The sequence below is a fragment of the Microlunatus phosphovorus NM-1 genome (genome assembly GCF_000270245.1).
GTDB lineage: Bacteria > Actinomycetota > Actinomycetes > Propionibacteriales > Propionibacteriaceae > Microlunatus > Microlunatus phosphovorus.
The window spans coordinates 4549188-4606858 of record NC_015635.1 but is presented as its reverse complement, the minus strand read 5'-3'; the positions used below and the strand labels follow the sequence as shown (position 1 = coordinate 4606858).

Here is a 57671-nt window from a genome sequence, read left to right as displayed (position 1 = left end):
ACGCTGACCTATATCGAGTCGGAGCACTCGAGTCGACTGGCCGATGCCGACTTGGTCCAGTTGCTGGCGCGCCGCTATACGCTGCGTGGCTGGAAGGGACAGCTGTATGGCGGTCGTCCCGCTGTCGTGGTCGAGGCGGTCGACCCGTCGGTGCCGGCTCCTGATCAGCCAGGCGATCAGACAGCCGGCGGAGCCGAGCCGGCGGCCGACGACGAGGCGGACGGCGTGGTAGCCCGCTGGTGGATCGGCGAGCAGACCTTTCTCATCCTGGGACAGGAGACCTTCGATGGTTACGGCAACCTGGTGACCTCGAGCCGGTTGACCGACCTGCAGATGGGGCAGGTGAGCGAGGATACGGTCGCGTTGCCTGCCTCGCCGGCACGGACGACGACCACGCTCACGCTCTCGCGGGCAGCCGAGCTGCGCAAGAACGGTTGGATCTGCTTCGATCGGCTGGCCGGTCTGCAGTTGCAGCGGATCCGTACCGATGGTCCCGCCCACCCGGACCTCGTGCATCTGATCTACAGCGACGGACTCACCACGGTCAGTGTCGTCGAACAGCGCGGCCGGCTGGAGGACGCACCGGCCGGCAGTACCCAGAACAAGACCCTTGGTGCCTGGGTCACGAGCGGGATGCCGAGCACCGCGACCTGGTCCTCGGGCGATGTCGTGCTGACCGTGGTGACCGATGGGTCACCCGTCACGCTGACCGCAGCCGTCGCCGCGCTGCCACACAAGGCTTTCCGCGGCCAGACTACGATTGAGCGCGTTCGTGCGGGCTGGTCCCGCATCCTAGGGCGATGAGCGGTGACGAGAAGTGACTGACCAGGACCGCTCGGCGGGACCGGACGGAGACCGGGCCGCGGATGAGTCCAGCGCGGACTGGTTCTTCCGGGACCGGTCGGACTCGACTCAACACGGCGATCCGGCAAACGCCTACTACGGTCCGTTCGGTCAGCAGCCGCCACCGGTCGAGGATCCCACCCAGGTGCTGCCGACCTACGCGTCGAGCTATCCGCCGCCGACCGGTTCGCCGTACGTCTCGAGCCACGGTTCGGCAAGCCCGCGGAGTGGGCCGCCACCGACCGCGGGGCCGCCCATTTCGGGGCCGCCCGTTTCAGGGCCGCCGACCGTGGTGCATTCGCCGGCGCCGCCGCCCGGCCCAAGACAGGTGCCGGTTGCCGGCGGCGGATCGCCGCGTCGACCGCGTACCGGACTCATCCTGCTGCTCTCGGTCCTGTTGGCGGCACTGGTCGGCACGGCGGCCGGCTACGGCGGCGCGAAGCTCGCCGGATCCACCGCACCGACGTCGACCACACCCAGCAGCGCACCGTTGCCGCGGCCGTCGAGGACCGGCGGTGCACCGCAGACACCAGTGCCCGCCGCACCCAACCAGATCGACACCGTGCAGGTCGCCGCGACGGCGCTGCCCAGCACGGTGATGATCCGCGTCGGCTCGGGCCGATCCGGTGGGACCGGCTCGGGATTCGTGCTGGACTCCGACGGCCACATCATGACCAACAACCACGTGATCGCCGACGCCGCCGACGGCGGTCGGATCACGGTGGTGTTCTCCGACGGGGCCCGAGTCGAGGCCAAGCTCGTGGGGCGCAGCCCGTCGTACGATCTCGCGGTGATCAAACTGGAGGAGGAGCACGAGCTGACCCCGATGGCGATCGGTGACTCCGACAATGTCCAGGTCGGCGAGTCCGTGGTGGCGATCGGCTCGCCGCTGGCGCTGGCCAGCACGGTCACCCAGGGGATCGTGAGTGCGAAGAACCGCCCGGTGGTGGTCAACTCCAACGCCGGCGCCGACTCGCCGAGCGCCTACATCAACGGCATCCAGACTGACGCAGCCATCAATCCGGGCAACTCCGGTGGGCCGCTGGTCGACGCGGGTGCGCGGGTGATCGGCGTGAACTCCGCGATCTTGACGATGGGGCAGAGCGCCGACGCAGGCGGCAACATCGGTCTGGGCTTCGCGATCCCGATCAACCAGGCGATGGTGATCGGCAAGCTGCTGATCTCCGACGGCAAGGCGACCTATCCCGTGATCGGCGTCAATGTCGGCGGTGACGCCGCCGACGGCGTCCGGTTGTCCCAGGTGGATGCCGATGGACCGGCCGACCAGGCGGGCCTTCGGGTGGACGATGTGATCACCAAGATCGATGACCAGCCGGTCGACACCGCCGAGGAGCTGATCGTTGCCATCCGGATCCATCGTCCCGGCGATAAGGTCACTCTGACCTATCAACGCGGCGCGCAGCAGCAGACCGCTGAAGTGACTTTGGGGAGTCGTGAAGGTTAGCGTGAGCAGATGTTCGACGTAGGGGCTCCGGAGCTCCTGGTCCTGGCGGTCCTCGCCGTGATCCTGTTCGGCCCGGAGAAGCTCCCCGAGTTCGCCCGGAAGGCGGCTCGGGTGATCAACTACGTACGGACCATGGCCGGCAGCGCGCAGCAGCAGTTGAAGGACGAGCTCGGCCCGGAGTTCTCCGATGTCGACGTACGGGATCTGAACCCCAAGACCTTCATCCAGAAGCACCTGCTCGATGACGTCGAACCCCTGGTCGACGATGTCAAGAAGGAACTCGCCGAGGGCACGGCCGCGGGGCGTACTGCGGCCTCCGATGTGACGGCGGCAGTCGACGACGCCAAGAGCGCGTCGCGGTCGAACGGCTCCGCCGCTGGGACGGTGGGTGCCGCGGCAGCCGTTGGTGCGGCAGCGGTTGGCGTGGCGGCGACCAACGGCGTCGCCAGCCCTCGAGTGCTGACCCCGTTCGACCCGGACGCGACCTAACCCATTCCCCACCCCACCCCCGAGCCGGGGGTGCTGTCGACCCAACTCGACTTCGCACCATTTGCTGTCACTGCGCACCAGGCGCACCTGGTGCGCAGTGCAACTAAATGGTGCGAAGTCGGAGTTGGGCCACACGAACTGGTGCGGAGTGGGGGGACGCGTACGGATGGCGCCGCGGGGCCACGGACGATCGCGGGTTCGGCGGGGGACGGGTACGGATGGCGCCGCGGGGCCACGGACGATCGCGGGTTCGGCGGGGGACGGGTACGGATGGCGCCGCCGGGCCACATACGACCGTGTGAGCCCGACTAACCCACCGGGACGAACCCGCAAGCGGGCGGCTACGTGCGGAGTGGGGTCAGCGGCCGGTGGGGGAGACGCCCAGTTGGCGGCCGGCGAGTCCGCGACCGCGCTTGGCCAACTGCTCGGCGATCGCGGTGAGGGCGAGGCCGGAGGGCGAATCCGGGTCGCCGGCAGTGACCGGTACGCCTTCGTCGCCCGCGACGCGCAGCGTCGGATCCAGGGGCACCTGACCGAGCACCGGCACCTGGTAGCCCAGCCGAGTGGTCAGCTTCGCCGCCACCTCCTGGCCGCCGCCGGAACCGAACACCTCGACCCGATGGCTCTCGTGGCAGTGCGGGCAGACGGTCTCCAGATAGGCCATGTTCTCGATGACACCGATCACTCGCTGGTTCATCATCGAAGCCATCGTGCCGGCGCGCTCGGCCACCTCGGCCGCCGCCTGCTGCGGAGTGGTCACCACGATCACCTCGGCATTGGGCAGTTTCTGGCCGAGGGAGATCGCCACATCGCCGGTACCAGGAGGCAGATCCAGCAGCAGGAAGTCCAGGTCGCCCCAATAGACGTCGGCCAGCATCTGAGTCAGCGCCCGGTCCAGGATCGGCCCGCGCCAGGCGACCACCTGGTCCCGGCTGGGCTTGAGCATCCCGATCGAGATGGCCTTCAGCCCGTTGGTGGGCACCGGCATGATCATGTCCTCGACCGCGGTCGGACGGGCGTCGGCGACCCCGAGCATCGCCGGGATCGAGTGACCGTAGATATCGGCGTCCAGCACTCCGACCGTACGGCCCAGCCGGGTCAACGCCATCGCCAGGTTGACCGTCACCGAGGACTTGCCGACTCCACCCTTGCCGGACGCGACCGCGATCACCGTGGTCAGCGAGTCGGGCCGGGCGAACACGATCTCCCGTTCCGCCTGGCCGCCCTTCAGGTGGTCCCGGAGCTGGGCTCGTTGCTGATCGTTCATCACGCCGAGATCGACCTGGACCGACTCGACGCCCTCGACCGCGGAGACCGCGGCCGTCACATCGCGTCGGAGCGTGTCGCGCATCGGGCAACCGGAAACCGTCAGCAGCACCTCGACCCGGACGGCGCCGGGCGCGTTCTCCTCACAGGCCGCGACCATGCCCAGTTCGGTGATCGGTCGCCGGATCTCGGGATCGATCACCCCGCCCAGGGCGGTACGGACGCGGTCGAGCAGTGGAGCGGCGGTCGAGACGGGCACTCGACCAGGTTAGTTGGGTACGCCCGCGATCCGGTGCCGTCTCTCCAGCAAGGTGGTCGAGCGGGCCGCCGCTCCTGCTGACGTATCCCGATGACGTATCCCGACCACGAGGCAACGGCCGCTCAGTGCACCGGATCGGTCAGCACCTCGCGGATCACCCGTCGGGCTTCCTCGGCGGCGATCGAATTGTTCTCGCGCTGGCCGACCACGGTGATCAGCGCCTTCCACAGCGCCCAGCCGCGAGCGCGGGCCCACGTGTCATGATCGAGCCCGAGTGTCTGGGCGTATACCGGCCGAGCCGTACGCGGCAGCAGGGTCCAGGCCAGCACCAGGTCGCAGGCCGGATCGCCGGCGCCGCTGCAGCCGAAGTCGATCACCGCTGCCAGCCGACCGTCCCGGACCAGCAGGTTTCCGTACGCGACGTCGCCGTGGAACCAGACTGGCGGACCCGGCCAGGTGCTGGCGACTGCCTCCGCCAGGATCGCGTTGGCACTTCGAGTCTCGGCCGGCGACAGCTCGCCAAGATCACGGAGTTCCCCCAACGAGCGATGGGCCTCGTCGGCGTACACCTCGAACGGTGCTCCTCGCCAGAAGTTGTGCTGGCCAGGGAGTGGTCCGTCGGTCGCCTCACAGGCACGCAGCGCCACCAGGAACTCGGCGACCGCCTGGGCGAAGGAGACCGGGTCCTCGATCAGGTCGAGCCGGACCGGAGAGCCTTGGATCCAGCGGTACACCGACCACTCGTGCGGATAGCCGAGTCCGGGCCGCCCGCGAGCAACCGGCTGTGGGATCGGGAGGGGCAGTTGCGGCGCCAGGATCGGCAGCCAAAGCTGCTCCTTGGCGACCTGCTCTCGGTAATACCGTGACCGAGGAAGCCTGACACTCAGCTCGTCGCCGAGCCGGTACGTCCGGTTGTCCCAGCCGCTGAGCTCCACCTCGCGGACCGGCAGGTCGGCCCACCGGGGAAACTGCTCGGCGACCAGTCGACGGGCCAGCTCGAGATCGGGCGGTGATTCGTCAGCACCCAACGAAGTCAGCGCTCGCCTCGACGATGCTCACCCAGCTGGCTCCGCTCCCGCTCTCGCTCCTCGTCGTCCAGCTCGGCCAGGATCGAGCGCAGCTCGCTGCGCAGCTCCGAGCGCAGGTAGTCACGAGTGGCCAGCTCGCCGACCGACATCCGCAGGCCGGCGATCTCCCGGGCGAGATAGTCCATGTCGGCCCGGCTCTGCGTGGCCTGCTCCCGGTCCCGTTCCAGCGCTACGCGGTCCCGGGCCTCCTGCCGGTTCTGGGCGAGCAGGATCAGCGGGGCCGCGTACGAGGCCTGCAACGACAAGACCAAGGTCAAGAAGATGAACGGGTACGCGTCGAATTGCGGGCGCGGTGGTCCGAAGGGGATGTTCCACAGCACCCAACAGATGATGATGATCGTCATCCAGGCCAGGAAACGCGCGGTGCCCATGAACCTGGCAAACCCTTCGGCGAACTGGCCGAAGGTGTCTCGATCCCAACGGAAGCGGGGCAGCAGCGAGCGCTTCCGGCGACCGGGGGTGTTGAGCCGCTCTGCGTCCCGCTCCGCCTTAGCCACCACTCACCGCCCGACCCCGACCGCGCCGGCCGAGCGCGGCCTGCGCAGACAGCGCATCCATCTGGGTGCCGCGCCAGTCAGGCGGCAGCACGTGGTCGAGGACATCGTCGACGGTGACCGCACCATGCAGCCGTTTGGCGGCATCGACCACCGGCGCGTTCACCAGGTTGTAGGTCGCGAAGTAACGCGATACGACACCCAGCCGGGTCTGCGGAGTGAGCGGCTCCAACTCGGAGTCGACGAGTGTCGACACGAGGGTGGACGGCGGTTCACGCAGCAGCCGCTGGAAGTGGACACCGCCGATATAGCGTCCGGTCGGCGTCTCCAATGGGGAGCGGCACACGTAGACCATGCACGCGAGGGCGGGGGTGAGTTCGGCGTCGCGCACCTTGGCCAGCGCCTCGGCCACGGTGGCGCCCGGCGGCAGGATCACCGGCTCCGGGGTCATCATGCCGCCGGCGGTGAAGTCCTCGTAGACGAGCAGCCGGCGTACGTCCTTGGCCTCCTCCGGCTCCATCCGGTTCAGCAGTCGCTCCGCGACCTCGGGTGCGAGCTCGGCGATCAGGTCGGCGGCGTCGTCGGGATCCATCTCCTCGAGCACATCGGCGGCCCGTTCCGGGTCGAGCCCCTCGATGAGCTGCACCTGCTCCTCCTCCGGCAACTCCTCGAGCGCATGGGCGAGAGTCTCGTCGTCCAGCGCGGCAGCCACCTCGGCGCGGCGCTCGGAGGACATGTCGTGCAGCTCCCGGGCGATGTCGGCCGGCTTCATGTCCTCGAAGACGGCCAGCAGATGCTCGGTGCCTTGGCCGGTGTCGTCCATCCCGCTGATCCGTACGTCATCCCAGTCGAGGATGGTCACGTGACCCCGGCGACCGAAGCTGCGGGGTTTGGCGTCGCGGATGGCGACCTCGCTGAGCTCCCACTCGTGCATCCGGACCGCCTGCATGGCGACATCGAAAACCACCGCCGGTGCCTGCTGGTCGATCCGCTCGGCTCGTCGGTCGAAGAGGTCGTCGATCACCAGGATCTCCGACTCCCGGCGTTCGAAGCGGCGAGTGTTGAGCGTGCCGGAGATGACGACTTGCAGCGGGTCGATGCTGCGGACCCGGGCCATCGAGATGAAGATGCGATGCCGGGCGAACAACTCGACCAGCAGACCCTTGACCCGAGGCGGTCGGCCGTCGGCGCGGCGCTGCACGATGACGTCGCGAACCCGCCCGAGCTGGTCGCTCGCCACGTCCAGGACGGGCAGGTTCTTCAGCCGGGAGATGAAGACCGAGGTCTCACGCGCCACGAGGCGAGGGTATCCGGCCGAGGCGACAGATCAGGTGGTGCCGTCGCTCGCGTGTCCATCGGTCTGGGACCGGTCGAGGGTGGATCGGCGTCGAGAGACCAGTTTGGTGAGCCGGCCGGAGAGCACCAGCAGCACCAGTGACAGATAGCCGATCGCCGGAAAGATCATCGTGATGACCAGGGCTATGGCGATCAGGGTCGAGGCGACTCGGCAGCCGGTGACGAACGACGCGGGGAGCTCGTGACCCTTCTTCCAGGAGCTCGGATCGGCACGGAAACGGATCACCATCACGGTCAGCAACAGGCTGGCTGCCAGGATGGTGCCGATGTAGAGGACGTACTGCACCCGGTCGGGGGCCGCGGAACCGACGAGTGCGGTGGCGACCGGCAGGAACACGATGCACAGCAGCCAGGCCATGTCGAGGCCGAACAGCCCTGGTAGCTCGTACTCGGCGTGCCGGAACACGGTGTCATGCAGCCGCCAGTAGCGCGCGATGATGACGAAGCTGACCACGAAGCTGATCAGCGGATCGACGTTGTCGGCGAGGTACTCGTAGGTGTCCGCACCGTGCGCCGTGGCCTCGCCGACGTCCTCCATCAGCGGCAGGATGAGCAAGGTCAGGGCGATCGCCACGGCGGCGTCGGTAAAGAAGACGAGCCGTTCGACCGGTCGTCGTTCCATCTCTGCCACTGCGTGCCCTTCGGTCATCGGCCGGCCTTGATCGGTCCGCGCTGCGCGCCGTACGTCAGCTGGCTCACGGGCCGTGGTCCGGGCGGGTCGACGCAGGTCCACGGACTGATCGCGAGGAACTGGGCATGCTGGCGCTTCTTGGCGTTGGACACCACGATGTGGGTGTTGAGGTGGGCCAGGCTGTCGTCGGCACAGGTCTGCGGCTGATCGAAGGCGGCTTCGTCGATCCGGAGCCTCACCTCGAGCTGGCCCTGGTGAATCCGGAGGGAGCCGTGGACGGTCGCCGTCGGGGTCTTCTGCCGGCCGTGCTTCTTCTTGGCCTGCTTCGGTCTGATGGTGAACTGCGCGCGGTCGGCCGTGGCGCCGCGGGCCACCGTGGTGCCCACGGGGAAGGCGTCGTTGTCGCTGCGGTGGTTGACGAGTTCTTCGCCGACTTCGCTTTCGTGCAGGACGTCTTCGAGGTAGACCTCAGCGCCGCGAAGGTCGAACTTCTTCGGTACGGGTTGTCGCAGGGTCATGGTGATCTGGCCGGCTTGTCGACCACGCAGATGCGCGGCGCCGGCAACCAGACTCTGCGGCTGGACACCGTTGCACTCACCGCCAGGATTGTCGTCCCAATTGCGCGGGAAGTCGGGGGTGTCCCAGGTGCATCCGTGGTGCGAGATATCGTCCCAGTCGAGCACCTGGGAGAGGCTGAGGCCGAGGTTGCAGCTGTAGTCCCAGGCGTGGTCGTCGCCGGAGCCGTCGTAGGTGCAGTCGTCGCTGATCGGGCCGAAGAGCACCGTGACGGCATCCTTGTAGCCAGCCTGGCTCAGTCCGACAAAACTGCAGTCCCACCACCAGACCTGAGGGATTGGGTGCGGTGACGGCGAGCACATCTGTTGGCGGGGAAGCAATCCGTAGAACCCGTCCACCAGGTTGAGCACCTGGACGGCAGCGTCGGCCTGCGGAAGCGTGCACGCCGGCGTGTACGGATCGTTGTAGAGGTCGACATAGATCGGCTGGTCCCAGGTTCGACACTCCTTGACGTCCCAGTAGTCCCACAGCACGGGAACGAACTTCTGGTAGATCCAGGTCTGGAATGCCTGACGGCCGGCACTGACGGCGGCCTCCTGGTTCAGGGTCCAGGTCTGCGATCCCACGAGGTGCCCGACCGTGGCCAACAGTCCGTAGTCGGCGAGCACATCGTGGCGATGGCTGGCGATCTGGGTCTCCAGTTCCTCCTGGTTCGTCGTCATGGTCGCGAGGATTTCGTTGTACGTCTTGGCGAACCGGTCGCCGCCCGCATGGTCCGGGCTGCTTCTCGGTGTGGCTGCCGCGGCGAGGCTCAGCGCCGCCGAGCTGAAGTTCAGGACGAAGGCGATGGGTGGAACCAGAGCGGTGAATGCCGACAAGATCTTGAACTCGTTGCTGTAGATCCCCTCCAGCTCTGAGGTGTCGTCGGCCGGCGCCAGTGAGCGGGTCGCCGATGACTCGTCGAGATTCAGCGCCGCGACGGTCGCCGGCAGCTGGCCGTCCTCGTCGTCGAAGAGTTGCCATTGCAGGGAGTTGACGGCCTCGAAGTGGTCGACGACATTGCTGGCCCAATACAGCTCGGCGATCAGCTGGTTCGACACGGCGGTCCAGGTCTCGGTGCTGACACCAGAGCCGGTCGGCGGAGCGCAGCTCGAGTACTGGCTCGGGTTCATGCGTACCGGAGTGCCTTGGCACCCCTTCTCGATGCTGGTCCGATAGTCATTCAGCGTGTCCGACGAGTTGTCACGGGTCGGGTCGGTGAAGGTCTGCCGGATCGGAATGGACAGTCCGAGTTCGCCCTGCAGCTTGGTCAACGCCGTCGCATCGAGGGCGGGGAAATTGCCGTACGGACGGTAGCGGGCAAAGGTCTTGGTGGTCGTGTCATATCGCCAAGTCCGCATGCCGTGGCCGCCGCGGGCCAGCAGCGCCCGGCCCTTGCCCTTCTCCAGTTGGGCGGTCGCGATGGTGCCGTAGCGGGAGGCGTCGGACCAGTCCGCATCGATCAGTGCCGGGACTCGTGCGGACACCGGACCGAGGAATCTGCCGGTGGCGGCGTCGACCGGGTAGGTGAGCATGCCGTCCGGACCACGAACGAGAAACTCGTCGGCACCGTCGCCGTCGATGTCGCCGGACTGGGCGGTGGCATGGTGCATCGGCTGGCTCCAGATGCTGTCGGCGCCGGTGGCGATCGGGTTGGCCGTCCAGCTGCCATCGGGCTGCCGGGTGGCCGTGCCGATGCCCCCGGGCACCCGAGCGGCCATGATGATCTGGGTGCCGTGACCGCGGAGCGGAGTGATGGTGGAGTAGTACTGGGCTTGGTTCCAGCCTTGGCCGTCGGTCCAGACACCACTCGCCGCGCCCGGCGTCGGCCCAGTCCAACTGCCCCAGTTGTCACCGGTGCCGGTGCCGGCGGCGAACGTGACCGTGAACAGGCCGTTCGCGGCGCGGGCGACGACTGTCGTGGCATCCCAGGCGGTGATCGTGGCGTAGTACTGCGGCTGATACCAGCCCTGGGCGTCGGAGAACGTCGGGCTGACAGCTGACTTCTGCCAGGTGCCGCTCTGATAGCGGTAGAGGCTGAGCCCGTCGGACCCGCGGGCCATCAGGTTGACTCGAGTCGACCCGGCTGTGCTGCCGAGTGGCACCAGCTGGATCGACTCGTAGTAGCGCGGCTGACTGGAACCGTCGGCGTTGGTCAGCGGGCCCGCCTTGCTCAGCCAGGTCCACGTCCCGACGTTGGTCGCCTGGTCCCAGGCATAGGCGGCCACCACGAGACCCGCCGCGCTGCGGGCGACCACCTCGGCCTTGCCGTTGCCGTCGACGTCGCCCAACTGGATGGTCGAGCCGTACATCGGGTCTCCCCAGCCGTCATGGTCGGACAGGATCGTGGTGTCGATCCGCACCTGGCTCCACTGCCCGAACGTGGCGTCGAACCGGTAGACCTCCAGACCGGTACGTCCGCGTGCCACCATTTCGTCGACCCCGTCGCCGTCCAAGTCGCCGTACAGGATGCTCCGCTCGGATTCGGTCCAGCCGTTCAGGTCGGTCAGCCCTGGCAGCGTGTACGTCGGCCCGATCGAGCACAGATAGTCCTGGTCGGGATCGGAGTTGGGACACGTCAACGGGGTAGCAGTCAGCGGCGGCGTGGAAGGTTTCGGCTTGCGTGGTTTGGCGTCGGCTTCGGACGAAGTGGCGACCAGCAATCCGAGGATCAAAGCCGTACTGATCACCAGGCTGAGCCACCGCGCGAGGCATCCGGTCACCGCCGGGGGCTCCCGTGGCTGACGCGCGGCCGCAGATCCGCGGTGCCACCCACTCCATCCGGTGCGTCCTGGCCCTCTGGCAACGGGTGGCGGGCGGCCAGCCAGAGCAGCACGAAGCTGATGAACGGCAAGAGGATGTCGGCGTACAGCATGAACCCTGCGTTTCCGGGTGAGTGGTTGCCGGCGGTGACGATCTGGATGATATGCCCGACTGCGGCACCCCAGACGAATGCTGCCGGACCGAGCAGCGCGGCGAACCGGACGGCGGTGTCACGGCTGATGGCGAAGAAGCCGACCAGCCCGAAGCCCAGGCTGGCGACCCCGACCTCGAACTGGAAGGGACTGTCCTCCCAGCCGATCAGCGAGGCAGCCAGCTCGCCGAAGAAGCTGTGGAAGATGAAGTTGACGACGTAGGCCAGCCCGATCCCGAACAGCAGGAACTGGCGCAGCAGGGTCTCGTACACCCGCGCGGCGGTGATCGGTTTGGGACCGATCGCGATCAAGACCAGGGCGACCAGCATGCCCAGCACCGGCAAGGTGACGAAGTATCCGGCAATCAGCAATCCGATCAAGTCGACCATGGTTGCACCTGCTCTCGGTTCGGATTCGTCAGAGTCGTCTTCGTCCCCGACCGTAAGGACCGACCGGCGGGGAGACATCCGCCGACGACGAGCAGGACTCGGCGAACCGGACCGGAATCATCCGCCATCGGTATTCGGCCCCGGCAGGCGGGCGAAGATGGGAAGATCCGGTATGCGCTGGCTCCCGGACCCCGGTGAGCGGATCGAGGCGCCGGGGGAAGGCTCGCGGGCCGAGATCGAGACCTGGCTGCGCACGGTGGTCGACGGGGTGATCGCTGCTCCCCTTCATCGGGGCGACTCGGTGCTGGTCGAGGGTCCGCCGGGGATCGGCAAGTCCCATCTGTGCCGCGCCGTGGTCGCTGCCGCCCGGGCCGGTGGGTCCTGGGTGCTGAGCGCCCGAGCCCAGGAACGGCATCGCCGGGTCAGCTTCGCCGTCATCCACGAGCTGGTCGGTCCCAGCGAGGCCGCCGACCCGGCCGAGATCGCCCTCGAGCGGGTGGACGCTCGGTGCGCGTTGGGCCCGGTCGTCTGCTGGGTCGACGATGCGCATCAGGCCGACGCGGCCTCGCTGCGAGTGTTGCGCCGACTGGTCTGGGCGGCCCGAGATCTGCCGCTGATGATGCTCATTTCAGCGCGCAGCTATCCGCGGTCGGAGGGTGTCGAGCTGCTCACCGGACAGGTCCGGTGCCGAGTGACCTTGCCGGCGATGGACACCGTCATGGTCGGTGGGCTGGTCCGGCGGCTCACCGGGCGAGCGCCGGGACCTCGGCTGTCGGCGCATCTGCAGGGATCTGGCGGGAATCCGCTGTTCGCGACCGAGATGGTGAACGCGCTCGAGGCCGGCGGCCTTCTGGACCGGGCCGGTGCGGGCACCATCGAGCTGGTGGGGGACCCGCCGCCGAACACCGACGGTCTTGCGGCGCTGGTACGCGGCCATCTCAGCCAGTTGGACGAGTCGGTCACCGAGTTGCTGGGTGCGATGACCGTGCTGGGCAGCGGCGCCTCGCTGGAGGATCTCGGCGCCATGTCGTATCTGTCGAGCGCCTCGCGGTGGACGGCCGCCGACCGGGCCGTGCGCTCTGGGCTGGCGGTCTGGAGCGATGTCAAATCCCTGGACTTCAGTCACGAGCTGTACCGCGAGGCCGCGTACGCGCAGCTCGAGGAGGTCGACCGCGTGGCGCTGCATCGCCGGGCGGCCGAGCTGTTGCGCGACCGAGGGGCACCGGCTGCGGTGGTGGCCGAGCATCTGGCGCGCTCGGCGGACGATCGGGTACGGGGCGGGGCCGGCCAGGCCGAGCTTGCCCGCGCGCTCCGATCGGCCGCCGAGGAGTCCAGCGCGCACGCTCCGGCGGTGACCGCGGACCTGCTCGGTGACCTGCAGATCGTCGTCGACGGGTCCGAGGCGGGTTACGACCGGCTCACGGTCGAGCGGGCGACCGCCCTTCAACGGTCCGGGCAGCATCAGGCCGCGGAACGGTTGGCCGAGGCGCAGCTTGCCGTCAGTCAGGACCCACAGTGCCGGCAGGAGCTGCACGAGCTGCGGATCCGTTCCCAGCTCGATCGCGGCGAGACCAGTGCGGCGCTGGACTCGATCGACCGGCTGCTGGCCGGCCGGCTCCCACCGGCCGCCGCTCGCCAGCTCCGAGCACTGCGGTGCTGGGTGACCGCGATGGCAGGCCAGTGGCGGGAGGCCGAGCAGACCGCCACCGCGCTGCTCGGGGAGTCGGCGGCGGAGGAGCGACGACAGATCGAGTCAAGCGTGCTGACCTTGCTGAGCTGCGCCGCGCACCTGCGGGGGCGGTCCGACCAGGCCTCCGTGCTGATCGAGCGGCAGCTACAGCTGCTGGCCGGCGACGACAGCGGCGTCCGGGCGCGGCGCAGTGCGTTGGTCTGGCCTCCGGTGTTCGAGCTGGCTGCCCGCGGGGTGGGGCCGGCGGCCGAAGCAGTGACGCGCTGCCGCGAAGCCTCCGCCGACGTGGGAGCCCGCTGGCTGGATCCGTACCACTGCTTCGTGTCGGCCAGCGTCGCGATCCTGGCCGGGGAGTGGGACGACGCATCGGCGGAGCTCGATGCTGGACTGGAGATGACGGAGGAGATCGGCAGCGGATGGATCTCCACGGCGATTGGTCAGCGGGCCTACCTGGAGGCGCACCGTGGTCGGCTGACGGACGCCCGGCAGCGACTGCGGCTGTTCGAGGAGCGGACCTTGCCGCTGCAGTTCGGTGCCGACGACCCCGGCTGGGCGGAACTCGCCGTCCTGGAGGTGACACCGGCGCTGCCAGAGGCAGTCTCTCTGGCACATCGACTCTGGGCAGCCGCCGAGGAGATCAGCCCGGCTTGGATGCTCTCACTCGCCCCCGATGTGGCGCGGGTCGCGCTGACCGGCGGGGACCTCGGGCTCTGCGAGCGGATGGCTTCTCGGCTCGCTGGCCTGGATGTGTCCGGCTGTCCCGCCGTCGCTCCCGTGGTGGATCAGCTGGTCGGCATGTGCCGAGCCGATGCCGAGCTGCTCACTGCCGCGGCGCGGGCTTTCGAGGGCTACGGCGTGCACCTGCTGGCGACCTATGCCTGGGAGGAGGCGGCGTGTGTGGCGGCGAGGACCAGCCGCCCCGACCTGGCTCGCGAGCCGTTGGAACGGGCGGTTTCCGGCTACCAACACATGGGGGCGATCCCCGACCGGGACCGGGTGCTCGGTCGGGTCCGCCGCCTGGGGCTGCGCCGAGGGCCACGCAGCAAGCACCGTACGGTCGATTTCGGACCGGACAGTCTGACCGCCACCGAGCTCCGGGTGGCACGACTGGTCCGCGCCGGCCGGACCAATCCCCAGATCGCCAGCCAGCTGTGGTTGTCGCCGCGGACGGTGCAGACCCACGTCTCACACATCCTGGCCAAGCTCGGTCTACGGTCTCGGGCCGACTTGACCGGCGTCAACCTGCCCGACTGACCTCCTGCCGACTGACCTCCCGCATTCTTCGGCTCCCGGTTGTTATGGTGCGGACACACCAGGAGGTCCAGTGTCCAGATCACTTCCCCAGCTGGGCGGGATGCTCACGCGGCGTATCGCGATGACCATCACCCCCCGTTCGCTCGTCGCCGCGGTTGCGGCCGGGCTGATGATCACCAGTGCCGCACTCGTGGCCCCGCCCCAGCAGCTTCCCCAGGCAGCTGCAGCACCGGTGAGCGATCCGGCGCTGGCCAAGAAGCTCACGACCTTGATGAAGGACTCCCGGATCACCAAGGGCAAGACTGCGGTGGCCGTGCTCGACGCTGCGACGGGCAGTGAGCTCTATCAACGCAAGGGCAGCCAGGCCACCATCCCAGCGTCGAACACGAAGATCGTCACCGCCGCGGCGGCGATGCACACCCTGGGTCCGGACTATCGGTTCCAGACCCAGGTGATCAAGCGGGCCAAGGTCACCGGCAGCACCCTGAACGGTCGGCTCTATCTCAAGGGATACGGGGATCCCACGGCCCGGCAGAGCGACTATGCCTCGTTGGCCAAGCAGGTCCGGGCTGCCGGGATCAAGACCGTGACCGGCAAGCTGGTCGTCGACGCGACGTACTTCGACAGTGTTCGCTACAACCCGGCCTGGCGCACCAGCTATGCCGACGCGTACTACGCCGCGCCGATCTCGGCCCTGACATTGGCGCCGAACGCCGACTACGACTCCGGCACGGTGATCATCACGTATCGCGCCGGCGCGGTCGGCAAGAAGGCCAAGATCACCACGACACCGGCGGCGGCGAAGTCGTACCTGTCGATCAAGAACCTCACCAAGACCGGCGCGAAGGGCTCATCGTGGACCGTGGGCGTCGGCCGATCGTACGGGTCGGGCACCATCACCGTGCGTGGCCGGGTGCCCAGCGGAGGCTCCGGCAGTGCGCTGATCAGTGTCAACCGGCCCGACCTGTACGCGGCGGCGATCTTCCGGGCGGAATTGAAGAAGGCGGGCGTCTCGGTGAAGGGCGGTACGACAGTGCTCGCCACGCCGGACGGCAAGCGCACGGTGCTCGCGACCGACCACTCGATGCGGCTGAAGGACCTGCTGGTGCCGTTCATGAAGCTGTCCAACAACATGCATGCCGAGGCGCTGACCAAGGCGATGGGTGCCAAGCGTTCCGGTGCGGTCGGCACCTGGACGAACGGGCTGGCGGCGACCCGGGCGTACCTGACCCTGCGGAAAGTGCCGATGACCGGCGTGTCGCTCTCCGACGGATCCGGGCTGACCCGGGCCAACACGCTGACTCCGCGGGCTCTCGGGACACTGCTGGTTGCGGTTCAGTCCGAGCCGTGGTTCCCGGCCTTCAAGGCGTCGCTGCCGGTGGCCGGCAACACCAACCGGATGGTCGGCGGCACGCTGCGCTATCGGATGAACGGCACTCGGGCAGAGAACAACGCGTGGGCGAAGACCGGTTCGCTGACCGGGGTGACGGCGCTCAGCGGATATGTCAAGGGTCGAGACGGGCACCTGTATGTCTTCTCGATGCTCAGCAACTACACCCAGAGTTCGCCGCGGCCGGTCGAGGACAAGCTGGTCGTCACGCTGGCCGGTTGGCGCCGCTGAGGACGGCCTGGTTCGGAGCCTCTGGACGCATTCGCGGTTTTCACCGAGACCTCGCGGCCAGTTCGCGGGGGTCTCGCGGACACAGTCGATGCACAGGGTCGAGCGGTAGAATCCTGGGTGCACTGAACCCGTCAAGAGGTGGCCCCCATGTCCTTCCAGCGTCCGCAGCCCGGTTCGCTGTTCGAGTTGCAGTTTCCCCAGTCGGTGGGCATCTTCAACAGCTACGCCGACGCCCAGAAGGCGGTGGACTACTTGGCCGACGAGCGCTTTCCGGTGCAGAACCTGGCGATCGTCGGGACCGACCTGAAGTCTGTGGAGCGGGTGCTCGGCCGTAAGTCCTGGAGCACCGTGCTGTCTCAAGGCGTCTCCTCGGGCATCTCGACCGGTCTGTTGGTCGGCATCGTGATGTTGATCTTCGCCAACCCGCCGAGCGTGGCGCTGATGCTGGTGACCTGTCTGGCGATCGGCATCGCCATCGGGCTCACCTTCGCCGCCGTCGGCTACGCCATGACCCGGGGCAAGCGCGACTTCACCTCCGTGACCCAGACGGTGGCCACCAAATACGAGGTGCTCTGCGAGCACAAGGTCGCGGTCCAGGCTCGGGAGATGCTGCAGCAGCGTCCGGGTGGCCGCGCCGCCGCCTTCGAGTGAGCCGGGCACCCCGAGCGTCGGTCCACCTCTCGTGCCGGGTCTGCCCGGAGTCTCCAGCCCGAGGTGTACGTCTAGCGCCGGCGGGCCACAGAAGTACGGAAGTCGAGCTCTACCGGCCACGAACACGGTCACTGCTGCGCCACGCCGCCAACCACCGGCGGTAAGAAGATGGATGTTTCTCTGAGTGTGCTCGTCATCTCAGCAGAGGTCGCAAGTTGCCGGCCAGCTCCACGGCGGCTTCGATCTCGGCCTTGCGGATGGCCACACTCTCCACGTTGAAGCCGTACGGGATCCCGAGCCGCCGACAGAAGGCGGCGAGATCCTCGGCCGCGTGCAGGCAATGCGCGTAGCTCACGTGCAACGGGTCGTCGGTGTACCTGAGGTCGTTCTGCAACCAGCGAGGAACCTGGATTCCCAACCACTGCAAGAAATCCAGTGTCTTGAGGGATCCGCACATCGCCAGGGTGAAGATCACCGGGCGCGGCGCGATGCCGCGTTCTGCACACGCGTAGAAGTAGTCCGACAGGACGCTCCTGGTGCCGTCGATGTCGTAGATCACCTGGCTGACGAAGAACGAGCAGCCGGCCTCCTGCTTGGCAAGCATCCGCAGGTGCTCGTCGCCCCGGGCGGTGTGTCGCTCGGTGATCATCACCGCGCCCAGGGCGAGGTCGGGCTGCCGATCGGCGCGCAGCTGCTGGGCCTGACGCAGCGTCGTACGGACCACATGGTCACGCGAGCAGGCTCCGACGAAGACGCCGAGCTGCTGGCTGGGATCGGTCTGATCCAACCAGGCGCCGAGCTGATCGGGTCCGTATTTGCCGACCGACCGGTAGAGGACCACGGGCTTGTGCCAGGCGCCGAGGTGATCGACGTAGTAGGCAGCCGGGTCGATGGTCGACAGATACGGAAACGGTCGGTCGTCGGTGACCCGGTCGCTCTCGTCATCGATGTCGTACAGCAGCAGCCCGTCGAGATCGAGGTGCGCCAACCGCTGCAGGGTGATGCCGGCGATCCGCGCTCGGTCCTCCACCGTGGTGCTCGTCTTCGGCGGGGTGATGCCGAACAGCAGCATCCCGCCGCGGCCCTGTTCGACCAGGGTGGGCAGCGACGGACGCGCGCTCGGTGTGGTGCCGGAGGCGGAGGAGGGCTCAGTCACGAGGCAGCAGAGTAGCCATCCAGGCCTCGACATCCGCACTGGAGCGGGGGAGTGCGGCGGACAGGTTCTCCGCACCGTCAGCGGTGATCACGATGTCGTCCTCGATCCGTACGCCGATGCCGCGCAGGTTCTCCGGCACGAGTTCGTCGTCGGCCTTGAAGTAGAGACCCGGCTCGACGGTGATGACCATGCCTTCCTCGAGGACACCGTCGCGGTACTTCTCCCGTCGTGCCTGGGCACAGTCGTGGACGTCGATGCCGAGGTGGTGTGAGGTGCCGTGCACCATCCACCGGCGATGCTGCCCGCCGTCGGTCGACAGTGACTCCTCGGCGCTGACCGGCAGCAGTCCCCACTCCTCCAGCTTGTGGGCGAGCACCGTGATCGCGGCCTTGTGCACATCAGCGAACTTCACCCCTGGCTTCGCGGCGTCGATCCCGGCCTGTTGGGCTTCCAGTACCGCTTCGTAGACCATCCGCTGGTCATCGCTGAAGTGGCCGCTGACCGGCAGCGTACGGGTGATGTCAGCCGTGTAGAGAGTGTCCAGCTCGATGCCGGCGTCGAGCAGCAGCAGGTCACCCTCGCGCAGATCGCCGTCGTTGCGGATCCAGTGCAGGGTGCAGGCGTGCTCGCCGGAGGCCGCGATGGTGTCGTAGCCGATCGCGTTGCCGGCGTGCCGAGCGTGCAGCCCGAAGATCCCCTCGACCCAGCGCTCGCCGCGACCGCGGCGTACGGCTTCGGGAAGATCGCGAACGACCGCCTCGAACGCCTCCGCGGTCCTGGCGCACGCCTCCCGCATCTGCTCGATCTCGAAGTCGTCCTTGACCAGGCGCAGCTCGCTCAACGCCACGGCGAACTCGGTGTCCTGAACGTTCTTGGCCTCTTCCTCGGTGCCCTCGACGGACTCTTCGACAGACTCTTCGGCGGCGGCGCGCAGCTCGTCGAGCCGGGCTGCCAGCGCGGGGTCGGCATCGCGGAGCACCCGGATCAGTGTCTCGGCGGCGTTCTTGGCCAGGTGCTCATCGAGCTCGGACCGCGGTACGCAGCGGATGCCGCACAGCGCGGCCAGCTCCTCGAGGGAGGGGCGACGACCGACCCACATCTCCCCGTACCGCGCATCGGAGTAGAACTCCGCCGAATCCCGCGGTGCCCGGGGGGTGAAATACAACGCTGCGTCGTGGCCATCGTCGGTCGGCTCCAGCACCAGCACGGCATCCGGTTCCCGGTCGGTGCCGAGCCCGGTGAGGTGGGCGAACGCCGAGTGCGGACGGAACCGGTAGTCGGTGTCGTTGGAACGGATCTTCAAACCACCGGCGGGGATCACCAGCCGCTGGCCGGGGAACAGCGCACTGACCTTGGCGCGTCGAGCGGCGGCCGCAAGGGAGGCCGGCAGAGGGGTCGGCAGCTCGGTGGGGTAGGGCGCCCACCCGCCGGCGATGAACGATTTGAACGCCTCGGAGAACGGCGTCTGACGGTTGGGCAGCTCAGGCTGGGTCTCGCTCATCTGGCCAGTCTGTCACCCGTAGGGTGAGACCGTGACTGCGATGCATGGTCGCGCTCTCGCACTCCCCGAGAGGCTCCGCCCATGACCGACGTACGCGAGCGGCTCTCTGCGCCCGACTTGTCGGATCGGTTGATCCTGCTCGGATTTCGCGACGACGACCGGGCCGACACGCTCGCGGCGGCGGCGTCGGTGCTGGAACGCTCCGACCAGCTTGCCCAGGTGCAGCGGATGGTGGACCTCCTGCTGCTCGGGATCGGTCAGTTTCGCGGACTCGACGAGGACACTGTGCCGAATCCTTGGCCCGACGGCGGCACCGAGTCGCCCTGCGGGTCAGGTGTGCTGGAGCTGATGGCGCTGCTGGCCTGCGTCGACGACGTACGCTCCTTCCACACCTCACGAGGAATCGCGGCCGACGACTCGTGGCGCGCCTTGTCCGACCTCGGGCAGCAGGTGTTCGTGCATCGGCTCACGTTCGGGTCCTTCGGCATCCACACCCACGGCTGGCTGCGGATCGCCTGGTCGGGGGCGCTGTATTGGCTGGGCCGGCTACAGTTCAACCTCTGGCCGAGCGGCAGATCGTCGACCGGCTGGGTGTTGTCGACGCACATCCCACGGTCTGGCCCGTTGACTTCGGACGAGGTGGACGCCTCCTTCCGGTGGGCGCGGCGGTTCTTCGCCAAGCACTTCGACGAATATCCGGCCGACGCCTTCGTCTGCTCCAGCTGGCTGCTGGATCCCGAGCTGGCCGAGGCGCTGCCAGCTTCGTCCAACATGGTGAGGTTTCAGCGGCGCTGGTCACTGGAAGGCGAACCGGCGATCGGCGATGACGATGCGCTCTTCTTCACCTTCAACCGGCGCCCGCCGGTCGACCTCGACTCGCTGCCGCGAGACACCTCGCTGCAACGCGCGATCCTCGACCGGCTGCACAGTGGTGGTCACTGGCAGGTCTGGGGCGGTCGGATCCCGTTCGACACACCTGGCGTGGGCTCGTACGAAAGGCTCGACCGCGATGACTGAGCTGTATCTGGTGCGGCACGGGGAGACGACGTGGAGCGCCAGCGGTCGGCATACCTCGGTCACCGATCTCGGGCTCACCTCGAACGGGGTTCGTCAGGCCGAGTCATTGCGAGGGCACTTGGATCCGAGCTCCTTCGAGCTGATCCTGTCCAGTCCGCGGCAGCGAGCCCGGCGGACCGCCGAGCTGGCGGGCTTCTCGGGTGCGTACCAGCCGGAGATCAGCGAGGATTTGGCTGAGTGGTTCTATGGCGAGTACGAGGGGCTGACCAGCGCGCAGATCCACGAGTCCGATCCGGGCTGGACGATCTTCACCCACCCGACGCCTGGCGGCGAGACCCACGGTCAGGTGAGCGAGCGGCTGGACCGAGTCATCGAGCGGATCCGGCATGCCGGCGTGGAGCGGGCGGTCTGCTTCAGTCATGGACACGCCTTGCGGGCGCTCGCCGTACGCTGGCTCGGACTGGATCTGATGTGGGGCGCACACTTCCCGCTCGACACCGGAACCATCTCCATCCTGGGTGAGGAGAAGGATCGACCAGCCATGCTGCGCTGGAATGCTGTGTAGTCGTCGCTCGCTGTGAGGCTGCGCTCCCAGGACTCCGTCTTCCTTCGTCGTTCGCAAACGAAAGAGCGTGTTTGCTCTCTCCTCAGTCCAGACGGAGCCCTCGCTTCGCCTCACGGCCGCTCGCGACGGGTCGTCGCTCGCTGTGAGGCTGCGCTCCCAGGACTCCGTCTTCCTTCGTCGTTCGCAAACGAAAGAGCGTGTTTGCTCTCTCCTCAGTCCAGACGGAGCCCTCGCTCCGCCTCACGGCCGCCCGCGACGGGTCGTCACTCGCTGTGAGGCTGCGCTCCCAAGACTCCAACCCGAAGTCGGAATAGGCCACTGGTGTGGCGGCGGAGTCAGGTCAGCGGAGGAGACGAATGACGAACCGCGGTGCCAAGAAGGCGGCCCCAACCACCGACTTCGAGCATTCGCGCGTGATGGCAGGCGTGGGGAATAGGGTTGGGCACACCTTGGTCCGCGCCTATCCAGGAGGTCATCATCAAGGCCAGTACGGACGCCCAGAAGCTGTTGTTGCAGGTCCAGACGCTCGACAGCGCGCTGATCCAGCTCGCGCACCGACGCCGTACGCTGCCGGAGCACGGCGAGCTGCAGCGCCTCACGGTGGAGTCGGAGGAACTCGACGACGCCCTGGTCGCCGCACAGACCGCGGTCAGCGACCTGGAGGCCGACCAGGAACGAGCTGAGGCCGACCTCGAACCGGTCCGGCAACGACTCGCCCGCAACCAGCAGCGGATCGCTGACGGCACGATCGCCGATCCCAAGGCGCTCAACTCCATGATCGAGGAGGTCGAGCATCTGAAAAAGCGGATCAGCGATCTCGAGGACGCCGAACTGGAGGTGATGGAGGCACTGGAGGAGGCGATCGCCACCCGGGACCGGCGACAGGCCGAGGCCGCCGAATTGGCCGAGCGGAAGCTGACGGCGACCGTGCGACGCGATGAGCAGCTAGCTGTGATCGAGTCCGACGCCACGGCCCGTCGCCAGGACCGCGAGGCCCTGACGCCCCAGTTGCCGGCCGACCTGTTGGCTCTCTATTCCAAGATCGCCACCGGGCACGGTGGCGTCGGCGCCGCCGAACTGGTTCAGCGTCGCTGCACCGGTTGTCGTCTGGAGGTGAATGCGGCCGACCTGCGCGCATTCGCTGCTGCGGCAGCGGACGAGGTGCTGCGCTGCGAGGAGTGCGGCCGGATCCTGGTCCGGACCGATCAGTCCGGGATCTGACGAAGGGATCCTGCCGGACTGGTGAAAGTCCTGGTGCGACTTCGCACCCAAGCTCTCGCACGGTTGGTCGTCACTTGCTGCTCTGCCGTTCGCGACGGGTGAGGGAGAGGTAGGTTGCGCTCATGCCAGCTCGCATCGTAGCGCTGCCGACGACTGACACTCCGACGACCTTGCAGGAAGCGCTCGCCGCCTTGCGAGCGCGGCTCGAGATCCCGGCGCAACTCCCGCCGTCGGTGACCGCGGCCGCCGAGCGGGCTGCGTCGCGTGCCCGTCGGCCGGCTCTCGACCGGACCGATCTCGAGTTGGTGACCATCGACCCGCCGGGATCGAGGGATCTCGATCAGGCTCTGCACATCGCGCGCAGCGGGCAGGGCTACCAGGTCTCGTATGCGATCGCCGCGGTGGCGTCTTTCGTCGCGGCCGGAGATCCGATCGATGTCGAGGCGCGGCATCGAGGGCTCACCTTCTATGCCCCCGACCTACGTACGCCGCTCCATCCACCGGTGCTCAGCGAAGGAGCGGCCAGTCTGCTTCCGGATCAGGACCGCCCGGCCCTGCTGTGGACCCTCCGGCTCGATCACGACGGCGAGTTGATGGAGGCCACGGTGGTGCGCGCCCTCGTCCGGAGTCGGGAGCAGCTGACGTACGAGCAGGCCCAACGTGAGGTCGATGGGGGAGCCGCACGGAGCACCCTGGCTCTGCTCGTCGAGGTCGGACGACTGCGGGAGGAACGCGAACGAGACCGTGGCGGCGTGAGCCTGCAGATTCCGACCCAGGAGGTCGGCGTCGACGATCGTGGGCAATACACCTTGAGCTATCGAGCAACCCTGCCGGTCGAGGGCTTCAATGCGCAGATCTCGCTGCTCACCGGGATCGCGGCCGCGCGGTTGATGCTGGCCGGTCGGATCGGCATCCTGCGTACCCTGCCACCGGCGGAAGCCACCGCGTTGCAGCGACTCAGGCGCACCGCCGATGCGCTCCAGATCAGTTGGCCCGATCAGCAGTCCTACCCGGAGTTCGTACGCAGTCTTGACCCGGTCATCGCTCCGCACGCGGCCATGCTGAACGCCTGCACCGAACTGTTTCGTGGGGCTGGCTACGCGGCCTTCGACGGCACCGTGCCGGGGCAGACTCGGCATGCGGCACTGGCCACCGACTATGCGCACGCGACGGCGCCGTTGCGTCGGCTGATCGATCGATTCGTCGGCGAGATCTGCCTGGCACTGGCGGCGGGCGAGCCGGTGCCCGATTGGACCCGGGCGGCCCTGCCGGAGCTCCCTGAGTTGATGACAGCAGCCGAGTCCCGCGCGAAGAAGTACGAGCGGGCGGTCGTGGACTTGGTCGAGGTGTCACTGTTGCACGACCGAGTCGGTGAGCAGTTCACCGGGACCGTTGTCGACGTGGAGTCGAAGGGTAAGCGCGGCATCGTGCTGGTGGCCGACCCGGCCGTGCAGGCGCGTGTCAGCGGGCCGGATCTGCCGTTGGGTGCCGAAGTCAGCCTGCGGCTCATCTCGGCAGACTGGGCAACCGGCAAGGCGGAGTTCAGCCGCGTCTGAGCAGCCCTGACCCCGCTACGGGTTGCGCGAATCACCAGAGTCAAGGACTGGTCAGTGTGCGATCGCCATGGCACACTAGGAGAGCAATTCGGACGAACTCCGTCTGGATTGCGTCAAGGCTCGGGGGAGTTTTCAGCAGACTCGGGGGAGTATCAGCGGTGGTCCACTAAGGACCTCCGCGGAGGAGTCCTACGATGTCGAGTCTTGAGACCGTGGCCCAGGAGGGCGACCCGGCGAGCCGTGGCGGACGTGTGCGCGCCTATCTGCGCCGCTTCTTCACCAGTTGGGTGGCCGAGGATCCAACACCGGAATATTCGACGCTGGACCGCGCCGACGGTCTCGGGCAGGTGCCTGATCCGGTCTGCACTCCGCGAGTGGCCTTGCCGGAGTCGGCAGAGGTCGCCGCGCAGAGCCACCGCGATGATGAAGACGTACGGGAAGTGGCGGTAGCGCGGAGCATGGCGGGAGAACGAGTCAGCGCGTGAGCCGGAAGTGGGCCGGCGAGCCCTGACTCAGCGGGTCAGAGCTCGCACTCCGCGGCGAGTAGATGGTGGTCGCTGCAGCGGGTGGGGTCGGTCCGGATGAGGCGACCGGAGATGATTCGGATGTCGCCCTTGGCGCCGAGGTCGTCGATCCAGGCGCCGTTGACCGCGCTGTCGGTCTTGCGACCGCCCCAATGAGATTTGAGCTTGCCGTTGGGCACCGTGGTGCGGACCTGGCTGAGGAGGGTCCAGTTGGCGGCGGCGAGCATGGGGCGGGGTTTCTTGGCCTGCTCCGCGTTCGGGTTGGCTCGCGCAGCCGTGGCATCGTTGAGATCGGCGCCCATGATCCGGGCTCCGTTCTTGGTGGCTGCGCAGAACTCCCGGGTTTGGAGTCGGCGGGCGGCGGGCCCATCGGTGTTGGGGTCGCTCTCATTCTCGAGATGGGTCACGTCGGCCCAGAATCTGAGCCCGGATGCCTTGTGTCGCAGCGGCACGGAGGTGACGTACCGGTTGTCATTGTCGCTGTAGAGCTTGCTGATCGGCTGATCGGCCCGCTCGAGCACATCCTGCCGCCACATGACGCCAATGCCGCGCTCACGGTGATAGAACCAACCGGAGCCGAGTCCATTGGCGATATCGGCAGCAGTCTTCTTGTCCAGTTCTTGGAGCAGCACGAGGTCCGGTCTGGCGGACTTGAGCGCGTCAATCAGCCCCGGCAGCCGCTGCCGCCAGGTAAGCCGCTTCTTGCCGGACTCCCGGTCGGTGCGACGCAGCACATTCAGTCCGGCAACGGTGATGCGGGGGCGAACAGGCTCCGGCTGGGTCGGTTCGATTCTGGGCTGGACGTTCGGCTTGGGCCAGAGCTGGCTCCCACCGGCGGAGGAATCGCGCCAGATCGTGATGCCGTTGGTCGCGCCGACCTTCGTCGCAAGGGCGATCACTTGCTTGAGCCCCAAGATCCCGTCGCAGAACTCGGGGTTGTCGCGGAGCACGTCCCGCTGAAATCGCGTGGCCGCGGCGAGGGTGGCTGCGTCGTAGTCACCGGTGCGAGGCAAAGAGATCCCGAGGGCCATTGCCAGCCACGTCTGGAGGTAGGCGACGGTATCGGAGTTGGTGACATCCTGATTGATCCGGTCGAGGTAGAGGCGACCGGAGGTCGGCATCGGATACTCAACCACCTGGACGACCAGGGGTGGCGTGGACGGCACCGGTTGGTCGACGGCGCCGGAGGAATCGGTACGGATTGTCGCCCGGATCTTGGCGCGATTGAGTAGCGCGATCGTCTGGAGCGGCCCCAACTCGCCGTCCCTGGTGTCGCCCAGCGACGCCTGGAAGGCCGTTGCCGCCGCGAGGGTGGCCGCGTCGTAGGCGCCGGTCTGTGGGATGCCGAGGGCGCGTTGGACGAGCCGGACGCTATCGGAGTTCGTGACACCGGAAACGAGTCGATCAGTCCACACGACGGAGATCGCGGGAGCGGACTTCCACGAGACGTGGACGTGGTTCTTGTGGGACCTCGAAGGGTCCTGGCTGTCGGCGTCGAAGTAGCGGATCCAGCCTTGCTCGGGTCGGGTCGTGCTGATGATCCGGCCGTCGAAGATCACGTACCAGATGCCCAGGCGGGCCCGGTTCACCCAGATCCAATCTGCGAGTTCCTGGCCGCGCCGTCGTCCGGCAGGGGTGGACCAGGAGGGGACCATGGCGTCGGCGGCGAGGCCCTGGCGGGGGTGGTGGCCGTTGTAGGTGCCCCAGGAGAATCCGGGGAGCAACTGGTCGGCCTCGATGACGCATTGACGGGCACCTGCGTCCCACTCAGTGAGGTTCGATGTGACACTCATCGGGAATGCCTCCCGTCGAGCTGGTTGGTCGCCATGATGGTCTCCTGTCGATTGGGCTGACCAGCCACCTATAGGCCGCGCGGGCAGCGGGCGTGGCTGGTTGTAGGTGCGCATTGAGCCGCGCGTGATACGAGAACGGGGCGGTCAGAGCGTCGCCTGGGCACGCTCTGAGAACGTGGCCGGACCGTTCGGGTCCCGTACGCACCTCGACACCCTGTCAACGCAGATCTGACGAGCGGGGATGCTTCATGCCTAGCCAGGTGTCAAGGGCCAGCAGAACTTGACCACTGGCGGTCTTGATGGCTGACCGGTGGCGGTCACGAGAAGTGCACGGTGGTGGCCATGGGTTCTGCCCGGGGTTGGCCACCGTCCGGCCTTGGTTCAGCTGCTCAAGGGGTTCACCCCCTGGCCGGCGAGTGCTTGGGTGAGGCGGACCGAGTCGCCGGTGGTCTGGCAGATGTGGGCGTGGTGGAGGAGCCGGTCGACGGTGGCGGTGGCCAGGGTCTTGGGCATGAGCTCGTCGAAGGCTGCTGGGTGCAGGTTCGACGAGATCGCGATGGAGCGTTTCTCGTAGCCGGCGTCGACCAGCCGGTAGAGGCCCTCGGTGGCGTCGGCGGCGACCGGGAGCAGCCCGATGTCGTCGACCACGATCAGGTCGGCCCGTAGCACCCGGGCGATCGCTTTGGTGACGGTGTCGTCGGCGCGGTGCCGGCGCAGCAGCACCCCGAGGTCTTCCAGGGTGAACCAGGCGACTCGTAGTCCTTGTTCGACGGCGTGCTGGCCGAGTGCTTCGAGCAGGAACGTCTTCCCGGTGCCCGACGGTCCGCAGACGACGAGGTTCTCGCGGCGGCCGATCCATTCCAGGGTGCGTAGCGCTTGCTGGGTTGGTGCTGGGATCGACGACAACTGGGGGTCCCAGCCGCCGAAGGTCTTGCCGGTGGGGAACCCGGCCGCGGTGCGGCGGGTGGCCAGGGCGGAGCGTTCCCGGCCGGCGACTTCCTCGGCGAGCAGGATCCGCAGCACCTCGACCGGTTCCCAGCGTTGTGCTCGGGCGGTGGCGATCACCTCCGGCGCGGCGCGGCGGATATGGGGCAGCCGCATCCGCCGCAGCAGCTGCTCGACATCGGCCGGCAGCGGCGGCGGTAGCGGTGCCCCGGCTTTCGGGACCGCGGCAGTGGTGGTGGCGGTCATCGGCCAACCCCCTGACTGCTGGTCACCGGGCTGCTGGTCATCACCTGGCTGTTGGTGACGGGTTGGCCGAGTTGTGCCCAGCTGAGGGTGCCCTGGGCCAGGGAGTGCTGGTCGCCGGCACGACGCGCCGCCGACGGCTGGTCGGGTCGGGGGTGGCGGGCGTGGTGGTCGAGGATGGAGGCCAGGTCGGCCTCGGCGAACCGGCCGTGGACGGCGGCGTGGCCGAGTGCCCAGTCCACGTCGCGGGCGTCGAACAGGCGGGACAGATCGACGGCCTGGGCCATCTTGACCCGCATCTTGCCCGTGCCGGCAGCTGCTGCCTCGCGCAGCCACAGCACCGCCCCGTCGCCGAGGGCGAGGAACGCTGACTCCGCCGGGTTCTTCGCTTTCGGGGCCCGGTCCAGCGGCCCGGCCGGGGCGGGCGGGAAATGGCTGTCGTCGACCCGGGGGCTGCCGGGACGGGTGCGGTCGTGCCGGGCGATCTCGACCGGCCCCCGGGCCGGGTCGACATAGGTGATCACGACCTGCTCATCGACTCCGCCGACCCCATAGCCGCGGACCCACACCGTCTTGCCCAGCAGGCTGGTCCCGCCGAAAGGCTCCCCATCGGGGCCGGCCAGCCGGTAAGGCACCGAGTACTGGCCGCCCTCGAAAGTGACCATCGGCGTGTTCGCCGGCACGATCCGGGTCGTGCCGAACGCCACCGTGTAAGGGACAGCGGCGACCGGATGCAGCCGGGCCCGTTCCTCGGCCAACATCTCCACCGGTGGCCGCCGGGTGATCCGGTGCGGGCGGGCGTTGACTCCGGTCTGGAACACTCCACAGGCCTTCCGCAGCTCAGCGAACGAGGCGTACTCGGGCAGCAGGTTCGCCTCCGTCGGCACCAGATCAGCCTTGCTGACCCGCACACTGGCCTCGCTGCCACCCTTCGACGCCGGATCCGCCGGCACACAGGTGTGCACGGTCACCGCGTAATGAGCCGCCCACGCGACCAGCTGCGCGTTACGGACCGGGATCCCGGCGATGTGGTCGGTGGTGACGGTCTTCTCATTGTCGGTCAGCACATAGGTCGGCACCCCACCCACCAGCCGGAACGTCTGGTCCAACGCGGCGAACACGCTCGGCAGCGTCTTGTCCCGCAACGCCAGCACGACCCGGAAACGGGACCAGGCCAGCCACGCGCAGAACAACACCGTGGCGACCCCGGCGACCATCGGGCCCTGCCCATAGTCGTACTGCAGCCACATCCCCGGCTCCGGGACCCATGGCCGGTGGACCCGTAACCGGCCATCACGGTAGGCCTGCTTCGCCTCCGCGACCGCGCGTCGGGTGGTCCGTTCCGACCCGGCATAGCCCATCGCGACCAGCTTGTCATGGGCCACATCCGCGCGGACCTTCCCGCGGGAACGCTCGACCAGCTCCTCCAGCTTCGGCAAAAACTCATCAATCAGCTGCGGCCGAACCACACCGTCGGCGACCGCACCACCCGCGGCGCGGGCCTCCACATAGCGTTTCACCGTGTTCGGCGAACACCCCGCCAGCTCGGCGGCATCACGCAACGACCTGGTCAGGTCGTAGGCATCCAAAATCTTCATGATCTCCTCGGCAGACTTCAACTCATCCCTTCCTCGGGTAGCGATCGGGCGCATCAGCACCGCTCATCGCACCCGAGGAAGGAGCCCAAACCCGGCAACCCGGGCAGGCAGACGACATCGTGTCGGGCAGATCCCATGACCGTCAGCGTTCAGTTCTCATGGCCGCCAACGATCAACTTCTTGGCCGTCTCCGTTCAGTTTCTCGTGGCCGCTGACAGCCAGGCAGGATTTGCGGCCAGTGTGTGTGGTCGGCGGGACGAGCCGGCCTGTAAGCCGGATTCTGTCTCGGGCCGGAGCCCGAGTGACGATCATCCATCTGCGACGGCCGTTGCCGACCGCCTGGTGCGATCTACCCGGGAGCCTCGGACGAGCAGCCCTCGAACGCTCCCGCGGATGCCCGGGGGCATCCTTCTTGATCTTGCTCCGGGTGGGGTTTGCCTAGCCATCCCGGTCACCCGGGATGCTGGTGGTCTCTTACACCGCCGTTTCACCCTTACCCCGTGCCGCGTACGGCTCGGGGCGGTTTGCTTTCTGTGGCACTTTCCCGCGGGTCACCCCGGGTGGGTGTTACCCACCACCCTGCTCGGTGGAGTCCGGACTTTCCTCGGAGAGCACGGCAACCGCCGTACCCACCGCGATCGCCCGGCCGACTCGTCCCGCGGACAGCGTACCGGTGCTGTGGAGCTGCCGGCCCGCGAATCCGCCAGGTAGGGCCGCGCCGTCCCAAGCGCGCTCCGCATCCCCACCCACTTCGCACTAGCTGCGTCATCTGCGCACCAGGTACACCCCATGCGGAGTTGCAGCAGTTGGTGCGAAGTGGGAATCGGGGGTGGGGCGGGGCAGGCAAGTCTCCTTCGGCCTACCTTCGGCGCAGGTCCTCGCGAGAAGGAGTTCTGGCACCTGATTCGGCCGTGAAGAGGTGCCTTGCCTCCTTCTCGATCAGCGATCCCACCCGACAGAGCCAGGAGTCACCGCTCCGACGCTGATCTGTGTCCCGTGGCACGAGAGGTTGAGCCACGCACGCCCGGTCACCGACCGTCCGTGGCCCCGCGGCGCAAAACGTACGCCACGCACGCGCAACTGGTGGTCGTCGTTGGCCCGGCGGCGCAAAACGTACGCCGTGCACGTCCGGTCACGATCGTTGGTGGCCCGGTGGCGCGAGACGTACGCCGTGCGCGTCCGGTCACGATCGTTGGTGGCCCGGCGGCGCGAGACGTACGCCGTACACGCCCGGTCAACGATCGTTCGTGGCCCCGTGGCGCAAACCGTACGCCGTGCACGCGCAACTGGTGGTCGTCGGTGGCCCGGCGGCGCAAAACGACTCAGCATCCGGTCAGAGCGGCGTACATCTTTGGCCCGGCGGCGCCAGCCGGACCGGCAACCGCAGGTCACACCAGCCCAATCCCCACTGCGCACCAGGTAGACCCCATGCGGAGTTGCCGCAGTTGGTGCGAAGTGGAACCGGGGTGGGGCGGGCGGCTGGGTAGGAATCGGGGGTGGTGGCGGTGCGGTGGGGTAGCGGACACGCCGTAATCGGGGTGTGAATCCCGTCAGTAGTGCCGGGGTCGACCGCAAATCGTCCGGGTATCGGTCTAGCATGAACAGTTATGACGGTGGACGATGCTGAGCGCCGTGTGGTCGAGTCGACGAGTGGCTCCTCACGCACCAATCCGTCAGCTACCCAGCCGTCACGGGACAGCGCGTCATCGGGAGAGTCGAGGCGATCAGCGGCGCCGCCCCGTCCCGAGGGCGTTTATGCCCAGCGGACTCGGATCCGCAAGCAGGAGATCCTCGACTCTGCACTGGTGGCCTTCAGCCAGAAGGGCTTCTACAAGGCTTCGCTCGCTGACGTTGCCAGTGCGGCCGGGATCACGGCCGCTGGTCTGCTCCACCATTTCAAGACCAAAGAGGCGCTGCTGGTCGAGTTGCTGGCCCAGCGTGACCTGATCGATCGACAGATCGCCACCACCGGCAGGGAGCGGCCTCGAGGGCGAGCGCTGTTGCAGCATTTCGTGGACACCATGGCCCGCAATATGACGCGACCCGTCACCACACAGATGTACGCGGTGCTCTCGGCCGAAGGGGTGACCGAGGGCCACCCCGCGCGGCAATGGTTCATGGATTGCTACGACGGGCTGCGACTGGCGTTGTCCACGGCGCTGGCCGAGGCCGGGGCCGATGGTGACATCGCGACAGACCTCGATGCGGACGCGACCGCCGCTGCGATCATCGCGGTGATGGATGGACTGCAGATCCAATGGCTCTACGATCCCGAGTCGGTGGATATGGCGACCGTCACCCATCAGGTGATCACCGCGTTGGTCCATCCGACCGTACCGTTGGAGCCGGCCGCGGCTGCTACGGTCGCGGGTCTGAGTCGCTGAACCCGCACAGGAAATCAAGAATCATGGATGTCGTCACCGGATCGGTGCAGAACTACGCCTGGGGGTCGACCACGGTCATCGCCGACTTCCTCGGTGTCGAGCCCGATGGGAGGCCGCAGGCCGAGCTCTGGTTCGGCGCGCACCCGATGGCGCCCTCTCGGGTGGGCCCAGTGTCCCTGCCCGCGTTGATCGAGGCCGACCCGACGAGGGTCGTCGGGGCGGACTCCGTCGCCCGGTTCGGCCCGCGCCTGCCCTACCTGCTGAAGGTTCTCGCGGCGGCTCAGCCACTCTCGCTGCAGGCGCACCCGACCCGGGCCGGCGCCGAGATCGGCTTTGCCCGGGAGGAGGCCGCCGGGATCGATCGGGCCGCACCGCACCGGCTCTATCGAGACGACTGGCCGAAGCCGGAGATGCTCGTCGCGTTGGACGATGTGGAGGCCTTGTGCGGATTCCGCGAGCCCGGTCGGACGTACGACTTGTTCGCTCGCCTCGGCGTGCCGGCAGCTCTCGAGCTGGTAGCTCCGCTGCGCTCCGGCAGATCTGAAGAGCTCGCCGCCGTCTTCGCCCGGATGCTGGGTCTGGATCAGGGCGAACGCGCGGTGGTCGCTCAGGTGGTGGCTGCCGCCTCCGCACTGGTGGAGTCCGATGGGTCGTCGGATGAGCCGGCACTCATCCGGTTCGCTCGGACGGCCGTCGAGCTCGACACTTACCATCCCGGCGATCCAGGTGTGCTGGCCGGTCTGCTGATGAACCGGCTGTCCTTCGGGCGATTCGAGGGCCTGTACCTGCCCGCCCGCAACCTGCACGCCTATCTGAGCGGTACGGGTGTGGAGATCATGGCGAACTCCGACAACGTGATGCGAGGCGGACTCACGCCCAAGCACATCGACGTCGCCGAACTGGTCAGCGTGCTCGACTTCACGCCCGGGGTGCCTGACCTGGTCGAGGTGGTCGCCGAGGGACCGGGGATCTGGCGATATGAGACCCCGGCACCGGAGTTCGCGATGTGGCGAGTCGACCTCTTGCCAGGGGCAGATGGTCCGATCACCCTGCCCGGCTGGGGCAGTGGCCGGATGGTGCTGGTCGTGGAAGGCTCGGTGCAGGTCAGTGACGGGGCCTCGACGCTGGCTTTGCAGCGGGGCGCCGTCGCGTACGGCTATCCGGACGAGACCCTGAAGGTGACCGGCTCCGGCATCGTCATGGTCGCTGCCCCTGGGGTCCCGGTCACGAGCCCCGACGAGTGACGACGACGATCAGTCCTCGCCCCAGTCATCGTCCTCGTCCCAGGCCTCGTTGCGCTCCTCGACGAGCTCGAGGGCGTTCTCGGCTTCTTCGCGGGTGGCGTACGGACCGAGCCGGTTGACCGCCTTGGTGTGGTGGTCGTCGGTGATCACGGACTTGGTCTTCAGGTCGTACCAGAACTGCTTCTCGGCCATGGGGACGACGCTACTCCTTAGGCTGCTGTGCTGTGAGCCGACTCCGTCCTGCCGCCATCTCGCCTGCTCGTGCCGTCCCGGGCAGCATCCCGCGTCCGCCGTACGTCGGTCGGGCCGCCCCCGAGCCCTACACCGGGTCGCATGTCCAGACCGCCGACACGGTCGAGCGAATGCGGGTGGCCGGCAGGATCGCGGCCCAGGCCGCTCGCGCCGGAGCGGCGGCGGTGATCCCTGGAGTGACCACCGATGCGATCGACGCTGTGGTGCATCAATTCCTGGTCGATCAGGGGGCCTATCCGTCGACGTTGGGCTATCGAGGCTTTCCGAAGTCGTGCTGCACCTCGGTGAACGAGGTCATCTGTCATGGCATCCCGGACGCTCGACCGCTGGAGGACGGCGACCTGCTCAAGATCGACGTCACCGCCTATGTCGGCGGAGTGCACGGCGACACCTGCATCACGGTCTACTGCGGTGAGGTGTCAGAGACCGATCGGCTGTTGAGCGAGCGGACCCAGGAGGCGTTGCGGCGGGCGATCCAGGCCGTCAAGCCAGGCCGCCAGGTCAATGTGTTGGGGCGGGTGATCGAGAGCTACGCGAAGCGATTCGGCTATCACGTGATCCGCGACTACACCGGCCACGGGGTGCACACGACGTTCCACTCCGGCCTGGTGATCCCGCACTACGACAGCCCGCACCACGACACGGTGATCCAGCCGGGCATGACGTTCACCATCGAGCCGATGCTTGCCCTCGGCACCCACGAGTGGGAGCTGTGGGACGACGGCTGGACCGTGGTCACCCGCGACGGCTCCCATGCCGCCCAGTTCGAACACACCCTGGTCGTCACCAACTCCGGTGCCGAAGTCCTGACTGTCCCCTGAAATGGCCCGCGCCGAGTCGAGCGAGTGACCGGGCGACCGAACCCCGGATCTGCTCGATCTTGTCGGATCTGCACTGGCTACTGAACCGGCCTGGATCCGTCGGAGGGCGGTGTTAGGCCGCGACGGGGTTGTCGGTGCCGTGGGTTGAATCGTAGTGCGCTTGCTCGTATTCGACGGGTGGGACGTCTCCGATCGAGGAGTGCAGCCGGTCATGGTTGTACCAGTGCACCCAGGAGGCGGTGGCGATCTCCACGTCGCGCCAGTGCCGCCAGACCGGCTGCTCGTGGTCGATGACCTCGGTCTTGAACAGCCCGATCGTCGACTCCATCAACGCGTTGTCCAACGCGTCGCCGACGGTGCCGATCGAGCCGGCGATCCCGGCCTCCCGCAGCGCCTCGCTGAACGCCAGCGACGTGTACTGGCTGCCGGCGCCGGAGTGGTGCACGAGCCCGTCGCCGGTGAAGTCGAAGCTGGTCCTGCGGCGGGTGAACAGGGCCTGTTCCAACGCCGAGGTCACCAGCGGGGTCTCCTTGTGGGTGGTGACTCTCCAGCCGAGGATGCGGCGGGAGAACACGTCGGTGAGGAACGACACGTAGCAGAACCCGTGCGGGGTCCACACGTAGGTGAAGTCCGCGACCCACCATTGGTCGGGCCGGGTGGGCCAGTTCCAGCGCCGCTTCACGTGATCGGGATGACGGGGTGCCTTGGCGTCTCGACGGGTCGTCACCGTCGACCGCTTCCCTCGTCTCACCCCGGTGATACCGGCGATCTTCATCAGCCGCTCGATCTGGTCCCGACCCAGCAGCAGGCCCTTGCGGCGGGCCGTCTTCCACAGCTTCCGACGGCCGTACAAGCCCCGGTTCTCCTTCCACAGTTGATACAGCTGGTGGGCGGCGTAGGCGTCGGCCAGGTCGGCCTCGGTGGGCCCGAAGCCGCGGTCGCGGTAGGCGTAGTAAGTGCTCGGGGCGATCGAGATGTCGTGCTCGGACAGCACGGCACAGATCGGCTCGACCCCGAAGCGGTCACGATGGGTCTCGATGTAGTCGACTACGACCCGAGTTTGCGGTCGAGCTCCGCCTGGGCGAAAAACGCTGAGGCGGTCTTCAAGATCTCGTTCGCCCGCCGCAGCTGCGCGTTCTCCCGCCGCAGCCGGGCCAGCTCCGCATCAGCAGGCTCGGCCGCCGCCGCGGGCAGCTTCCCGGCCTCGCCGAGATCGCGGCGGATCCAGTTCCGCAGCGTCTCAGCCTTGATGCCTAACAGCTCGCCCACCTCGACGCGGGCCTGTCGTTGGGAGACATCCCCAGCAGCGATCCGGTCGGCATACATCCGGACCGCCCGATCCTGGGTCTCTTGGTCGTACTTCTTCGGTGCAGGCATGATCCCTTCCTTGGTAGATCATGCCCTCCACGAAATCCAGGCCGATTCACTACAGATAGAGCAAGTCCGACAAGATCGAGCAAGTTCGGGCGTTCCTGCCAAACACAGCGCAAGAGTTTGCCTGTTACATCGTGTTACACGGGGTGTGATGTTCCTCCGTAAGGAGATTCACACGTCGTCGGTTTCATTTCGAGGCACACATACCAGTACCGTTTCTGGTCTAATCCAGGATGATTGCTGGTCTGGTCGAGCGGTCCGGACACGGGAGGTAGCCGATGGGGTTCTCGACCTCGGAACGGACGGCAGGTTCGCCGTCCACGGTGCCGGTCTTCTTCCTGTCAGACAGCACCGGCATCAGTGCCGAGACCATGGGCAACGCGCTGCTGATCCAGTTCCCGGACCTGCGCTTCGAGCGACGGCTGATCCCGTTCATCACCACGGTGGAGGAAGCCCGCAAAGTGGTAGCGACCCTCGACGCGGCGATGGACGGTCCGGTGACCCCGATCGCGTTCTCCACAACGGCGGTCACCGAGATCCGTGACGTGTTGCACGAGTCCCGCTGCCCGTTGATCGACTTCTTCGAGCTGCACATGAGCCGGGTCGAGGAGATCCTCGGCCATCCTGGGCAGCGGGTTGCGGCTCGGCTGCACGGACTCGGGGACGTCAAGCGCTACAACGCCCGGATGGCCGCCGTGGAGTACGCGATCGAGCACGACGACGGCCAGAGTCTGCGCGCCCTGGACAAGGCCGACGTGATCCTGCTGGCTCCTTCGCGCTGCGGCAAGACCCCGACCACGATGTATCTCGCCCTGCAGCACGGTGTCTTCGTCGCCAACTACCCGCTGGTGGAGGAGGACTTCGACACCAACGATCTGCCCCGGCCGGTGCGGCATCTGCGGAGCCGCTGCTTCGGCATCACCACGACTCCCGCCCGGCTGAGCCAGGTGCGCAACGAGCGACGGCCGAACTCACGCTATGCCTCGCTCGAGCAGTGCACGTACGAGTTGCGCCGGGCCGAGGCGCTCTATCGGATCCACAAGATCCCCTCGATCAACTCCTCCGCCAAGTCGGTGGAGGAGATGTCCACCGTCATTCTGCAGTCTCGACTGCCGCAGTTCGCCTGAGCCTGACTTCGCTCCACCAGAGCCCCACGAGAGGACCCCCGATGACTACCTCGACTCCCGCTGACGCGTCGACCCCTAGCAACAACGACAACGTTCGGTGGTTCTCCGAGCTGGGGCTGGCCGATCTGGAGCAGGTGGGCGGCAAGAACTCCTCGTTGGGGGAGATGGTGCGCAGCCTCAGTGCCGCCGGGGTACGGGTCCCGGACGGGTTCGCCACGACGGCCGACGCCTTTCGGAGGTTCATCGCGCAGACCAGGCTGGGTGACCTGATCAACGCGAAGCTGAAGGGCCTCGACACCGACGACGTCGAGGAGCTGGCCCGGGTCGGAGCGGAGATCCGGGCCGCCGTCGTGGCGCAGGAGTTCCCGGCCGATCTGGAGGCCGACATCCGGGCCGCGTACGCGCAACTGGCCGGTGACAACCCCGAGGCGAGCTTCGCGGTCCGCTCCTCGGCGACTGCGGAGGATCTGCCGGACGCCTCGTTCGCTGGGCAGCAGGAGACCTTCCTCAACATCCGCGGCATCGAGGCGGTGCTGACCGCGGTGCGGGAGGTGTTCGCCTCGCTCTACAACGACCGGGCCATCGCGTACCGGGTGCATCACTCGTTCGAGCACGAGGCGGTCGCCTTGTCCGCGGGCGTGCAGCAGATGGTTCGTTCCGACATCGGCGCCTCCGGGGTGATGTTCACCATGGACACCGAGTCCGGCTTCACCGATGCGGTGTTCATCACCTCGGCGTACGGGCTCGGCGAGGGTGTGGTGCAGGGGGCGGTCAACCCGGATGAGTTCTATGTCTACAAGCCCGCGCTGCGGGCCGGCCGCCCGGCGATCTTGAAGCGTGGCGTGGGCGGCAAGGCGATCAAGATGGTCTACACCTCCGATGCGACGGTCGGCCGGACCACCGAGTTCGTCGACGTCGATCTCGCCGAGCGGGGCAAGCTGAGCCTGACCGACGACGAGGTGACCGAGTTGGCTCGGCAGGCGCTGGCCATCGAGGAGCACTACGGCCGGCCGATGGACATCGAGTGGGGCAAGGATGGTGGCGACGGTGCGCTCTACATACTGCAGGCCAGGCCGGAGACGGTGCAGTCCCGCGCCGGATCGACGGTGCAGCGATTCCGGCTGAACGAGAAGGGTCCGGTGCTGATCGAGGGCCGCGCGATCGGCCAGAAGATCGGCGCCGGCCCCGTACGGGTGCTGTCCTCGGTCGCGGAGATGGCGAGCTTCGTCCCCGGCGAGGTGTTGGTGGCCGACATGACAGACCCGGACTGGGAGCCGATCATGAAGCGGGCCGCCGCCATCGTCACCAACCGCGGTGGCCGGACCTGCCACGCCGCGATCATCGCCCGCGAGCTCGGCATCCCGGCCGTGGTCGGTACGGGAGCTGCGACTCGTGAGCTGGCCGACGGACGCCAGGTGACCGTGTCCTGCGCCGAGGGCGACACGGGATTCATCTACGACGGACTGCTCGACTTCTCCGTGCAGGAGACGGCGATGGAGTCGATGCCGGAGATTCCGGTCGGCATCATGATGAATGTCGGCACCCCGGACCAGGCGTTCGCGTTCGCCAAGCTGCCGAACGCCGGCATCGGCCTGGCCCGGCTGGAGTTCATCATCAACCGGCAGATCGGCATCCACCCGAAGGCGCTGCTGGAGCTCGACACGCTGGACGACGAAGGATTGAAGGAGCAGATCCGCGAGGCCACACAGGCGTACGCAAGCCCGCGGGACTATTTCGTCCAGCGGGTTGCCGAGGGGGTCTCGATGCTTGCCGCGGCGTTCGCGCCGCATCCGGTGATCGTGCGGATGAGCGACTTCAAGTCCAACGAGTACGCCAATCTGCTCGCCGGTGAGCTCTATGAGCCGCACGAGGAGAACCCGATGATCGGCTATCGGGGTGCTTCGCGCTATCTCTCACCGGACTTCGCCGAGTGCTTTGCGATGGAGTGCGAGGCGTTGAAGCATGTTCGCGACGACATGGGGCTCACCAACGTCAAGATCATGATCCCGTTCGTGCGGACCGTCGCCGAAGGCAAGGGGGTGGTCGACCTGCTGGCCGCGCACGGTCTGCCGCGGGGCGAGAACGGGCTGCAGGTGATCATGATGTGTGAGGTCCCCTCCAACGCCGTGATCGCCGATCAGTTCCTCGATCACTTCGACGGCTTCTCCATCGGCTCCAACGACATGACCCAGCTGACGCTCGGCCTGGACCGCGACTCCGCCTTGGTCGCGGCCGCGTTCGACGAGCGGGATCCGGCGGTGAAGTTCATGCTCAGCACCGCGATCCAGGCATGCAAGGCCCGCGGCAAGTACGTGGGCATCTGCGGCCAAGGACCCAGCGACCATCCCGACCTGGCCGAATGGCTGCTCGCCGAAGGCATCGAGACCATGTCCCTGAATCCGGACACCGTGGTCGAGACCTGGCTGCGGCTGAGCAAGCTGGCTGCTCAGAGCTGACCTGATCCCACGCCAGTCCGGGGCGGCACCAAGTGTTCGTGGTTTGGGCACCTTTGCTTGAATGGTTCCAAAGAGCATGGTTGCCTTGGTCGTATGGCCACCGCAGTGCAGGCGCTCGGTTGGGCCGAACGGCTTCGCGGCGTCGGCCTGCGTGTCACGCAACCGCGGTTGGCGGTGCTCGACGTGGTCTACACCGCACCCCATCTCAGCGCCGATCAGGTCGCGGAGCGGGTCCGGGCCGGGATCGGCGCTGTGTCCACGCAGGCGATCTACGACGCCTTGAACACGTTGACCGATCACCACATCCTGCGTCGGTTCGAGCCGGCCGGCTCGGCGATGAAGTTCGAGATCGCCACCGGTGACAACCACCACCACCTGGTCTGCCGCAGCTGCGGCAGCGTGACGGACGTGCCGTGCACCGTCGGGTCGACACCCTGTGCGATGCCGGAGGAGACCCACGGGTACGAGGTGGAGGAGGCCGAGGTCACCTACTGGGGGGTCTGCCCCGCCTGTCGTACGCGGGGTTGAATGGTTGTTGCTCGATCTTGTGGGATCTGCTCGGGCTACAGATCGAGCAGATCCCACAAGATCGAGCAGCTGTCCTTCCTGTGGGGACGAACTACTCCACCCGCAGGTTCTTGATCGTCGAATCCAGGGTGCGGAGCAGTTTGGTGTCGCCGAGATTGACCTGACCGATGAACATGGCGAGCGACTCCGGCGAGTCGGTGTCCACCACGATCACCTCGACGGTGTCGCCCTTCGCCTTCAGCTTGGGGTCTTTGATCAAGATCTTGGCGCGGATCGACCACGCTGAGTGCCCGTCGACCGTCACCGGCTTGGACCAGACCTCCTCGCGGTCGGTGAAGTACGGGTAGAGCCCGGAGGTGATCACGCACTGCATCACCAGGTCCGCGGCCCGTTTCGGCTCGTCGAAGCCATCGCCGGTGAACAGTGCGCCTACCACGAGATTGGCGTACCAGTCCGGCGACTCGACCGGGATCGACTGCTCTCCGACGTCATAGGCCCAGCTGTACGCGAGCCCGGAGGCATCGTCCCATCCCGATACCCGCGGAAACGACAGTCCACCGCCGTGCATGCGTCCATCGGAGGGGTACGGCTGACGGCTGATCGGCATCCCCTCCGGGCACGGGCGCAGCGGTCGAGCCTCACTCGGTGTCGCAGTGGGGAGCGGACGCGATGGTGCTTCGGAGGGGATGTTGCTCGGCTCCAGGGTCGGGGTCGCGCTGCTGTCGTCCCACCCTGAGACGGTTGACGACGGCAGCGGCCCTGGATCAGGGTCGGCCACTGGCCGGTCGGTTTGCAGGCCGCGGATGACCACCACGCCCACCAGGACGGCGACCACGACTGCCGCGATGACCATGATCACCGGACCCCAGCGCCGGCGACCGGTGGACTGAGCCGTCGGCGGCGAGGCGCCACCCGGATGGTCTGTGGTCTCTGGCGACCAGGCGTGACCGTCCCAGTACCGGTACCGATTCGGCGCCCCGGCCGGATCGGGATACCACCCGGGCTGTGACATTGCCTCAGGTTAGTACCCAGTCGTCGTACACCGCGGTTGTGAGCGTCGCCGACCCGTATCTCTCGCGACACGATCCACCCGCCGTACGCACCCACCCCACCGGGACGGCAGACTGGGACCGTGGACAAGCAGACCGAGTTCGTATTGCGGGCGATCGAGGAACGAGACGTCAGGTTCGTCCGGATGTGGTTCACCGACGTCCTTGGGTTCTTGAAGTCGGTGGCGATCGCGCCGGCCGAACTGGAGGGGGCCTTCTCGGAGGGGCTCGGCTTCGACGGATCGGCGATCGAGGGCTTTGCCCGGGTCTACGAGTCCGACATGGTGTTGCGGCCGGACCCGTCGACCTTCCAGGTGCTGCCCTGGCGGGATGCGAGTCCGGCGACCGCGCGGATGTTCTGTGACATCGCCATGCCGGACGGGTCGCCGTCGTACGCCGATCCTCGTTATGTGCTGAAGCGCGCGCTGAAGAAGGCCGCCGATCTGGGGTTCACCTTCTACACCCACCCCGAGGTCGAGTTCTTCTTGTTCAAGAATCCGGTGATCCCGGGTGAGCCGCCGATCCCGGTGGACTCCTCGGGCTATTTCGACCACACCCCGCAGAGCATCGGCAGCGACTTCCGCCGCAAGGCGATCACGATGCTGGAGCAGATGGGCATCTCGGTGGAGTTCTCCCATCACGAAGGGGCGCCAGGACAGCAGGAGATCGATCTGCGTTATGCCGATGCCCTCTCCACCGCCGACAACCTGATGACCTTCCGGGTGGTGGTCAAGGAGGTCGCGCTGTCCCAGGGGATCAACGCTTCGTTCATGCCGAAGCCGTTCAGCGACCAGCCGGGCTCGGGGATGCACACCCACATGTCGCTGTTCGAGGGCGACAACAACGCGTTCTATGACGCGAGCGCGGAGTATCACCTGAGCAAGACCGCCCGGCACTTCATCGCCGGCATGCTCCGGCACGCCGCCGAGATCACCGCGGTGACCAACCAGTGGGTGAACTCGTACAAGCGACTGGCCGGCGGCGGTGAGGCGCCGAGCTACATCTGCTGGGGCCGGAACAACCGCTCCGCGCTGGTGCGGGTGCCGATGTACAAGCCGAACAAGGGTGCCTCGGCCCGGATCGAGCTGCGCTCCATCGACTCTGCGGCCAATCCCTATCTGGCCTTCGCGCTGATGCTGGCCGCGGGTCTGGCCGGGGTCGAGGGCGAGTATCCGCTGCCCGAGGGCGCCGAGGACGATGTCTGGAGCCTCACCGAGCGCGAGCGGCAGGCGCTGGGCATCGAGCCGCTGCCGCGAAACCTGGACGAGGCGATCCGGGTGATGGAACGCTCCGAGCTGGTCGCCGAGACCCTCGGCGATCACGTCTTCGACTTCTTCCTGCGCAACAAGCGGGTCGAGTTCGACGAATACCGTCGCCAGGTCACCCCGCAGGAGCTGCAGAAGCTGCTCCCGGTCTTGTAGCGGGGGATAGCGGGACAAATGCGGGTCTCAACCGCTCGATCGCCCGCGACACGCCGCGGCTGACCAGTTGAGCCGCGGGTCTGTCCCTGCGCGATTCGTCACTCGCTGTATTGGTCGTCACTCGCTGTTCACTCCGCGCTCGAGTCTCTGCCTTCCCTCGTCGCTCGCAGACGAAGAGCGTGTCTGCTCGCTCCTCAGTCCAGGCAGAGCCGCGCTCCGCTCACGGTCGCTCGCGACGGGCGGCTGCGCTCCCAAGACTCCGTCTTCACTCCTCACTCGCGACGGGCTATCGGTAGTCGTCGAGGAGCAGTCGCTTCCGGGTGGTGAGCAGCAGGATGGCAGCCAGGCCGGTGGTGCCGACCATGATGATCGCCATCGGTACCGGAGTGCCGTTGTCCAAGACGCCGACCAGGGGAGCGACCGAGCCGCCGAGCATGAACTGCGCCGCGCCGAGCATCGCTGCCGCGGTCCCGGCCGACTCGCCGTGCCGGTTCAGCGCGATCGCTGGGGCGTTCGGGAACGACAAGCCGGCGCCGGACAACACAAAGAACAGCGGCGCCAGGAACGCAAACCAGCCGCCGGCCCCCAGCAGCATCAACACCAGCAGACTGAGCGCTCCGGACGCGGCCAGCAGCACGCCGACGGTCAGCACGTTCACCGGGCCGTATCTCCTGACCAGCCACGGGTTCACCTGCGTCATGACGATCATCCCGATGGTGTTGACGCTGAAGGCGATGCCGAACTGAGCCGGGGTCATGCCGTACAGGTCCTGCAGCACGAATGAGGATCCCGCGATGTAGGCGAACAGCGTGGCGAACACCATGGCTGCGATCAGCACCATCACGATGAAGAGCCGGTCGGCGAACAGCGAGCCGTACGCACCGAACGTGCCGCGGACGCTGGCCGAGAGGCGCCGGTCGACCGGCAAGGTCTCGGGCAGAGCGATGAACGCGGGGATCATCATCAGCGCGGCCACCAGAGCGATCGCAACGAAGATGCCGCGCCATGAGGTCAGCGCCAGCAAGGCGCTGCCCAGCGACGGCGCGAGCAGCGGGGCGAGGCCGAGCACCAACATCAGTCGCGACAGCAGCTGCGCGGCGCGGATGCCCCGGAAGAGATCCCGCACGATAGCCATCGAGACCACCGCGATCGCGGCGCCGGCGAAGCCTTGCAGAGTGCGAGTGACGATGAGCATCGTGACGCTCGGCGCCAGCGCACACAGCAGCGACGTGCCGGCGTGGACGGCGAGTCCGATCAGCAGTGGCTTCCGACGTCCCACCGCGTCTGACACCGGGCCGAGGATGAGCTGGCCGAAGCCTAGACCGACCAGCAGGCCGGTGATGGTGGCCTGCGCCTGAGCATCGGTGGCACCGAGCTCGGCAGTCAGCTCCGGGAGCGCCGGCAGATAGGTGTCGATGGTCATCGGACCGATCGCGCTCAGCGCACCGAGCAAGACGACGAGCTGGACGTACTTGCGACCGACGAACCTGCTGGCCAGGTCGGTCGGCTGCGGACTATCGGTCAGCACAGTGGGGGGCAGAGTTCGGCCTTGGGACACCCCGCCTCCAACACGCCACGCCAACAGTCCATTCCCGCAGCTGCGCTGTGTTGTCGTCGCTCGCTGTTCACTCCGCGCTCGAGTCTCTGCCTTCCCTCGTCGCTCGCAGACGAAAAGCGTGCCTGCTCGCTCCTCAGTCCAGGCAGAGCCGCGCTTCGTTCGCGGTCGCTCGCTGTGTTGTCGTCGCTCGCTGTGAGGCTGCGCTCCCTAGGACTCCGTCTTCACTCCTCACTCGCGACAAAGAACGTGTCGCTCGTTCGTCGCTCCAGACGGAGCCCTCGCTCCGCCTCACGGCCGCTCGCTGTGTTGTCGTCGCTCGCTGTGAGGCTGCGCTCCCTAGGACTCCGTCTTCACTCCTCACTCGCGACAAAGAACGTGTCGCTCGTTCGTCGCTCCAGACGGAGCCCTCGCTCCGCCTCACGGCCGCTCGCGACGGGGGTCAGGAGAGAAGCGGCAGGACGTCGGACAGATCGGCGCGCAGCCCGGAGGCGTGCACGGCGCCGGATGCCAGGGCATCGGTCCAAGCCGTACGGCCGGTGGCCAGCCGCAGGAAGGTGAGTACGTCGGTCTCCACCACATTCGGCGGGGTGCCGCGGGTGTGGGTGGGACCGGGATCGCCGACCCCGCACTGCACGGCCGCGTACGGCGGAATCCGCACCTCGACCGAGCGTCCGGGATACGCGTCGGCGAGCATCCCCGCCAAGCAACGTGCCGTTCGACCCAAGGCTGAGCGGACCAAGGGAATCGGCTCCAACTCGGGGAAGGTGCGGTTGAGGTCGTCGGTGTGGACGACGAGCTCGACGATCCGGGTCTCGATCCAGTCCTCGGCGCGCAGCGGGCCACGCGGCGCCTGGACGACGGCCGGGTAGGCATCGGCGAGCGTGGCGGCGACCACGTCGAGGGACGTGCCGAACTGAGCTGTCAGCTCCGGTCCGGTGTGCTCGGCAGCGGTGTCGTTGGTCGAGGTGGCGATCGCCTCGACACTGGGTCGATAGCGGGCGACGAACGCGTACGGTGCCAGCGGCTTCTCTCTGCTGGGTTGCTTCAGTACGCGGACCAGGCCGCGCTCGATCAGCAGCAGATGGGCGACCAACAGCCGCACGTCCCAGCCGTCGAGCACGCTCGGTCGGCCGTACGCATCGGCGGGCAGCGCTTGCAGCCACGCGTCCAGAGCATGGCTCTGATCGAGCAAGGCATCCGCGGCGGTCGGTCGGTGGCGCACGGCTCCATCTTCGCTCACCTCCCGCCGACATATCCGTTGACGCCGACGCATCCGTTCATGCCGATGCGTGGAGCCAAGCCACCTACGTCGGCAGCTCACAAGTACGATCACTGTCCGTGAGCCGGATCGAGACGACTCAGGGTGTGCTGGCTCGGCGAGGATTCGCCGATCCGGCTGCTGCCATGCAGATCCTCGGCGACTGGGACGACGCGCAGGCACATCTGCTCGATTTGGTGACGGAGGCCGCGGACCCCGATCTCGCGCTCAGCGCGATCGACCGGCTCGGGGAGGTCGTCCCTGATCTGCTGCTCCGGCTGACCAACTCACCCGACCTGGCTCGGCAGCTGATCACGCTGCTGGGGGCCAGTGAATACATCGGTCGCCATCTGTTGGCCCGACCCGAGCAGGTGGACTGGCTCGACGGTGACGTACGGCCGCTCAGCGCCGACCAGATCCGCGCCGAGTTGCTCCGTTCTGTCGGCGCTGACCCGGAAGCTCCACTGCCGCTGGCCACGGACCTGGTCGGGGACGGGCTGCGATTGGCCTATCGCGGTCACCTGATGCGCATCGCCGCGTGGGACGTCTGCGACCCGGAACCGATCGAGGTGATGCCGCGGGTCGCCGACGCGCTGTCCGACCTGGCCGATGCGACCTTGGAAGCCGCGCTGGCGATCAGCCGGGCCAAGGTAGGGGAGAAGGGGCTGAAGACACGACTGGCGGTCGTCGGACTGGGCAAGTGTGGCGCCCAGGAGCTCAACTACGTCAGCGATGTCGACGTGCTGTTCGTGGCGGAGCCGATGCTCGACGCCGACGGCAGTCCGTTGATCAGCGGTGAGCAGGCGGTCAGCACCGCCACCCGGATGGCCGCCGAGCTCACCCGGATCTGCTCGGCGTACACCGCGGCCGGGACCATCTGGGAGGTCGACTCCGCGCTCCGGCCCGAAGGCAAGGCCGGTCAGCTGGTCCGCAGCCTGTCCAGCCATCGCACCTACTACCAGCGCTGGGCCAAGACCTGGGAGTTCCAGGCGATGCTCAAGGCCCGGCCGAGCGCCGGTGATCTGCAGTTGGCGCAGGACTTCGTGGACATGGTCTCGCCGATGGTGTGGCGGGCCGCCGAGCGGGAGAACTTCGTCGCCGACACCCAGGCCATGCGCAAACGGGTGGTCGCCCATATCCCCGCCCGCGACGCTGGTCGCGAGATCAAGCTCGGTGAGGGCGGCCTGCGCGACGTCGAGTTCTCGGTGCAGCTGCTGCAGCTGGTCCACGGTCGGGTCGACGAACGACTGCGGGACCGCGCCACCTTGGCGGCGCTCAAGGCGCTGACCGACAACGGGTACGTGGGTCGCGAGGACGGCAAGCTGTTCCGGTTGGCGTACCAGTTCATGCGGACGCTGGAGCACCGCGTCCAGCTGTACCACCTGCGGCGTACTCACCTGATGCCCGACAACGAGGCCGATCTGCGCCGGCTCGGCCGCTCACTCGGCTATCAGCGCCCTGCCGAGCAGGTGGTGTCGACCTGGAAGCACGCCTGCCAACGGGTCCGCCGGCTGCACGAGCGGCTGTTCTACTCACCGCTGCTGGACGCGGTCGCCCGGATCCCGTCGAAGGACCTGCGGCTGACCGAGCAGTCGGCCGTGGATCGACTGAAGGGTCTCGGGTACGCCGATCCGCAGGCCGCCTTGCGGCACATCGCGGCACTCAGCCAAGGAGTCACCCGGCAGACCGAGATCCAGCGTCAGCTCTTGCCGGCCATGCTCGGCTGGTTCGCGACGGCGCCCAACCCCGACCACGGACTGCTCGCCTTCCGGCAGGTCTCCGACACTCTCGGCAGCACCCCCTGGTATCTGCGCGCGTTGCGCGACGAGGGCATGATGGCCGAGCGACTGGCCAGGATCCTGGCCTCCAGCCGGTATGCGGTCGCGTTGCTGCAGCGAGCACCGCAGACCATGCAGATGCTGGCCGACGACGCCGAACTGGTGCCGAAGTCCGAGGCCGATCTGCGCGCCGAGATGCAGGCCGCCGCCCGGCGCTCGGAGGAGCCGATCCCCGCGGTCGAGTCGATCCGGGCAATCCGCCGCCGCGAGCTCTTCCGGATCGCGGCGAGCGATCTGCTCGGCATGAGCGACGTGTTGACGGTGGGCGACGGGCTCTCCGAGCTCGCCTCGGCGACCGTGCATGCGACCCTCGATGTCGCTCGCCGGGCTTCGGGAGCGGAGCAGGTGCCGGAGATCGCCGTGATCGGGATGGGCCGCTGGGGCGGGCGAGAGCTGTCGTACGCCTCGGACGCCGATGCGATGTTCGTGATGGCCGACCCGGTCAGCATCGACCAGGACTGGACCAAGATCGCCGGCTCGGTGATCTCGGAGATGCGGCGTCTGTTGACCCGGCCGAGCGCTGATCCGCCGCTGAGCATCGACGCCGATCTGCGGCCAGAAGGCAAGGGCGGGGCGCTGATCAGGACGCTGACCGCGTACCGGAACTACTACAGCCGCTGGTCGTCCACCTGGGAGATGCAGGCGCTGGTTCGCGCCGACGCGATGGCCGGCTCACCGGGTCTCGGTCAGGAGTTGATGGCGCTCATCGATGAGAAGCGCTGGCCCGACGGTGGGCTGTCGACTTCCCAGGTGCACGAGATCCGCCGGCTCAAGGCGCGGGTGGACGCCGAACGACTGCCGCGCGGTGCAGATCCGGCTAAACACACCAAGCTGGGACCCGGCGGCCTCGCCGACGTGGAGTGGACGGTGCAGCTGCTGCAGTTGCAGCATGCCCACGAAGTGCCGGAGTTGCGGACGTCTCGGACGATCGAGGCACTTCGGGCCGCCCGGCGGGCCGAGCTGATCGATCCGCAGGACGCCGGTCACCTGGAGGCCGCCTGGCTGCTGGCCAGCAAGATCAGAAACCAGATCATGCTGGTACGCGGTCGCGGCTCGGATTCGCTGCCCAGCGATACCCGGGAGCTGGCGGCCTTGGCCGAGCTGATGGGCTATGGGTCGGGTGAGTCCTCCCACCTGCTGGCCGACTATCGGCGCGTCACCCGTCGCGCACATGCGGTGGTGGACCGGGTGTTCTGGGGCCTGAAGGACGGCGACCGGCGACTGCGCTGACGACCGCGCTCGGCACCTCAGCCATGGTCCGCGCCGGCTTGGCGAACTTTGCCGAGCTGACTGCACCTGGTGGGGATAGCTCGACAGAATTCAGGTCAGCGCAGGCCGGTGGGGGTCACCCGGACGGCTGCCTGGGGCGCTTCGCCGGGGCAGTCCTGCCCGTTGGGGTAGGTCGTCTCGGCGGTGACGGTGACCTGAGCGAGCTTGGTCGTCCCCGTGCCGCTCCGGATTGTGCCGCTGACCTGCACGGGACCCGCGGTCAGTGTGGCCACGTCGGCGAAGCCGATCAGCGTGCCGTCGGGTGACGACGAGGCGGAACAGGAGCCGTCCGGGTCTTTGCCCGGATCAGTAGTGGGGCAGTTCTCGTCGACAGTCACTGATCCCGGTTGCAGCTCCACGGTCTGGTCGACGCAGTCGGTCTGGCAGATCCGCAGCCTCAACGTCAGCGGGTCGGTGGCAGTCGTACGTTCGACGACCGCGCGCTCGACCACCACGCTGACACCCGGTTGAGCGCCGATCTCGGTGCAGGCCTGACCGACCGGTGCTGCCGCGTGGCACCCGGTGGTGGCCGCGGCGAACAGGGCGATCAGCGGCCAGCCTCGGCGGGCCTGCCTGGGTCTCATGGTTTCCATCCTGCCAGCAGGGGTATCGATCCAGTGGGTCGCTCGACGTCTCGACACAGGTCCTGCGGACCCGTGACCAGGAGGATGGTTCATGTCGCGTGACGCTCAGACCGGCACTATCAGCACCGACATTCCGGCGCGGCTCGATCGGCTTCCGTGGGCGAGATTCCACTGGCTGATCGTGATCGGGCTGGGCACGGTCTGGATCCTCGACGGTCTGGAGGTCACGATCGTCGGCTCCATGTCGGAAGCCTTGAAGCCCGCCGACACCGGACTGGGGCTGACCAGTGCTCAGATCGGGCTCGCGGGTGCGGTCTATGTTGCCGGAGCCTGTCTGGGCTCCCTGGTCTTCGGTCAGCTGACTGACCGGTTCGGCCGCAAGCGGCTCTTCTTGATCACTCTCGGCCTCTACACCGTCGCCACGGTGCTGACCGCGTTCTCGATGAACCCGACCTGGTATCTGGTGTGCCGGTTCTTCACCGGAGCGGGCATCGGCGGAGAGTATGCGGCGATCAACTCAGCGATCGACGAACTGATCCCCAAGCACTATCGCGGCCGGGTCGATGTGATGATCAACGGCTCCTACTGGCTGGGGGCGGCCGCCGGTGCACTGCTGACGCTGCCGCTGCTGGATCCGACCCTGGTCAATCCGGCCCTCGGCTGGCGGTTGGCCTTCGGACTGGGCGGCACCTTGGCCATCGTGATCTTGATCGTGCGGCGCCATGTGCCGGAGAGTCCGCGGTGGCTGTTCATCCACGGCCGGGACGAGGAAGCCGAACGGATCGTGCAGGGCATCGAGAAGCGGGTGGCCGAGGAGGACCAGGTCGAGTTCCAACCGGTGGACGAGAAGATCACCATCCGGCAGCGACACACGATCGCCATGACCGAGATCGCTCGCACGGTGTTCACGCTCTATCCGCGCCGTACGATCCTGTGCTTCTCGTTGTTCGTCGGACAGGCGTTCTTGTACAACGCGTTCTTCTTCACCTACGGCGATACCTTGACGAGCTTCCTGGGAGTGGAACGCACCGGCGGCTACATCGCCGTCTTCGCGGTCAGCAACTTCGCCGGGGCGCTGCTGTTGAGTCGGCTGTTCGACACGGTCGGCAGGCGCAAGATGATCGCCGGGACCTATCTGCTTTCGGGCGTCCTGCTGGCGGTGACAGGCGTGCTGCTCGGCGGTCTGACCGCGGTGACTCTCACGCTGGCCGGAGCGGTCGTCTTCTTCTTCGCCTCGGCCGGTGCCAGTTCGGCGTACCTGACTGCCAGCGAGATCTTCCCGATGGAGACCCGGGCATTGTGCATCGCGTTCTTCTATGCGATCGGCACAGCAGCTGGTGGTATCGCCGGCCCGCTGCTGTTCGGGACGCTGATCGGCAACGCCGCCGAGGGCGGCGACATCACCGGGATCGCGCCGGGCTACTTCATCGGTGCCGCACTGATGATCGCCGGTGGCATCGTTGCGGCCTTCCTCGGTGTCGATGCGGAGCGGCGGTCGCTGGAGGATATCGCCCAGCCGCTGACCGCTGCCGACGCCGAGGCGAAGGGCTCCTGAGGGCTCAGTGCTGCTCGGCGCGGGCGTACGCGCGTTGTGCCGATGCGTACGCACGCAGGGTCGAGGCAGCGGTGTTGGACCAACTGAACCTGGTTGCGTGCACCGCACCGGTGGCGCCCAGCCAGCTGGCAGCCTCCCGGTCGTCCAGGATCGCGCCGAGGGCCTCCGCCCACTCGCCCGGATCGTGGTTGGGGACCAGCAGCCCGGTGGCGCCGTCGTCGACCGCGTGCCGCAACCCGCCGACATCTGTGGCGACCACCGGGCGGCCGCAGGCCTGGGCTTCCAGAGCGACCAGTCCGAACGACTCGTTGTGCGACGGCACGCCGACGACGTCGGACACGCAGTACCAACGGAACAGCTCGGCCCTCGGGGAGTGCGGCCGGAACTCCACCACATCGCTGATTCCGAGGTTCGCGACCAGTCCGGGCAGGGTCTGGGCCCAGGCTGACTCCGGACCGCTGGGGCTGCCGATGATGATCAGCCGGAGCCGCTCCCGGCGTTCCGGGCGCGCGGCGACCAGCCGGGCTGCCGCCCTGATCAACACGTCCGGGGCCTTCAACGGCTGAATCCGGCCGACGAACAAGATCACCTCGGCGTCTTGGGCGACGCCGAGTTGGGCTCGCGACTTCGGCTGGTCGCAAGGGTGGAAGGTGTGCAGGTCGACCCCGGGTGGCACGACCGCGATCTGCTCCGATCGAGCGTGATAGTGGCGCCGTAGTTCGGCTGCCTCGGCGGTCGTGTTGGCGGTCAGGATGTCGGCGCTGGCGACGATCGCGGCCTCACCCTGTTCCCGGATGTCGGGTTCGGCGAGGTGGCCGTCGCCGCGGAGCTCGTTCTTCACCCGGGCCATGGTGTGCATCGTGTGGACCATCGGAATCTGGTGTTGGTCCCGCAAGGTGCGGGCCACCATGCCGGACAGCCAGTAGTGCGAATGCAGCACCTGATGATCCGGTATGTGCGGCTCCATCGCTGCGGCGAACTCGTCGAGGTAGCCGGGCAGCAGTTCCTTGGCGACCTCGGCGACCGGGCCGGCGGCCAGCTGGATGACCCGGGCATGCTCATTGATGTCGACGATCTCCGGGGTGTCGGGATCGGTCCGCCGCGTGAACACGTCGACGCCCAGCCCACGCTCGCCGAGCCGCTTGGCCAACTCGGCGACATACACATTGAGGCCGCCGGCATCGCCGACGCCCGGCGTGGCCAACGGAGATGTATGGACACTGATCATCGCCACCCGTCGTGGGTAGGCGACCGGGCTGAGATGTCGCGGATGGGTGGGGGTCTCCGGCACGAGGTCAGGCTAACCCTCGGCGTGGGCTATGGCAGCGCAGCATCGATCCAGTCCATCGTGACAACGGGACGAACGCGTGGCTCAGTTGAACCCGAGCGGCGTGTCGCGTTCGTGCACGCGTCTGACCCGCAGGTTTGTCACGGAGTGACCGTCCGCCGCTATTAGGGTGGCGCGCATGACGGCGGAGGTGACCATCGAGGTGCTCGCCGCGCCGGTGGTCAATCATGCGATGGCCCACAACGGTCTGCCGTTCCTGCATCGGATCGTCGTCGCCTCGGCCGAACCGCTGGCCGAGGTGCTGGTCTCCGCCCGGCTGATCGACGATTTCGGCACCGTCCTGAGTCGTCCCTGGCAGCACCGAGCGGAGCGGGTCGAGCCGGGGCAGCCATTGACCGTGCAGCAGCCATCGCTCCGACTTGATGCGGCCCAACTGGCCGAGATCGAGGAGGAAACCGGGGCCGAGATCGTGGTGGACGTCGCGGCGGCGGGCGAGCCCATCGGCGTCATGACTCACCCGGTCCGGGTGCTGGCAGCGCGGCAGTGGATCCTGGACCCGGCCGCGCCGGTGCTGTCGCTGGAGACGCTGGCTGCGTTCGTCCAGCCCAACCATCCCGCGCTGCCGCCGCTGGTCTCCGAGGCGGCCCAACTGTTGGCCAAGCGAACGGGCAGCGGGTCACTCGCGGTCGGTGCGGTCAGCTCGGAACGGATCGACGAGATCGTCGGGGCGATCTTCACGGCCGTCCATGATCGGGAGATCTATTACGCGGAACCGCCGGCGAGCTGGGGCTATGGGCAGAAGGTGCGTACCCCGGGCGACGTCCTCACCGATCGGGTCGGCACCTGCCTGGACACCACGCTGCTGCTGGCCTCGACGTTGGAGCACGTCGGCATCGCGCCGGTGGTCTGGATCGCGTACGGGCACGCCTTCCTCGGCTATTGGCGTGCCGCAGACCGTGGTCTCCCCGATGCAGCCAGCACGCAGATCGCGGTCCCCGCCAATGCGGTCGATCTGAACCTGATGGGTGTGCTGGAGACCACCATGGTCACCCGCGAGCGCCGCCCGCCGCGCGATCTGGTCCGTCGGGCTGGGCAATCTCCCAAGGACGCCTACTTCCTCGGTGGTGCGGCTCAGCTGCTCGGGGTGGTCGACGTCGCGATGGCCAGGATGCTGCAGGTCTACCCGCTGCCTGCCCGCCGAGTGCGGTCGGACGGCGTCGTCGAAGTGATCGAGTACGCGCCGCCGCCTCTTTCCCCGGCGGCACCGGCCGCCGGTCCGACGGACCAGGCCGCTGCCGCCGCTGCTCGGGAAGTCACAGAGCCGGTGCCGCCCAGGGTGCAGGCCTGGAAGAACGCGCTGCTCGACCTGACGCTGCGCAACAAGCTGCTCAACCTGCGGCAGCCGATGACCCAGGTGCCACTGCTTCTTCCGTCGGAGCATCTGGGAGTGCTGGCCGACCAGCTGCAGGACGGTCGCACGGTTTCGGTCCGGGCGGCTGACGATCTGACCGGTGCCGTCCTCAGCGAGGGCGCCCGGGATGCGTACGCGCTGCCGGCCGATGTGCAACGGGCCATGCTGGTCAACAAGGCGACCATCTATTCCGGACATGACCGGGAGGCACATGATCGCGCTTTCGCCCGAGTGCGTTATCGCGCCCGGACCGGGTGGCAGGAGACCGGCGCCAACCCGCTGATGCTGACTCTCGGCCGGCTGGACTGGCAGCTGGGAGACCGTGAGCTGGCGGCGCCGCTGCTGTTGCTGCCGGTCGACATCAAGGGCGTGGTGATGCCGTACCGGTTGGCTGCCGATCAGACCCGATCGTTGTCGCTCAATCTCTCCTTGTTGGAGAAGCTGCGCGTCGAGTTCGGCTTCACGGTGCCCGCTCTCGCCGAGTTGCCGCGCCGATCGTCCGGTGAGGGTATCGATGTCGACGCCGTCGTACGTCAGGTACGCGAGGCGATCGCGGAGTCCGGACTGCCGTTCCGGGTGGAGAGCGAAGCTCGGCTGATCATCGGTGGGTTCACCGGCTTCCTGCTGTGGCGCGATCTGGACGAGCATTGGCAGCGATTCGCCGCTCAACCGCTGGTCGCGCAGCTGCTCAGCGGCAAGGTCGTCGACGGTGCCGAGCCTGCTGAGGTGTCCCACCAGATGCTGGACGAGGTGGTCGCGGCGGCTCCGATCCCAGCGGACGGATCGCAGGCACGAGCCATCGCAGCTGCGCGGGCCGGTCACAGTTTCGTGCTGGAAGGACCACCTGGCACCGGCAAGTCCCAGACGATCACCAACATCGTCGCCGACCAGCTCGCCCAGGGTCGCAAGGTGTTGTTCGTCGCGGAGAAGGGAGCGGCGCTCGACGTGGTCCGACACCGGCTCGGCGAGGTGGGACTACTGCCGTACGCGCTGGATCTGCACGATCACAGCGCTCGACCGGCCGAGGTCCGGGCTCGGATCAAGACGGCGTTGGGTCAGCGCCCGCGATCGGACCTGGATGGCTATCGTGCGGCGCTGGGCGAGCTCGAGGGGTCTGCGGCTGCCCTGCGAACCTACGCCGAACGGCTCCATCGGCCGAACCGGGCCGGGCTGTCCCTGTGGAGCGCTCGGGCCACCGCACTGGCCCGCGGTCCAGGGCCGACGCTGACCGTGCCACCTGCTGTGCTGGGTGGGCAGAACGCGAGCCCTGCTGGTGGTGACAGCGCCGACGGCAGTGGTGACGGTGCCGGACTGGCGAGGTTGCGGCAGGTGATCGCCGGTGCGGTGGACGATCTGGCCGCGCTTGACCCTGAGGTGGCGAAGGCCTGGGGGTTCGTCGGGGCTGGGCCGGTCGATCGGCGGCTGTCAGCCGAGCCCGGAGCGCTGCCCGGTTTGCTGGCCGCGGCCAATGCGGCTGTCGATGCGGCGCTGGCGACCCTCGATCAACTGCTGCCGGGGACCGTCGGGCTGCTGCGCGGGTGCACCACCTGGCAACAGTTGGCTGATCTGATCTTGCTGCTCTCGGCGCCCGTCGACGGTCACGACCTCCGCGAGCTGGACAGCCAACGCTGGCGCGCGGCCCGTGCCGAGCTGGACGGACGGACCCAGGCATTGCACGCTGCCGCGGAGGGTGCCCTCGCGGACTTCGCACCAGAGGTGTTCGAGGTGGATCTCGAACCCGTCCGCCAGGCCTTGCGGATCGCCGAACACTCCTTCTTCCTCGGGCGCAAAGGCCGACTGCTGACGGCCGCCGCACCGGTGCTGGCGCAGCTGCGTCCGGGGCGCACCCTCTCGCCCAAGGAGTTGCCGGCTCGGGTGGATGCATTGGCTGGACTGGCCGGCCAGCTGCGCTCCGTGGCCGCCGGGTGGCAGGCGCTCCCCGGGCTGCGAGGACTGCCGGCACTCAATCTCCTCAGCGCCGACGGTGCGCAGCGGTTGGCGGTAGCGCTGCGGGACCTGGACGCCTATCGCACTGCGTTGGACCGGCTCGGCCCCCGGCACGCCGCCGAGACCATCGGCGTACGCCAGCGGGAGCCGGCTCTGTTGGGCGCCGCTGCGCAGGTGCTGACCGAGGCACTCGATCGGTTGGGCGCTGCGTTCGCGGCGACGAACAGCCGTCCTCTCGATCAGGAGGCGTACGGCGCGGGTGGTCTGCTCCAGGCCTGGAGCGCCGGCGAGTCGGCGCGGGCCGCCGACCTGCCCCATGTCGCCGCTCTGCAACGCTGGCTGCGCGCGGCGGCGGCCGTGGACAGCCTGGCTGCGGAGTTGCCCGAAGCGCGGTGGCAGTTGCTGAGCGGACAGGTGGCTGGCACAGAAGCGATGGCTGCCCTGGAGCGGGGCTTGGCCGAAGGCTCGCTGATCGAACGCTGGGATGCCGGCGGCTTCCGCGGCTTCGACGCAGCCGGCCAGGACCGTTCGGTCGGCAGGTTCTTGGGCTCCAGTGATGCGGTCCGGACAGCCCTGACCACGGTGTTGCCGGCGACGCTGGTGCAGGCGCGGCCGTTCGGCAGCGGGGCGTTGTTCGGCAAGGTCGCCGCCTTGGAGCGAGAGGTCGGGCGTACCCGAGGCGGGCTGAGCGTACGCGAGCTGATCAGCAAGTACGGCGAGGTGATTGCCGCGATCACACCGTGTGTGCTGGTCAGCCCGGACTCGCTGGCGCGGTTCATCGCGCCCGGGGCGATGGACTTCGATCTGGTGGTCTTCGACGAGGCATCGCAGATCACGGTGCCGGACGCGATCGGCGCCCTCGGTCGCGCGACCGCTTGTGTGGTCGCCGGCGACTCCAAGCAGATGCCGCCGTACAGCTTCGCCCAGCTCGGTAGCGACGACGAGGTGAGCGAAGGCGACGCGGACGATTTCCTGGTCATCCCGGATGAGGAGTCGATCCTGTCGGAGTGCGTGCAGGCTGGACTGCCGAGACTGTGGCTGTCGTGGCACTACCGGAGTCGGGATGAGAGTCTGATCAGCTTCTCGAACGCGCAGTACTACGAGGATCGTTTGTCGTCGTTCCCGGCGTTCCCCGGGCAGCACGCCGACACCGGGGTCAGCTTCACCCGGGTGGACGGGACGTTTCTGCGGAGCGGGACGCGCGGACTCGAGAAGGGGATGCTGCGAACCAATCCCGTCGAGGCGGCGGCCGTGGTCGAGGAGGTCTTGCGGCGCTGGCAGCAGCGGGAACGCTCGATCGGGGTGGTGACTTTCAACATCCAGCAGCGGGCGCTGATCGAGTCGATGCTGTGGGACAGCGACGTCGCGGGGATTCGGGAGGCGCTGGCGCTCAAGGACGACGGGCTGTTCGTGAAGAACCTCGAGAACGTCCAAGGCGACGAACGCGACGTGATCATCTTCTCCACCGGCTTCTCGGTCGACAGTCACGGTGTGCTGCCGCTGAACTTCGGGCCCTTGAACCGATCCGGTGGGGAGCGGCGGCTGAATGTTGCCGTCACCAGGGCTCGGCGCCGGGTGATGATGTTCTCCTCCTTCGAGCCGGAGGACCTGCGGATCGAGCAGACCTCCTCGGTCGGCATCCGGCATCTGCGGGCGTACCTGGAGCAGGCCAAGCATGGGGTGCCGGACCGGGTGCGCAGTGAGGTCGCGGTGGATCGGCATGCCGAGCAGATTGCTGCGGCCTTGCGAGCAGCCGGATGTGTGGTCCAGACCGAGGTGGGCCTGTCGGAGTTCCGGATCGATCTGGCGGTGGCCGCGCCGGGACGTGGTTCGGTGCCGACGCTGACGGTGCTGCTCGACGGTCCGGTGTGGGCCGCGCGGGCGACCAGCAGCGACCGGGACGGCGCACCGGTCAATGTGCTCGGTGGGCTGATGGGCTGGCCCGGCGTGGCGCGCGTCTGGCTGCCGGCCTGGCTGTCCGATCCCGAGAGTGTCGTACGTGATCTGGTGGTGCGGGCTCACGCGTCGGCCGATGCGCCGCGCCAGGTGGGGGAGCTGGCCGTGTCGACGACCTGGTCGGAGTATGAGCCTCCGGCTGTGTCAGCTGATTCGGCTGGCTCGGGAGAATTGGAGGAGCTGGGCGAGTCAAGCGAGCCGGGAGCGACAGATGAACTCGACGGGCTTGAGTTGGTGACTCCGACCGACAGCGCTTCGTCCGGACTCGAGCAGTATCGGGAACCAGAGTTCGGCCCCTACCCGAGCAGCGTGCTCGAACGGCTCGACTATGACCCGGCTGCCCGCCAACAGGTGGTGGCCGTGATGACGGCGATCATCGAAGAATGCGGGCCGATCAGCGTCGAGCGGCTGGCTCGCCGAGTGGTCCGGGCGTACGGGCGGACCAGACTGGTGGAGCAGCGTGCTGCCCAACTGCGTACGCTGCTACCCCGGGAGGCGCTCCGGGACGGCGAGGGGTTCTGCTGGCCGCCGAGTCGCGACCCGTTGGACTGGTCCGGTTTCCGTACCTCCGACGACATCAAAACCCGTCCGGTCACCGACATCGCGCAGTTGGAGATCGCCAACGCGATGGCGTACGTGGCCACCCAGGCGATGGGGATCGGCATCGAAGAGCTGTTCAAGCAGACGTACAAGCTGTTCGGTGGCAACCGGGTGACCGAGCCGGTGCGGTCACGGCTGTCCGCGGCGTTGGAGGTCGGGATGCAGCGCGAGCGGTTGACCGTTCGCGGAGGAGTGGTGACGGTTTCCTGATCCGGCTGGATGATCACACACTCGCAGGCAATGGAACTGGGCCCTCACCGGCGGAACTCTTCGCCGGCGGACGAGGACCCAGTTCAGGCGTTGCACCCCAGCCCCCAAACGATGTCGGTCGCGATCCCCTTGCTCCTCGCGTCTCAGTCCATCCCGGTACAGCACCTGATCGACAGCCTAGACAGAGGCCTTTCACACTTGTGTCGAGATCCGTGTCAATAGGCTGACCAAGTCCTGAGCCATAGGATGACCAACCGCAGGTGAGCCGATCACACCGTCGTTTGGCGGGGACATCCAATGCGTCGGGGGTGACGAATGAGCGCGGGGCGGGGCCACAGATTCGCCGATGCGTTGGCTGAAGGCCTCGAGCGGCGCGGAATGAGCCTGGCGGCTCTGCGGGACGCACTCGCCGCCCGGGGAACGCCGATGAGTCTGGCTGCACTCAGCTATTGGCGG

41 protein-coding genes, 1 other RNA gene and 1 other annotated feature (2 of these 43 cut by a window edge) are annotated in these 57671 nt (G+C 67.7%); of the genes, 22 read left to right on the top strand and 20 right to left on the bottom strand.

Annotated features, from left to right (window positions below; genetic code table 11):
• The 3 genes in view from MLP_RS20770 to MLP_RS28700 are tightly spaced (at most 13 nt apart) and all read left to right on the top strand, a layout consistent with a single transcriptional unit that may run on beyond the window.
• A protein-coding gene (locus tag MLP_RS20770) for a zf-HC2 domain-containing protein (protein ID WP_013865143.1) crosses the window boundary here: on the top strand, positions 1-804 show its 3' portion. The gene continues 756 nt to the left of window position 1, outside the view; the window shows 804 of its 1560 coding nt (coding positions 757-1560); its start codon lies beyond the left edge, outside the window; the stop codon is at positions 802-804.
• Between the two features lie 13 nt (positions 805-817).
• Entirely contained in the window at positions 818-2308 is a 1491-nt protein-coding gene (locus tag MLP_RS20765; protein WP_013865142.1) for a S1C family serine protease, read from the top strand.
• A gap of 9 nt (positions 2309-2317) precedes the next feature.
• Positions 2318-2797 carry a sec-independent translocase gene (locus tag MLP_RS28700; RefSeq protein WP_013865141.1) on the top strand — a complete coding sequence of 160 codons (480 nt, stop codon included), beginning with the start codon at positions 2318-2320 and terminating at the stop codon, positions 2795-2797.
• A gap of 358 nt (positions 2798-3155) precedes the next feature.
• On the opposite strand, the gene MLP_RS20755 is transcribed toward MLP_RS28700, so the two are convergent.
• From MLP_RS20755 to MLP_RS20725, 7 genes are all read right to left on the bottom strand, one after another.
• On the bottom strand, positions 3156-4322 hold the full coding sequence (locus MLP_RS20755) for an Mrp/NBP35 family ATP-binding protein (RefSeq protein ID WP_013865140.1): 1167 nt from the start codon (positions 4320-4322) through the stop codon (positions 3156-3158).
• Between the two features lie 122 nt (positions 4323-4444).
• Complete coding sequence (locus MLP_RS20750; protein ID WP_013865139.1) at positions 4445-5350, bottom strand: aminoglycoside phosphotransferase family protein; 906 nt, start codon at positions 5348-5350, stop codon at positions 4445-4447.
• Positions 5351-5355: 5 nt separating this feature from the next.
• Positions 5356-5910: a DUF1003 domain-containing protein gene (locus MLP_RS20745; RefSeq protein WP_013865138.1), complete on the bottom strand. Its 555-nt coding sequence runs from the start codon at positions 5908-5910 to the stop codon at positions 5356-5358.
• Entirely contained in the window at positions 5900-7201 is a 1302-nt protein-coding gene (locus MLP_RS20740; protein ID WP_013865137.1) for a magnesium transporter MgtE N-terminal domain-containing protein, read from the bottom strand. Before MLP_RS20740 ends, MLP_RS20745 begins: the two co-directional genes overlap by 11 nt.
• 30 nt (positions 7202-7231) lie before the next feature.
• Positions 7232-7909, bottom strand: a complete 678-nt coding sequence (locus MLP_RS20735; protein ID WP_013865136.1) for a TMEM175 family protein — start codon at positions 7907-7909, stop codon at positions 7232-7234.
• Positions 7906-11169 (bottom strand): FG-GAP repeat domain-containing protein, encoded by a 3264-nt coding sequence (locus tag MLP_RS20730; RefSeq protein WP_013865135.1) that lies wholly within the window; start codon positions 11167-11169, stop codon positions 7906-7908. Before MLP_RS20730 ends, MLP_RS20735 begins: the two co-directional genes overlap by 4 nt.
• Entirely contained in the window at positions 11166-11750 is a 585-nt protein-coding gene (locus MLP_RS20725) for a DUF6790 family protein (protein WP_013865134.1), read from the bottom strand. The genes MLP_RS20730 and MLP_RS20725 overlap by 4 nt, the downstream gene beginning before the upstream one ends.
• Positions 11751-11907: 157 nt before the next feature.
• Between MLP_RS20725 and MLP_RS28145 the strand changes: the two genes are divergently transcribed.
• The 3 genes from MLP_RS28145 to MLP_RS20710 all read left to right on the top strand — a co-directional run bounded on the left by MLP_RS28145 (position 11908) and on the right by MLP_RS20710 (position 16966).
• Positions 11908-14694, top strand: a complete 2787-nt coding sequence (locus tag MLP_RS28145; protein WP_172641609.1) for a LuxR C-terminal-related transcriptional regulator — start codon at positions 11908-11910, stop codon at positions 14692-14694.
• A gap of 121 nt (positions 14695-14815) precedes the next feature.
• A complete protein-coding gene (gene dacB, locus MLP_RS20715; RefSeq protein ID WP_172641608.1) occupies positions 14816-16315 on the top strand; it encodes a D-alanyl-D-alanine carboxypeptidase/D-alanyl-D-alanine endopeptidase in 1500 nt (499 codons plus the stop codon).
• Positions 16316-16462: 147 nt separating this feature from the next.
• A complete protein-coding gene (locus MLP_RS20710; protein WP_041790398.1) occupies positions 16463-16966 on the top strand; it encodes a general stress protein in 504 nt (167 codons plus the stop codon).
• A gap of 193 nt (positions 16967-17159) precedes the next feature.
• Here MLP_RS20710 and MLP_RS20705 read toward each other — a convergent pair whose 3' ends face one another.
• Together MLP_RS20705 and MLP_RS20700 are read right to left on the bottom strand one after the other, a co-directional pair.
• On the bottom strand, positions 17160-18122 hold the full coding sequence (locus tag MLP_RS20705; RefSeq protein ID WP_013865130.1) for a methylenetetrahydrofolate reductase: 963 nt from the start codon (positions 18120-18122) through the stop codon (positions 17160-17162).
• Positions 18115-19623, bottom strand: a complete 1509-nt coding sequence (locus MLP_RS20700; RefSeq protein WP_013865129.1) for an aminopeptidase P family protein — start codon at positions 19621-19623, stop codon at positions 18115-18117. The genes MLP_RS20705 and MLP_RS20700 overlap by 8 nt, the downstream gene beginning before the upstream one ends.
• Positions 19624-19704: 81 nt before the next feature.
• Between MLP_RS20700 and MLP_RS20695 the strand changes: the two genes are divergently transcribed.
• The 5 genes from MLP_RS20695 (at position 19705) to MLP_RS20675 (ending at position 24467) form a co-directional block, all read left to right on the top strand.
• Positions 19705-20640 (top strand): acyltransferase domain-containing protein, encoded by a 936-nt coding sequence (locus MLP_RS20695; protein ID WP_013865128.1) that lies wholly within the window; start codon positions 19705-19707, stop codon positions 20638-20640.
• Complete coding sequence (locus MLP_RS20690) at positions 20633-21205, top strand: histidine phosphatase family protein (protein WP_013865127.1); 573 nt, start codon at positions 20633-20635, stop codon at positions 21203-21205. Before MLP_RS20695 ends, MLP_RS20690 begins: the two co-directional genes overlap by 8 nt.
• Before the next feature lie 438 nt (positions 21206-21643).
• Positions 21644-22426: a zinc ribbon domain-containing protein gene (locus MLP_RS20685; RefSeq protein ID WP_013865126.1), complete on the top strand. Its 783-nt coding sequence runs from the start codon at positions 21644-21646 to the stop codon at positions 22424-22426.
• A gap of 122 nt (positions 22427-22548) precedes the next feature.
• Positions 22549-23982: an RNB domain-containing ribonuclease gene (locus MLP_RS20680; RefSeq protein ID WP_013865125.1), complete on the top strand. Its 1434-nt coding sequence runs from the start codon at positions 22549-22551 to the stop codon at positions 23980-23982.
• 194 nt (positions 23983-24176) lie between these two features.
• Positions 24177-24467, top strand: a complete 291-nt coding sequence (locus tag MLP_RS20675) for a hypothetical protein (protein WP_013865124.1) — start codon at positions 24177-24179, stop codon at positions 24465-24467.
• Positions 24468-24502: 35 nt separating this feature from the next.
• Here MLP_RS20675 and MLP_RS20670 read toward each other — a convergent pair whose 3' ends face one another.
• From MLP_RS20670 to rnpB, 4 genes are all read right to left on the bottom strand, one after another.
• Positions 24503-26299, bottom strand: a complete 1797-nt coding sequence (locus MLP_RS20670; RefSeq protein WP_013865123.1) for an exonuclease/endonuclease/phosphatase family protein — start codon at positions 26297-26299, stop codon at positions 24503-24505.
• Positions 26300-26680: 381 nt separating this feature from the next.
• Positions 26681-27490 (bottom strand): IS21-like element helper ATPase IstB, encoded by an 810-nt coding sequence (gene istB, locus MLP_RS20665; protein WP_013862440.1) that lies wholly within the window; start codon positions 27488-27490, stop codon positions 26681-26683.
• Positions 27487-29106, bottom strand: a complete 1620-nt coding sequence (gene istA, locus MLP_RS20660) for an IS21 family transposase (RefSeq protein ID WP_041791596.1) — start codon at positions 29104-29106, stop codon at positions 27487-27489. The genes istB and istA overlap by 4 nt, the downstream gene beginning before the upstream one ends.
• 232 nt (positions 29107-29338) lie before the next feature.
• An RNA gene (rnpB, locus tag MLP_RS26960) (RNase P RNA component class A) lies at positions 29339-29739 on the bottom strand.
• A gap of 953 nt (positions 29740-30692) precedes the next feature.
• On the opposite strand from rnpB, the gene MLP_RS20655 reads away from it, so the two are divergent.
• Both MLP_RS20655 and manA read left to right on the top strand, forming a co-directional pair.
• Positions 30693-31469, top strand: coding sequence for a TetR/AcrR family transcriptional regulator (locus MLP_RS20655; RefSeq protein ID WP_013865121.1), 777 nt, complete (start codon positions 30693-30695; stop codon positions 31467-31469).
• Positions 31470-31492: 23 nt separating this feature from the next.
• Positions 31493-32713 carry a mannose-6-phosphate isomerase, class I gene (gene manA, locus MLP_RS20650; RefSeq protein WP_013865120.1) on the top strand — a complete coding sequence of 407 codons (1221 nt, stop codon included), beginning with the start codon at positions 31493-31495 and terminating at the stop codon, positions 32711-32713.
• Between the two features lie 9 nt (positions 32714-32722).
• On the opposite strand, the gene MLP_RS20645 is transcribed toward manA, so the two are convergent.
• Complete coding sequence (locus MLP_RS20645) at positions 32723-32905, bottom strand: hypothetical protein (RefSeq protein WP_013865119.1); 183 nt, start codon at positions 32903-32905, stop codon at positions 32723-32725.
• Positions 32906-32937: 32 nt separating this feature from the next.
• On the opposite strand from MLP_RS20645, the gene map reads away from it, so the two are divergent.
• Positions 32938-33786 carry a type I methionyl aminopeptidase gene (map, locus tag MLP_RS20640; RefSeq protein ID WP_013865118.1) on the top strand — a complete coding sequence of 283 codons (849 nt, stop codon included), beginning with the start codon at positions 32938-32940 and terminating at the stop codon, positions 33784-33786.
• A 112-nt stretch (positions 33787-33898) separates the two neighbouring features.
• On the opposite strand, the gene MLP_RS20635 is transcribed toward map, so the two are convergent.
• A protein-coding gene (locus tag MLP_RS20635; protein WP_407938961.1) for an IS3 family transposase occupies positions 33899-35163 on the bottom strand; the annotation gives its coding sequence in 2 pieces (ribosomal slippage) (positions 33899-34869 and positions 34869-35163; 1266 coding nt in all).
• Positions 34748-34879, bottom strand: a sequence feature (AL1L pseudoknot). (Overlaps the previous gene by 132 nt.)
• A gap of 275 nt (positions 35164-35438) precedes the next feature.
• Between MLP_RS20635 and MLP_RS20625 the strand changes: the two genes are divergently transcribed.
• From MLP_RS20625 to MLP_RS20615, 3 genes are all read left to right on the top strand, one after another.
• Positions 35439-36287, top strand: coding sequence for a pyruvate, water dikinase regulatory protein (locus tag MLP_RS20625; protein ID WP_013865116.1), 849 nt, complete (start codon positions 35439-35441; stop codon positions 36285-36287).
• A 41-nt stretch (positions 36288-36328) separates the two neighbouring features.
• The gene (gene ppsA / locus MLP_RS20620; RefSeq protein ID WP_013865115.1) at positions 36329-38743 is read left to right on the top strand and encodes a phosphoenolpyruvate synthase; all 2415 of its coding nucleotides are present in this window, start codon (positions 36329-36331) and stop codon (positions 38741-38743) included.
• Between the two features lie 93 nt (positions 38744-38836).
• Positions 38837-39271: a Fur family transcriptional regulator gene (locus MLP_RS20615; protein ID WP_013865114.1), complete on the top strand. Its 435-nt coding sequence runs from the start codon at positions 38837-38839 to the stop codon at positions 39269-39271.
• Between the two features lie 91 nt (positions 39272-39362).
• Here the strand turns inward: MLP_RS20615 and MLP_RS20610 are convergent, their stop codons facing one another.
• On the bottom strand, positions 39363-40283 hold the full coding sequence (locus MLP_RS20610; protein WP_013865113.1) for a DUF2510 domain-containing protein: 921 nt from the start codon (positions 40281-40283) through the stop codon (positions 39363-39365).
• A gap of 120 nt (positions 40284-40403) precedes the next feature.
• Here MLP_RS20610 and MLP_RS20605 point away from each other — a divergent pair, with 120 nt between their 5' ends.
• Positions 40404-41741 carry a glutamine synthetase family protein gene (locus tag MLP_RS20605; protein ID WP_013865112.1) on the top strand — a complete coding sequence of 446 codons (1338 nt, stop codon included), beginning with the start codon at positions 40404-40406 and terminating at the stop codon, positions 41739-41741.
• 286 nt (positions 41742-42027) lie between these two features.
• Here the strand turns inward: MLP_RS20605 and MLP_RS20600 are convergent, their stop codons facing one another.
• Together MLP_RS20600 and MLP_RS20595 are read right to left on the bottom strand one after the other, a co-directional pair.
• Positions 42028-43299, bottom strand: coding sequence for a multidrug effflux MFS transporter (locus MLP_RS20600; RefSeq protein WP_156821243.1), 1272 nt, complete (start codon positions 43297-43299; stop codon positions 42028-42030).
• Between the two features lie 439 nt (positions 43300-43738).
• Positions 43739-44521: a maleylpyruvate isomerase family mycothiol-dependent enzyme gene (locus MLP_RS20595; protein WP_013865110.1), complete on the bottom strand. Its 783-nt coding sequence runs from the start codon at positions 44519-44521 to the stop codon at positions 43739-43741.
• 116 nt (positions 44522-44637) lie between these two features.
• Between MLP_RS20595 and MLP_RS20590 the strand changes: the two genes are divergently transcribed.
• A complete protein-coding gene (locus MLP_RS20590; protein WP_013865109.1) occupies positions 44638-47625 on the top strand; it encodes a bifunctional [glutamine synthetase] adenylyltransferase/[glutamine synthetase]-adenylyl-L-tyrosine phosphorylase in 2988 nt (995 codons plus the stop codon).
• A gap of 95 nt (positions 47626-47720) precedes the next feature.
• Here the strand turns inward: MLP_RS20590 and MLP_RS20585 are convergent, their stop codons facing one another.
• Positions 47721-48248, bottom strand: a complete 528-nt coding sequence (locus MLP_RS20585) for a hypothetical protein (RefSeq protein WP_013865108.1) — start codon at positions 48246-48248, stop codon at positions 47721-47723.
• 91 nt (positions 48249-48339) lie between these two features.
• On the opposite strand from MLP_RS20585, the gene MLP_RS20580 reads away from it, so the two are divergent.
• A complete protein-coding gene (locus MLP_RS20580) occupies positions 48340-49803 on the top strand; it encodes an MFS transporter (RefSeq protein WP_013865107.1) in 1464 nt (487 codons plus the stop codon).
• Positions 49804-49807: 4 nt separating this feature from the next.
• Here MLP_RS20580 and mshA read toward each other — a convergent pair whose 3' ends face one another.
• Positions 49808-51094, bottom strand: a complete 1287-nt coding sequence (gene mshA, locus MLP_RS20575) for a D-inositol-3-phosphate glycosyltransferase (protein ID WP_013865106.1) — start codon at positions 51092-51094, stop codon at positions 49808-49810.
• Positions 51095-51269: 175 nt separating this feature from the next.
• Between mshA and MLP_RS20570 the strand changes: the two genes are divergently transcribed.
• Entirely contained in the window at positions 51270-57215 is a 5946-nt protein-coding gene (locus MLP_RS20570) for a DUF3320 domain-containing protein (RefSeq protein WP_041790392.1), read from the top strand.
• A 315-nt stretch (positions 57216-57530) separates the two neighbouring features.
• Positions 57531-57671: the start of a hypothetical protein gene (locus MLP_RS20565; RefSeq protein ID WP_013865104.1), read on the top strand. The gene runs 738 nt beyond the window's last position; only the first 141 of its 879 coding nucleotides appear in the window; its start codon is at positions 57531-57533; the stop codon falls past the right edge of the window.

Excerpts from the sequence above, each read along its gene's own strand:
- MLP_RS28145 (WP_172641609.1), top strand. The coding sequence starts at position 11,908 with ATGGGAAGATCCGGTATGCGCTGGCTCCCGGACCCCGGTGAGCGGATC.
- manA (WP_013865120.1), top strand. The coding sequence starts at position 31,493 with ATGGATGTCGTCACCGGATCGGTGCAGAACTACGCCTGGGGGTCGACC.
- MLP_RS20695 (WP_013865128.1), top strand. The coding sequence starts at position 19,705 with ATGACCGACGTACGCGAGCGGCTCTCTGCGCCCGACTTGTCGGATCGG.
- MLP_RS20580 (WP_013865107.1), top strand. The coding sequence starts at position 48,340 with ATGTCGCGTGACGCTCAGACCGGCACTATCAGCACCGACATTCCGGCG.
- MLP_RS20625 (WP_013865116.1), top strand. The coding sequence starts at position 35,439 with ATGGGGTTCTCGACCTCGGAACGGACGGCAGGTTCGCCGTCCACGGTG.
- MLP_RS20645 (WP_013865119.1), bottom strand. The coding sequence starts at position 32,905 with ATGGCCGAGAAGCAGTTCTGGTACGACCTGAAGACCAAGTCCGTGATC.
- MLP_RS20710 (WP_041790398.1), top strand. The coding sequence starts at position 16,463 with ATGTCCTTCCAGCGTCCGCAGCCCGGTTCGCTGTTCGAGTTGCAGTTT.
- dacB (WP_172641608.1), top strand. The coding sequence starts at position 14,816 with ATGACCATCACCCCCCGTTCGCTCGTCGCCGCGGTTGCGGCCGGGCTG.
- ppsA (WP_013865115.1), top strand. The coding sequence starts at position 36,329 with ATGACTACCTCGACTCCCGCTGACGCGTCGACCCCTAGCAACAACGAC.
- MLP_RS20680 (WP_013865125.1), top strand. The coding sequence starts at position 22,549 with ATGCCAGCTCGCATCGTAGCGCTGCCGACGACTGACACTCCGACGACC.
- MLP_RS20655 (WP_013865121.1), top strand. The coding sequence starts at position 30,693 with ATGACGGTGGACGATGCTGAGCGCCGTGTGGTCGAGTCGACGAGTGGC.
- MLP_RS20725 (WP_013865134.1), bottom strand. The coding sequence starts at position 11,750 with ATGGTCGACTTGATCGGATTGCTGATTGCCGGATACTTCGTCACCTTG.
- MLP_RS20700 (WP_013865129.1), bottom strand. The coding sequence starts at position 19,623 with ATGAGCGAGACCCAGCCTGAGCTGCCCAACCGTCAGACGCCGTTCTCC.
- MLP_RS20675 (WP_013865124.1), top strand. The coding sequence starts at position 24,177 with ATGTCGAGTCTTGAGACCGTGGCCCAGGAGGGCGACCCGGCGAGCCGT.
- MLP_RS20570 (WP_041790392.1), top strand. The coding sequence starts at position 51,270 with ATGACGGCGGAGGTGACCATCGAGGTGCTCGCCGCGCCGGTGGTCAAT.
- MLP_RS28700 (WP_013865141.1), top strand. The coding sequence starts at position 2,318 with ATGTTCGACGTAGGGGCTCCGGAGCTCCTGGTCCTGGCGGTCCTCGCC.
- MLP_RS20735 (WP_013865136.1), bottom strand. The coding sequence starts at position 7,909 with ATGACCGAAGGGCACGCAGTGGCAGAGATGGAACGACGACCGGTCGAA.
- MLP_RS20670 (WP_013865123.1), bottom strand. The coding sequence starts at position 26,299 with ATGAGTGTCACATCGAACCTCACTGAGTGGGACGCAGGTGCCCGTCAA.
- MLP_RS20585 (WP_013865108.1), bottom strand. The coding sequence starts at position 48,248 with ATGAGACCCAGGCAGGCCCGCCGAGGCTGGCCGCTGATCGCCCTGTTC.
- MLP_RS20690 (WP_013865127.1), top strand. The coding sequence starts at position 20,633 with ATGACTGAGCTGTATCTGGTGCGGCACGGGGAGACGACGTGGAGCGCC.
- MLP_RS20615 (WP_013865114.1), top strand. The coding sequence starts at position 38,837 with ATGGCCACCGCAGTGCAGGCGCTCGGTTGGGCCGAACGGCTTCGCGGC.
- MLP_RS20610 (WP_013865113.1), bottom strand. The coding sequence starts at position 40,283 with ATGTCACAGCCCGGGTGGTATCCCGATCCGGCCGGGGCGCCGAATCGG.
- istB (WP_013862440.1), bottom strand. The coding sequence starts at position 27,490 with ATGACCGCCACCACCACTGCCGCGGTCCCGAAAGCCGGGGCACCGCTA.